A 57290-nucleotide genomic window follows, 5' to 3' on the forward strand; every position below is an offset into this window, starting at 1 on the left:
GCCACCCCGTCGGCGTCCCCGAGCAGCGAGCCGGAGACTTCCGAGCCGTCAACCGAGCCAACCCCGACGAAGACCACGGACGACCCCGAGCCCCCGGTGGAGCCGACCGACGACCCGACGGAGCCGACGGACCCGCCCACCACGGAGGACACAACGCCGCCGACCACAAAGCCGGCCGAGCCGGTCGACAACAAGACGGTCGCCTGAGCTCCCTGCGCCCTCGGCTTCGACCATGACAATGAACCGGTGCCCGTGGACGACCCCCAGCTGTCGCAGCTGCTGCACGACCTCGACGACCGCGACAGTCTCGAGTTCCCGGCGGATTACGATCACCGACGGACACGAGCCCGATTCGAGCAGTTGGCGCAGCGCCTGAACGCTGACTTCGGCTGCCAATGTCGAGTCGACCGGGACGTGCAGGACGCAAGCCTGCGCGGCCGCATCGACATCCCCGCTACCGCGGCCACCACTGGTCGGCCGCTGGTGGTGAGCGTCAGCAATTTCGGAGACCTGGCCGTCCTGTCGGTGGACAACCCCGGCGTCTGGACCGACGCCGAGGCCGCCGCCCTGCTCCATCCCGACGATGCCCTGCGGGTCGAGACTGTTCTGACCGGTCTCGGATATGCCTTCGTTCCTGAAGAGCCGCTCTGGGCGCCCTACGACGGGGTCTGGGATCCGGCGGTCTTCGGTCCGTCCAAGCCGACCTGGTGGATCCGCTACTTCGATTACCTCTGAACGAGGCCGAACACTAGATCATCCGACTCGGATCTGAAACCGGTCAACAGAAGCCCGACAGATCGGCCGACGGTTCGGTGGAACTGCCCAGAAAACGGTGTAACTCGATGTTGAGCGGCATTTGAGAGCGGCTTGAGCGCTTTCGCGATCGCGCCCCAGTGCTGCCGACCGGCGTATTTGAACCGGGCCTTCACCACCGTCATCGGTCCAGGGGCCGAGGATGTCGCGGGTTCCCTCGGAGGTGACTGCCAGAGCGACGTAGAAGTGGCCGGTTGGCGGCCTTGATAAGTGCGGCCGGCCACCGATCCGCGACGTCGTCGCGGCAACACCGATGGGCAGTGCTGCCGGCGACGACGTCGGGATGTGGTGTCAGGTGGTGGGTGGGGCTGTGGTGTAAACGGTGGGGTCGCCCTGTTTCAGCCAGATCTGTGGGTTGTCGATGGGGGTGAAGGCGCGGTCGCCGCCGGGCTCTCGGGTGGTGGGGACTGTGTCGCCTTTGGGGAGGTGCATGATGAAGTTGATCGGCTTGGTGTCGTCGGTCAATGGGATCTCGTAGGAAGCCCAGCCGTTCTCGATGCGGGTTGCTGGCCATGGCTTGTCCCAGGCGATCTGGGCCAAGGTGGCCGGGTCCACCGCGTCGCCCCACAAGTGCAAGCCCCAACCCGTGTAGTCGGCGGCCGGGCGGTAGTAGTGCACGGTGGCCGTGGTCAGGGGTGGGCCGGCGTAGCGGACTGTGCGGATGTCGCTCACCGCCGCAGGCTCCTTCAGCACCGCCCGGTAGCGGATCTGGGTGCCTGCGGCCAGGTTGAGCGGGGTCAGGTTGTCGAAGACCGTGTAGGCGGGTGAGGAGTCGTCGCGGCCGATGGTGGTCCACGGGCCGCCGGCCACGCTGCGTTCGAAGCGGACCACGTGCGTCGAGCGTTCCGGGTCGGCTACCGCTCGGACCTCCACGGTGCCCCTGACGTTGGCGGACTCGGCCGGGGCCTCGATGGTCAAGGACGGGGCCGGGACCCGGGCCGTACGAGTGGAACTGGCTCTGCTGTGGCCGTTGTTGTCCAGGACCACGGCTCGATAGTGCACCGGGGTGCCCGCGGGCAGGCCCGACACGTCGTGGAAGACCTGGTACGGGGCGTTGTCGTCGGTGCCGATGGGCTGCCACGCGCCGTGGCCGGACCGGGCGTAGAAGGTCACCTCGGCGAAGGACGAGCCGGCGACGGTGGCCGGCACGTGGATGCGGCTGGGCGTTGCCGATGGAGTGGGCTGGCCGAGGGACACCGCCGGGGCGGCCTTCGACGGTGGGATGCGGCCGGACGAGGCGTAGACGACTGTGGACAGCGGCGGCACGGTGACGGTGATGGTGCGGTCGGTGGCCGATCGCACGGTGGCGGGGCCGGCCCCGTACACCAAATCGAATTTGCCCTTGGAGATGTAGGTGGGGATGGTGGCGGTGCGGGGCTGCTCGCTGTTGTTCAGGGCGACAACGAATTCACGGTCGCCCGTGCGGGAGAACGCGTAGACGCCGGCGCCCTCGTCGGCGTAGCGGTGCTGATGGGCGCCGTCGCGCAGGGCGGGGTAGCGCCGGGTCAGGTCGGCCAGGTCGGCGATGCCGCGGTAGAGGGGGTGTGTGGTGACGAAGTTGTCCTGGGCGTGTGTGGCCGTGGTGCCCAGCAGGTCGTCGTCCAGGTATTCGGGGACGCGGCTGGCGAACAGGGTCTGCCGGGCGTCCTGGTCGCCGCCGGGGCCGGTGAAGCCCTGCTCGTCGCCGTAGTAGACGACCGGGTTGCCGCGGGAGAGGTACATCAGCTCGTGGGCCAGGCGGTCGCGCGACACCCACTCGGCGTCGCCGGCGCCGGGGTTGTCGGCCTGCACGAAGGAGCCGATGCGGCCCATGTCGTGGTTACCGAGGAAGGTGGGCAGCTGGTAGACGTTCGAGTCGGCGTCGGTGTACCAGTCGTCGGCGGCGAAGAACGAGCCCAGCGCGGAGGCGGACTGGCCGCGTGAGGCGTAGTTGCGGGCCGCGTCCTGGAACGGGAAGTCGAGCACCGCCTGCATGCGGTCGCGGGTGGTGAACTGCGAGGTGAAGCTGCGCGACGTGTCGAAGACCTCGCCGAACATGAAGAACTCGGGCTTTCCGTGTGCACGGGCGAACGACAGCACCTCGGGGCCGAACTTCTGCCAGAACTCGTCGTTGACGTGCTTCATCGTGTCGATGCGGAAGCCGTCGATGCCGAAGTCGGCGATCCACTTCTCGTACACCTCGGTCATGCCCTTGACCACGCGCGGGTGCTCGGTGAACAGGTCGTCGAGGCCGAAGAAGTCGCCGTAGAGCGAGTTCTCGCCGGTGAACGTGGTGTCGCCGCGGTTGTGGTAGAGCGTGACGTCGTTGAGCCAGGCCGGCACCTTCAGGTTCCGCTCGGCCGGGTCGAGGACGGGAACGTACGGGAACGACTTCTTCGGGTCCATCGCCGGGAACGTCGCCTTCCCGGCGTAGTCACGGTCGTCGAACGGGCGCCCGGCGGCGTCGCGATAGGGCGAGACATCTTTCGAGACGTACGCCTGCCGCGCGCCCGACTCGTAGCCGATGACGTCCGCGGTGTGGTTGGTGATGATGTCGAAGTAGACCTTCATGCCGCGGGTGTGCGCGGCGTCGACCAGCGACCGCAGCTCGGCGTTGGTGCCCAGGTGCGGGTCGATCTGGGTGAAGTCGGTGATCCAGTAGCCGTGGTAGCCGGCCGACGGGCCGTCCTCGAGCTGCACGGCTTTGTTTTTGAAGCTGGGTGTCAGCCAGATCGACGTGGTGCCGAGGCGCTGGATGTAGTCGAGGCGCCGCTGCAGCCCGGCCAGGTCGCCGCCGTTGTAGAAGCCCTTGCGGGTCGGGTCGAAGCCGGAGACCAGCGGGTCGGCGCCGAGGCCGCCCTGGTCGTTGGCGGTGCGGCCGTTGTCGAAGCGGTCGGCCATCACGAAGTAGAAGTTCTCGTCGGTGACCGGTGCCCGCAGGGAATGCCGGCCGGACAGCGCGCCCGCGCCGGCCGCGGCGGGCGTGCTGAGCGCGGTGGCGGCCAGAACGGCGGACGTGAGTACGGCCAGGCCTCGTTTGATGCGCATGGGATCGACCGTAATGGATGATCAACTGCGTGAGCAGCAGAATGTCGGATGCATTCGCTATCCCCCAAGCGCGTGATTAGGCATCGCGATGGTTGACCCCGGACAAGCAACGTTTCAAGACTGTCTGCTTGAACCGGCCGATCCGGGAAGGTCATCGTGACGCTGACGCTCACCCACGCCGTGGACAACGCGACCGTCGAGCTGGCCGTGCGCGGCCGGTGGACCCGCCGTACCGCCGTCGACGTGTACCAGGCGCTGTGCAAGGGCCTGGCCGAGCACCCGTCCGCGATCATCATCGACGTGCGCGAGATGAGCGACCTCGACGGCGCGAGCGCCCCCACCTGGATCGCCGCCAGCCACGCCGCGCAGACGCTGCACCCGCCGGCCCAGGTGGCGCTCTGTGCCCCGCCGACCCGCCGGCTGGTGCGGCGGCTCCGCCAGCTCGGGTGCGCCCGGTTCATGTCGCTGTTCGTCACCGTGGACCAGGCCCGCTCGGCCGTGGCCGGCGCCCTGCCGGTGACCGACCGTCTCCAACTGCGCTGGCTGCCGCCGCACCTGGACGCGCTGATCAACGTCCACGACCTGATCGCGCTGGCCGACCGCGCGTGGGACGTCCCCACGATGGCCGGCACGGCCCAGGACGTGGCGCGTGATCTGGTCGAGGACTCGCTCGCGTTCGCCGCCACGCCCATGCTGTTCACCATCTGTCGCCGCAGCGGCAGCCTCTACCTGTCGCTGCGCGACCGCGATCCCACCCTGCCCCCGCTGCGCCGCCCGACGGACCGGCTGCCGGTCGTCACCGCCCGCAGCTTCGTCTGGGGTGCCGCCGCGATCCACGACGGCAAGGTGGTCTGGGCGGTCGTGCGCCCCGATCAGTGAGCCTGGGAAGGCCGGATGTTCTGGTTGAGCCGGAACAGGTTGGTCGGGTCGTAGCGGTCCTTCACCGCCACCAGCCGCTCGTAGGTGTCCTTCGGGTAGGCGGCGCGCACCCGGTCCTCGCCGCCCTCGCCGGTGAAGTTCACGTAGGTCGCCGAGTCCGGGCCGAGGGCACCGGTCGCCGTCCGGGCCCACTCCACCGCGGCCGGGTAGCCGCCGGCATCGGCCGAGCGGGCCACCACGTTCAGGATGAAGTCGCGGTCGCGGGAGGCGAAGGCCGTCGCCTCGGCCGGCACCCGGCCCATGGCGCCGCCCAGGTGGTGCACGTGCACCTCGGAGATCGGATTCGGGACTCGGGCGTACGCGTCGGTGAGCGCGCTGATCGCCGACGCGTCGAGGTCGCCGAAGAACGCCGAGCGGAAGTAGTTCCACATGCCCCGCGGATACAGCGGGTCGAGAAGGCCCTGCATGGCGGTGTACGGCATCGGGCCGAACAGGTCGGTCACCACCGGCGCCAGCTCGCGGAACGGGCGGGTCGCGGCGTCGCCGTCCTCGGGGCGGCCCGACCACATGCCGCCCACGGCGGTGATCGGCTTGCCGTGGATCTCGGCCGGCAGGAACGGCGCCGGCGGGGCGGTGGTCAGGTTGACCAGTGTGGTCAGCTCGTCCGGGGCGCCCCTGGTGGCCTCCCGGTAACCCCGCAGGACCCGCTCGGCGTCCTCGCCGCGATAGAAGACCAGGCCGCCGAAGATGGCCGGGCCCACGTCGTACAGCCGGAACTCGAACGAGGTGACCACGCCGAAGTTGCCGCCGCCGCCGCGCAGCGCCCACAGCAGCTCGGGGTGCTCGTCCTCGCTGACGTGCAGATAGCGGCCGTCCGCGGTCACGACGTCCGCCGCGACCAGGTTGTCGCAGGTCAGACCGCACCGGCGGACCAGCCAGCCGATGCCGCCGCCGAGCGTGAACCCGCCGATGCCGGTGCTGGAGACCAGGCCGCCGGTCAGGGCCAGGCCGAACGCCTGGGTCTCGGCGTCGACGTCGCTCCACAGGCTTCCGCCCTGCGCGACCACGGTCCGTCGGCCGGGGTCGACGCGGATGCCCTTCATCGCGGACAGGTCGATCACCAGGCCGTCGTCGACGGTCGAGAAGCCGGGGATGCTGTGCGCGCCGCCGCGTACGGCCAGGGGAAGTCCCTCGCTGCGGGCGAACTCGACCGCCTTGAGAACGTCCGCCACCCCGTGGCAGCGGATGATGAGGGCGGGCCGGCGGTCGTGGGCGCCGTTCCAGACGGCCCGGGCCTCGTCGTACTCGGGGTCGCCCGGGCGGACCAGCTCGCCCCGCAGGGCCTGGGCCAGCTCGCCGAGGGTGGCCTCGCCGAAGGATTGTGCTGCGGTCATGACGACTCCTTGTCGCGTCAATGCTTGTCGGCTCCGACGCTAGAAAGCCGGCCTTCGCAACCGCTTAGCACTGCTTAAAGTGGCAGCTCACCAGCCCGGACAAGGCCGATGCGGCAGCCCAGGCGGCGGAACAGCCGCTCGGCCGCGCGCCCGTGCCGGCCGAGGGCCTGCTTGTCGCCATCGTCGCGGGCGAGCTCGGCCGCGAGCAGCCGGGTCCAGGCGACCAGGCGCAGGTAGCCCTGCGGCTCGAACGACTCCGCGGCCTGCTCGGCGAGGATCCGCGCGCTGTCCCGGGCGCCGGCGAACATCTCGACCACGGCCAGGTTGAGAAGGGCGCCACCGGCGCCGGGCCCGTCGTCGACGGCCTCACTGCGATCGAGGGCGGTCCAGGTGAGCCGGCGCCCCTCGCCGGGGTCGCCGGCGGCCGCCGAGAGCAGGCCGAGGTTGGCCAGGGTCAGGTTCTCGCCGCGCCGGTCGCCGAGGCGCTCACGAAGCCGCAGGGCCTCGCGCAGATGCCGGGCCGCCTCGTCGAACCGGCGGGCGTCCCGCTCGGCGCAGCCGAGGTGGTTGAGCGCGTGGGCCAGGCCGGCGGCGTCGTCGATCCGGGCGAACTCGCCGGCCGCGCGGCCGACGGTCTCGAGCGCGCCGGGCAGATCGCCGGCGAGCCGGCGGACATAGCCGAGGGCGGACAGGGCGTACGCGTGACCCTGCACCGCCCCGACGCGCCGGCCCAGCAGCCAGGACTCCTCGAAGACCGGCACCACCGAGTCACCGGCCGGCACCAGCGGCAGGCAGTAGGTGACGACCGGCAGGAAAGGTGCCGCCGCCGGGTCGGCGAGACGCAGCTGCCGCAGGCAGGCCCCGAACCGCCGCCCGGCCGCGGGGACGTCCTCGCGGAAGAGGGCGGCCAGGGCGGCCAGCCAGTGCGCGGTGGCGGTGACCGGCGGATCGCCGCCGCTGGTGAGCGCGTCCTGGGCGACCCGCTCCACCTCGTCGAGCTCGCCGACACCGGCCAGCAGGACGCCACGCATCAGCCGGGCCCGGGCGACAGCATCGGGCGGTCCGGACCGCTCGGCGGCGGCCAGCGCGGCGTCGCCCAGGTGGGGCAGCCGGTCGCTGCATCCCCGGCGGGCCTCGAGGATGGCGAGGGCGAACAGGGCGGGTGCCCGTTCCGGCGACGTCTCCGGTGCCACGGCGAGGACGCGCTCGAGCCAGTCGGCGCCCTCGACGAAATGGCCGCGGGCCAGCCAGAAACGCCACAGGCTGACGCCGAGAAGCAGGGCCTGGCCGGGGTCGTGGCGCAGGGCCCAGCCGAGCGCCGCCCGCAGGTTGTCGTGCTCGACGTCGAGGGCCTGGGGCCGCTCGGCGACGATCCCGGAGGCACGGTCCGGATCGGAGTCGAGCGCGAGCTGAAGGAAGTGGCGGCAGTGGGCGGCGTCGAAGAGATCAGCCTCACCGGCCTCGGCCAGGCGTTCCCGGGCCAGCTGCCGGATCGTCTCCAGCAGGCGGTAGCGCGAGCGGTCGCCCGAGCGCTCGATCTGCACGAGCGACTTGTCGGCGAGCCGGCCGAGGCAGTCGAGGATCTCGTCGCGCGGGAGCGGGCCGCCGGCGCAGACCCGCTCGGCTGACGGCAGCGAGAAGCCACCGGCGAAGACGGCCAGGCGGCGCAGCAGGATCTGCTCGTCGGCGTCGAGCAGGGCATGGCTCCACTCGAGCGTGGCCCGCAGTGTGGCGTGCCGGGTGAGCGGGCCACGGCGGCCGAGCAGAGTCAGCGCCTCATGGAGCCGCTCAGCGATCTCGACCGCCTCCAGATGCGACATCCGCGCGGCGGCCAGCTCGATGGCCAGGGGCATGCCGTCGAGCCGCCGGCAGATCTCCGCCACGGCGGCGGCATTGCCTTCATCAAGAGCGAATTCCGGTCGTACGTCGTGGGCACGGTCGAGGAAGAGCCGCATCGAGGGCGGCATCTCCGCTCCGAGATCGCCGGGGCCGGGCACCTCCAGCGACGGCACCCGGAAGGTGACCTCGCCCGGCGCGTGCAGCGGCTCCCGGCTGGTGGCCAGCAGGGTCACGCCGGGGCAGGCCCGGCGGATCGCCGCGGCCAGCTCGGCGCAGGCGGCGAGCAGATGCTCGCAGTTGTCGAGGATCAGCAGGAGCCGCGCCCGCGCCAGCCGTCCGGTCAGCGTCCGCAGCGGATCAGGCCCGGCCGCCGGATCGAGACCCAGCGCGGCCGCCACCGCACCCGCGACCAGGCGAGGGTCGCCGACCCGGGCCAGGTCCGCGAACCACACTCCGTCCGGCTGGTCGCCGAGCAGCCGGCGGGCCGCTTCCTCGGCCAGACGGGTCTTGCCGGCTCCGCCGACACCGGTCAGCGTGAGCAGCCCGCCCTGGGTGAGCAGCCGATGCACGTCGGCGATCTCCCGCTCCCGCCCGACGAAGCTGGTCAGGGCGGGCACAAGATTGTGCCGGGGCACCGTCCGCTGGTCGCCGTCGCTCCTGCCGGTGAGCAGGTTGCGGTAGAGGCGGCGGGTTTCCGGGTCGGGGTCGCTGCCGTAGTCGGTGCGCAGGTCGTCGCGGAGTCGTTCGTAGCGGGCCAAGGCCTCGGGGCCGCGGCCGGCGGCGGCGAGGTGTCGCATGAGGCCGCGGACCGCGCCCTCGTGCCGGGGGTTCATGGCCAGGGCGCGCTGCAGCGCCGCGAGGGCCTCGCCGGGGCGGTCGGTGCGGGCGGCCAGGTCGACGAGAACCTCGCCGAGCAGTTCGCGCAATTCGTCCCGGCGCTGGACGGCCCACTCCTCGAACCGGTCCTCGGGCAGCAGATCGCCCGCATATGCGGCCACCGCCGCGCGCAGGTCGGCCGGGTCGCCGCCGGACCGGGCGGCCTCGGCCAGTCGTTCGAAATGGGTCACGTCCACGTCGACCGGTTCGCCCGCGCGCAGCGCCACCACGTCGTCGTGCAGCTCCAGCAGACCGGCGTGGGGCCCGTCGCCGGCCAGCGCCCGCCGGGCCATGTGCAGCGCCTGGTGCAGGTTGTTGGTGGCCGGTGCGGGGGCCCGCCCCGGCCACAGCGTCTCCAGCAGCACGTCGCGGTGCATCCGCTGATCCGGCGCCAGCGCGAGCAGCTTGACCAGCGTCCGGGCCTTGCGCAGGCGCCACTCGCGGGCTTGGACGGGCGACCCGTCCCGGTCCACGATGAACCCGCCGAGCATCCGGATCCGCAAGCGCGACCTCCGGCCCCAGCTTAGAGGCCCCGGCCGAGGGCTTTCTCCACTGCTTCGGCCACGGCCAGCAGGGCCGGGTCTTCGAAGACCGGCCCCTCCAGGGTCAGGCCGACCGGCAGGCCGTCCTCGGTGCGGCCGGCCGGCAGGGACAGCATCGGGACGCCGGAGACCGTTCCGGGGGCGGCGTTGCGGATCGACGTCGCGAAGGTGGGCACGTGGTGGCCGTTGTGCTCGAACGTGACGTCCTCGCCGACGCGTGGCGGCAGCACGTGGGTGGTCGGTGCGATCAGCGCGTCGGCGCCGGAGCTTTCGAACAGGCCGGCGTACGCCTGGCGCAGTCGCCAGCGCTGGGCCCGGTGCCGTTCGTAGTCGGCGGGCGAGACGGGCTCGTCGACCATGATCTGCATGATGCCCTTGACGTCGGGAGAGGCAACGGCGTCAAAGGATTTGGTGGTACGGGCCCTGAGCAGCCGCAACGTCTCGAAGAGCACGATCGGCAGGCCGGCCTCGCCGGCGAGGGCCAGGTCGTCCGTCAGGTCCAGGTCGACCAGCTCGGCCCCGGCCTCGGCGAGGGTGTCGAGCGCGGCCGACAGCACCGCGCCGGCCCGGGGGTCGATGTCGTGGAAGCGCCCGCGCAGCACTCCCAGCCGCACACCGGCCAGGCCGGGCCGGTCGGCGGCCGGGCGCGAGCTGGTGATGACGCGGTCGACGCGGCGCACGTCGGCGACCGTGCGCGCGTGCAGGCCGACGGTGTCACGGGTCGTCGAGATCATCACGACGCCGTCGCCCGGGTAGCGGCCGGTCGACGGGCGGAAGCCGACCACGCCGCAGAACGACGCGGGCAGGGTGACCGAGGCGCCGGTGTCGGTGCCGAGGCTGAAGGGAACCGTGCCCAGCGCGACCGTGGCCGCGCTGCCGCCGCTGGAGCCGCCGGCCACGCGCTCCGGGTCGTGCGGGTTGCGCACCGGGCCGTACGCGGTGTTGTTGCTGGTGATGCCGAGGGCCAGCTCGTGCATGTTGGTCTTGCCGGCCACCACCGCGCCGGCCGCGCGCAGGGCGCTGACCACACCGGCGTCGACCTCGGCGACGGCGCCGGCCAGCAGGGGGCTGCCGGCCGTGGTCGGCGTGCCGGCCACGTCGATGTTGTCCTTGACGGCGAACGGGATGCCGGCCAGCTCGCCGCCGCCCGCCGGCTCCTGGTGCAGCGTCGTCACGTACGCACCATGGGACTGCTTTGTCTTTTCGGCGTGAGCGATCGCCTCGGCGCGCCGGGCGTCACGATCGGCGGGACCGAGCGCGAGCCACGCGCCGAGGCCGACCGGCGGGGACCCGGGCGCGGCGTGATCTGATCGGTGCATGACCTTGGACGTTACCCGTATCCGGTCCGCCTACCCAGCCCTGGCCGAAGGCTTCGCCCAGCTCGACGGGGCCGGCGGCACCCAGCCGGCCGCCGTGGTGATCGACGCGATCGCCGGGGCGATGCGGACGGCGGTGTCGAACCGCGGCACCGCCCACGAGCCCGCCCGCCGCTCCGGTGAGATCGTGGCCGCGGCCCGGTCGGCGGTGGCCGATCTGGTCGGCGGCGACCCGGCCGGTGTGGTGTTCGGGCCGAGCGCGACCGCGCTGACCTATCTGGTGGCCCGCACGCTGGCCCGGGGCTGGGGGCCGGAGGACGAGGTGGTGCTGTCGCGGCTCGACCACGACGCGAACGTCCGGCCCTGGGTGCAGACCGGCGCGACCGTCCGCTGGGCCGAGATCGACCCGGCCACCGGCGAGCTCGACGCGGCGCAGTACCGCGAGCTGATCGGCCCGCGCACGCGTCTGGTCGCGGTGACCGCGGCCAGCAACGCGGTCGGGACCGTCCCGGCCGTACGCCAGATCGCCGACCTCGCCCACGCGGCCGGCGCCCTGGTCTTCGTCGACGGCGTGCACGCCACCGCGCACCGGCCGACCGACGTGGCCGCGCTCGGCGCCGACTTCTACGTGACCAGCGCCTACAAGTGGTCGGGCCCGCACTACGCCGCGGTCGTGGCCGACCCGGCGGTGTGGGAGCCGCTGCACCCGCAGAAGCTGATCCCCTCCCCCGCCGGAGCTCCCGACCGCTTCGAGTTCGGCACGCTGAGCTTCGAGCTCCTCGCGGGCGTCACCGCGGCCGTCGACCACCTGGCCGGCCTGTCCGGCTCTGGAGAGGGTGACCGCCGCACCCGGTTGCTGGCGAGCATGGCCGCGGCCGCCGAGCACGAGGCCCGGCTGCTCGACCGCCTGCTGGCCGGGCTGGCCGCGATCGACGGGATCACCGTCCTGACGGCGCCGGCCGACCGCTGCCCCACCGTCTCGTTCCGCGTCGCGGGCCAGGCGCCGGCCGAGACCGCGAAGGCCCTCGGCGAGCTGGGCGTCTGTGTCTCGCACGGCGACTACTACGCGGTCGAGTACTTCGAGGCGCTGGGGCTGCGCGCCACCGGCGGGGCGGTCCGGGTGAGCCTCTATCACTACAACACGGACGAAGAGGTTGAGCGCCTCCTGCAAGGGTTTTCCCTGATTCGGGGATAGATATCCGTAGATAGCGTCGCTCCTGTAACCGAGAGGAGCACACAAATGCTACGAAAGCCCCTGGTCTTCGCGCTGGCCGCCGGCACCGCGGCGGCCTCCGCGATGGTCGCGGTGTCCGGACCGGCCGCCGCGCAGGCCCCCACGCCGTCCGCGGACGCGGTCGCACAGGCCGACGCCGTGGTCGCCGGCCGCCCGTCGGTTCTGCGGGCCAGCTCGCACGACACCTTCCACCGCAGTCAGGTCTACAAGTCGCAGGGCCTCACGTACGCGGCGTACGACCGCAATTACAAGGGTTTCCCGGTCAAGGGCGGCGACTTCGTCGTGGTCACGGATGACGCCGGGCAGACCCGCTACACCTCGGTCGCGCAGAGCAGCCCGATCGGCGAGCTGTCGACAGTGCCCACGGTCTCGGAGGCCGCGGCCGTCGCGACCGCGAAGAAGCAGCTCACGACCGTGAGCGGCGTCGAGACGACCCGCCTGGTGATCGTCGCCCCCGAGGGGCAGACGGCCAAGCTGGCGTACGAGACCACGGTCAACGGGACCAGCGCCGAGGGCGTCAGCCGCCTCACCGTCGACGTCGACGCGGCGACCGGCAAGGTGCTGTCCACCGAGGAGCACGTCACCGAGGCCACCGGCACGGGCACCGGCTGGATCAACGGGTCGGTGTCGCTCAACACCACCCAGTCCGGCTCGACGTACTCGCTCAAGGACCCGTCGGTCACCAACCTGAGCTGCCAGGACGCCTCGACCCGGACCACGTTCAGCGGATCCGACAACGTGTGGGGCAACGGCAACGGCACCAGCAAGGAGACCGGCTGCGTGGACGCGCTCTACGTGGCGCAGAAGCAGACGGCGATGCTGTCGTCCTGGCTGGGCCGTAACGCGCAGAACGGCTCCGGCGGCGCGTGGCCGATCCGGGTCGGCCTGAACCAGCAGAACGCCTACTACGACGGCACCCAGATCCAGATCGGCAAGAACACCGCCGGCAAGTGGATCTCGTCGCTCGACGTGGTCGGTCACGAGCTGGGCCACGGCATCGACGACAAGACCCCGGGCGGCATCTCGAAGGGCGGCACCCAGGAGTTCGTGGCCGACACCATCGGCGCGGCCACCGAGGCGTTCGCGGCCAACCCCAACGACCCGTTCGACTACCAGGTCGGCGAGGAGGTCAACCTGGTCGGCAGCGGCCCGATCCGCTACATGTACAACCCCTCGCTGGCCGGTGACAGCAACTGCTACTCCAGCAGCACGCCGGGCTCCGAGGTGCACGCCGCGGCCGGTCCGGGCAACCACTGGTTCTACCTGCTGGCCCAGGGCAGCGGCGGCAACGGCCAGCCGGCCAGCTCGACCTGCAACGGCACCACGGTGACCGGCGTCGGCATCCAGAGCGCGATGAAGATCATGTACAACGCGATGCTGCTGAAGACCTCCAGCTCCTCGTACGCCAAGTACCGCGTGTGGACGCTGCAGGCCTCGAAGAACCTCTACCCGGGCAGCTGCACCCAGTTCAACGCGGTCAAGGCCGCCTGGAACGCGGTGAGCCTGCCGGCCCAGTCGGGCGAGCCCACCTGCTGATCTCCCCCGATAACGAGGCCCGCTTCCACCCTGGGAGCGGGCCTCATCTATTTGACGGCCGGAAGTGGATCACAGTAGCTTGCCGCACATGAAAACCGTTTTCATTTCACTGACGGCGGCGGTGGGGCTGCTGGCGGGATGCTCCGAACCGCCATCTCCGGCGACCGCGTCGATCACCAACTGCGGCGTGCCGGTCACTGTCAAAGCGACGCCGCAGCGGGCCATCGCCATGGAACAGAACGCCACCGAGATCCTGCTCAGCCTCGGGCTGGCCGACCGGATGGCCGGCACCAGCTATCAGACCGACCCGGTGCTGCCGTCGCTGAAGGCCGGCTACGACAGCGTTCCGGTCCTGGCCAAGCTCTATCCGTCGCGCGAGAAGGTGCTGGAGGCGCGGCCCGACTTCGTTTATTCGACATTCACTTCGGCGTACGCCGGTGAGGCCGCCGGCCCGCGTCAGGAGCTCGCCAAACTCGACGTGCCCGCGTATCTGTCCCGGTTCGCGTGCGAGAAGGACGCCGCCGCCTTCGCCTTCGACGGCCTGTTCGGCGAGATCGAGGAAGTCGCCACGCTGTTCGGGGTGCCCGAGCGCGGTCGTTCACTGGTCGCCGAGGAGCGGGGCCGGCTCGATGCGGCTCTGAAGGGCAAGCACAGCGGGACGTCGCTGCTCTGGTACTACTCCGGCACCAGCACGCCGAACGTGGCCGGGCCCGGCGGCGTCCCGGCCGCCATCACCGAGCAGCTCGGCGCGACGAACGTCTACGGCGACGCGAAACAGACCTGGCCCGCCGGCAGCTGGGAGCAGATCGCGGCCCGCAACCCGGACGTGATCGTGCTGGCCGACCTCACCCGCGGCGGCGACGGCGACAGCGCCGAGTCGAAGATCGCATTCCTGAGGTCCAACCCGGTCACGGCCAAGCTGGACGCGGTCAAGGCCGGACGGTTCATCACCGTGCCCGGATCGTCGATGGACCCGTCGGTGCGCAGCGTCTCGGCCGTCGAGACGGTCGGCGCGGGCCTGTCGGAGCTGGGCCGGTGAAGCGGCTACTTCAGCTCTGGGACGAGCAGCAGTCGGCGTACGTGGCCCACCGCGAGAACCGCTTCCAGGTCATGCTCGACGTTCTCCGTGCGAGTGGGGAGCGGCCGCGGGTGCTGGACCTGGCCTGCGGGCCGGGGGCGATCTCGCGCCGCGTGCTCGAGGCGTTCCCCGGCGCTCAGGTCACGGCGGTCGACTACGACCCGATCCTGCTGGGCGTCGCCGCCGGGGCTCTGGAGGAATTCGGCGAGCGAGTACGGGTGCTGGACGTTGACCTGATCACCCCGGACTGGGCCGGGCAGTTCGACGGCTTCGACGCGGTGCTGACCTCGACCGCGCTGCACTGGCTGTCGCCGGACCAGCTGCTCGCGGTCTACCGATCGGTGGCCGGGCTGCTGCCGCCGGGCGGGATCCTGCTCAACGCGGACCACCTGCGCTTCGACGACCGCTCGCCGGCGCTGCGCGACCTGTCGGCCCGCCATGACGAGGACACCCAGCGGGCGGCCTTCGAGGCCGGGGCGCTCGACTACGCCGCCTGGTACGCCGAGGCGGCGCGTGAACCGGAATTGGCCGCGCTGGTGCCCGTACGGGAGGAAAGGTTTGCCGATCGCCCGCCGCAGCCGCTCGCCCCGCTCGAGTTCCATCTCGCCGCGCTGCGGGCGGCCGGCTTCACCGAGGCCGGAACCGTGTGGCAGTACCTCGACGACTACGTCGTCTACGCGCGACGGTGACCGCGTTTCGCGCCGCCTTTCGCACCGCGGCGGCTTCTCCTCGCACCGCGGCGCCGCGCCGGCTGCTGGTGCTGCCGGTGGCGGCCGGTGTGCTGCTGCTCAGCGTCGTCGTGTCGGTGACCATCGGGGTGGCCGATCTGAGCGCGGGCGAGGTCATGCGGACGCTGGCCGCGCACGCCGGGCTGCCGGTGCGGCGGCTGCCGCCGCTGGAGGACAGCATCGTGTGGGATCTGCGCCTGCCGCGGGTGCTGCTGGCCGGGATCGTCGGCGCCGGGCTGGCCGTGTGCGGGGCGGTGTTGCAGGCGCTGACCCGCAACGCGCTGGCCGACCCCTACCTGCTGGGAATCTCGGCCGGGGCGTCGACGGGAGCGGTCGGCGTGCTCGTGCTGGGGCTGGGCGCGGGCACCCTGGCCCTGTCGGCGGGCGCCTTCGCCGGTGGGCTGGCCGCGTTCGTGGTGGCGGTGCTGCTGGCCGGGCGCCGCTGGACCGAGCCGGCCCGGATCCTGCTGGCCGGGGTGGCCACGGCGCAGTTGTTCTCGGCGCTGACCAGCCTCGTGGTGGTGGGACAGGCGAACCCGGACAGCACCCGGAGCATCATGTTCTGGCTGCTGGGCTCGCTCACCGCGGCGTCGTGGCCGTCGGTCGCGATCACGGCGGCGATCGGCGGCGTGGCCGTGCTGGCCTGCTGGGCCGCGGCCCCGGCGCTGGACGCCTTCGCGTTCGGCGCCGACGTGGCGCAGACCCTGGGCTTCTCACCGGCCCGGGTGCGGGCGCTGCTGTTCGCGGTGACCGCACTGCTGGCCGCCGTGCTGGTCGCGGCCAGCGGCGCCATCGGCTTCGTCGGCCTGACCGTGCCGCACGCGGTCCGCCGCATCGCCGGCTCCCGCCACCGGCTGCTGCTGCCGGCGTCCGCCCTCTCCGGCGCCGTCCTGCTGATCTGGGCCGACACCGCGGCCCGAACGGTCTTCGCCCCACAGGAGCTACCGGTCGGCGTCGTCACCGCCCTGCTCGGCGTCCCGGCCTTCGCCCTGCTCTTACGCCGCCGCTCAGGAGACCCGTCGTGACTCTGCTTCACCGCCGCCGCTCAGAGGGATGTCGCTCCGAGGCGCGCCACTCGGTGGGCCACCGCTCAGAGAGGCACCGCGCAGAGGGATGTCGCTCCGAGGCGCGCCACTCGAAGGGCCACCGCTCAGAGAGCCGCCGCTCGGCGGGGTACCGCCCGGAGGTGCGCCGCTCGGCGGGGAACCGCCCGAAAGGCGGGCCCTCGGAAGGTGGGCGCTCGGAAGACGGCCGTTGGGAGACCGGCCGTTGGGAGGCCGGCCGTTGGGAGGCCGGCCGTTGGGAGGGAGGGCGCTCGGAAAGCGGCCGCTCAGAAGACGGGCGCTCAGAAAGCGGGCGCTCAGAAAGCGGGCGCTCAGAAAGCGGGCGCTCGGGAGGTGCGTTGTGAGGATCGAGGCGCTTGAGGTTGATCGGCGGGTTCGGGACGTTGGTCTGCTCAGTGGGGTTGCGCTCGACGCGCCGAAAGGGAGCATGGTCGGGCTGCTGGGGCCCAACGGGTCGGGCAAGTCGACGCTGTTGCGGGTGCTCGCCGGGCTTGACCGGCCGGATGGGGGCCGGGTTCTGCTCGACGGCGCGGACCGGGCCAGGCTGCCGCGCCGCGAGGTGGCCCGCCGCGTCGCGGTGGTCACCCAGCACACGCCCACCGACGCCGACATGACCGTGGCCGACGTGCTTCAGATGGGCCGCATTCCGCACCGGCCGCTGCTGGCACCGCCCGGCGCCGACGACGAGCGCCGCATCGCGACCGCCCTGGAGCACGCCGGCCTCAGCGGCTGGGAACGACGCCGCTGGACCTCGCTGTCCGGCGGCGAGCGCCAGCGGGTGGCCATCGCCCGCGCCCTGGTCGGAGAACCGGAGCTGCTGCTGCTCGACGAGCCGACCAACCACCTCGACATCAGGCACCGCTTCGCCCTGCTCGACGGCCTGGCCCGCGCCCCGATCACCGTGGTCGCCGCCCTGCACGACCTCGACCTGGCCGGGCAGTACTGCGACCGGATCGTCCTGCTCGCCGCCGGCCACGTCGTCGCGGCCGGCACCCCGGCCGAGGTGCTCACCGAGGAGACGATCGCCAGCGTCTTCGGCGTGGCCGCCGAGGTGGTTGTCGCCCCCACCGGCCGCGTCCGGATTCTGTTGAGGGCGCCCGATTAGGAGGTTCGGGTTTTGGTGGATTCATGCCGATCAGTGGGGTGGCGTGCACAGACTGGCGGGCATGTGAATTCGTTCCGTCATCGGCGTTCTGTGCGCCGACGTTCTGACCGCGGGGGGCCTGGCGGCGGCGCCGGGCATCACCGACTGGAAGCCCTGTGCCGAACGGCCCGATGTGCAGTGCGCGACGATGCGGGTGCCGCTGGACTGGGCCCGGCCGAACGGGCCCAAGATCACCCTGGCCGTCGCCCGGAATCCGGTCGACGACCCCTCGAAGCGGCGTGACGTTCTGGCAGACCGCCGTCGACCAGTTCTCGGCCAACGGCGTCCCGGCCGGCCACGGCCACGTCTACGGCTCCGGCGTCGTGGACGGCTGGGTGGCCCTGGCCCCACCCCCGGGCTGGACCACCGCCGACACGATCAACCTGCGCGCCCTGATGGACGGCTGACGGCCCGTCGATTGAGGTCCTTCGCCTCGTTCGCCGGCGGTGCCGCCGCCGGACGATGACGGGAGAACCCGCTGAGAGGACGGCCCGTCATGATGTTCCACGGATACGGCATGGGGCCCGGGTGGAGCCTGATCGTCTTCGCCTTCGTCCTGCCCATGGTGTTGCTCGCCGCCGGCCTCGTCGCCGCCTGGGCCCGGCGGGAGTCCCCGGGCCCCTCCGCCGAGCGCATCCTCGCCGACCGGCTCGCCGCCGGCGAGATCGGCACGGAGGAGTACGAGGAGCGGCTGCGGACCCTGCGCGCCGTCCGGCGCTGACCAACGGAGGTCACCATGAAAGCGCTAGTCGTCTACGAATCCCTGTTCGGCAACACCGAGGCCATCGCCCGCGCCATCGCGGACGGACTCGGGGACGCGTTCGAGGTACGGCTCGCCGAGGCCCGGGAGATCCCGTCCGCCGACGGCGCCGACCTGCTGATCGCCGGGGCGCCCACGCACGCGTTCGGGCTGAGCCGGCCCGGCACGCGCAAGGACGCGGCGCGGCAGGGCGAGGTCCGGCCGGGCACGGCCGACGTCGGGCTGCGCGAATACCTGGACGTGTCGCCGGCACTGCCCGGCCTGGCCGCCGCCACGTTCGACACCAGGATCAACAAGACGTTCGTGCCCGGCTCGGCCGCCCACAAGGCCCACCGGCGCCTGCGGCGGCTCGGATGCCGGATGGTCCGGGGCCCGGAGAGCTTCCGGGTGGAGGGCACCACGGGACCACTCGTCGCCGGCGAGCTGGAGCGGGCCCGCAACTGGGCCTCGGGGATCGCCGCCGACTGGTCGCCGGTGGTCACGGCCGAAGGACAGCGGCGCCGTTGACCCGGTCGGCGGCCAGGTCGGCGAGGGCGTCCGAGGCGCGGTCCATCGGGTACGGCGAGACGGCCACCGTCAGGTGGTGCTTCTCGGCGAAGGCCAGCAGCTCACGGCCGTCCTGCCGGGTGTTGGCGGTGACGCTGCGGACCGTCCGCTCCTGGAAGAGGTCGCGCTCGTAGTTCAGCGCCGGGATGTCGCTCAGATAGATGCCGGCCACCGCCAGCGTGCCGCCCCGGTCGAGAGCCCGCAGCGCCACCGGCACCAGGTCGCCCACGGGCGCGAACAGCACCGCCGCGTCCAGCGGCTCCGGCGGGGCGTCGTAGGCTCCGCCGGCCGAAGTGGCCCCGAGTCGCAACGCCAGCTCCTGTGCCCGCGGCGAGCGGGTCAGCACGTGCACCCGGGCCCCCTCGGCCAGCGCCACCTGCGCGGTGAGATGGGCCGAGGCGCCGAACCCGTAGACGCCCAACCGTCCGCCGGGCGGCAGATCAGCCCGCCGCAGCGCGCGATAGCCGATGATCCCCGCGCACAGCAGCGGGGCCAGCTCCGCGTCGGTATAGCCGTCCGGAAGCCGGTACGCATAGTCGGCCCGCACGGTGGTGAAGTCGGCGTACCCGCCGTCGGCGTCCCACCCGGTGTAGCGCGACTCCGGGCACAGGTTCTCGTCGCCGCGAACGCAGAAACGGCACCGCCCGCACGTCTCCCGCAGCCAGGCGACACCGACACGATCGCCGACCCGGAAACCCTGCGCGCCGTCACCGAGCTCGAGCACATGCCCGACCACCTCGTGCCCCGGCACCACATCGGGCCGATGCGGCGGCAACTCCCCCGCGGCCACATGCAGATCGGTGCGGCAGACACCACACGCGTCCACGGCGACCAGCAGCTCACCCGCGCCCGGGCGGGGCACGAGCATGGTCGCACGCCGAAGTGCCGTTCGAACGTCGGGGCCCGGGGCCACCGCCTGCCATCCGTACATCATGTCCACCCCCGTTCACCATGCTCGTCCTTTCCCGCGGGCACGTCGACAGCCCTTGCCGGATGACGGGCACAGGCGGAGTCTGAGGAGACCGGCGTGGAGGTGACCTGTCATGTTCGCTCGGATCGGCGACCGGATCGTTGTCGAAGGCAAGCATCTCGGCGACACCCGCCGCATAGGAGTGATCACGGCGGTGGCCCATGCCGACGGCAGGCCGCCGTACGAGGTCCGCTGGCTCGACGACGGCCGCACCAGCATGATCGTCCCCGGCCCCGAGGCACGCATCGAGAAGGCCGCCCCGTAGACAGCGCAGGCCGAGAACCGTGACCGTAGCCAGAGCCTCTACAGCTTCCTAGGAGGCTAGGTTTGCAGGGTAGGACGCGCGGGGCGGTGCGGGGCCGGGCGGGGTGGCGCGGTGCGGGGCCGGGCGGTGCGGGGCCGGGCGGCGCGGCGCGGTGCGGGGCCGGGCGGTGCGGGGCCGGGCGGCGCGGCGCGGGGCGGTGTGGACAGTCCGGCGCCGCGCGGAGGTGCGCGCGTCAGCCGACGCATCGCTTGAAGGGCGGCGTGGTGGAAGCGGCCCGCCCGAAGGGCCGGACGGCCCTGACGACAAGGGCCGGACGCGACTTACGGTGGTGTCGAGCACTCCAGGAGAGGAGCCGAGATGGACGTCCTCCGGCGAATTCTGTGTGCGATGGGGCGGCATTCGGGCGAGTGGTCACACCCGGGAAGCCGCTGCGAGATGGTCCGCGTCTGCGCGGTCTGCGGGAAGACCGAGGAGCGCGGCCGGCATGACTGGGGCGCGTTCGCCCCGGCCGGCGGCTGCGACCGGGTCCGCCACTGCCTGCGATGCGGCGCGACCGATTCCTGGCCCGAGCACGACTGGGGACCGTGGCTTTACGCCAACACCGAGTTCAACGCGCCGCAGGTCCGCACCTGCCGGCGGTGCCAGATCTCCGAGCGGACGACGCCCACCTATCGGTGAGGTGATCCGTCAGCCGGCGACCGTGCCGGGGCGGATGTCCAGCGAGTCGCGGCTGTCGAAGATGCGGGGCTGGTCGCCGCCCGCATCTTCGACCGTGCGCAGCAGGCCGGTGTCGGAGACCCACCCGCCCGTCCGCGTCCACCAACAGCCTGTGCTCTCGACCACGTCAGGACAGGAGGCGGAGCCGTGCACGGACCGCACCCTCATGGCCTCGGTGGGATGCGCCGCCGGACGTCCTGCTGCGTGGAGGGGCCGGACTCCCAGGCCGCCACCCACGGGTGGTCGTCGGGGCGCGGCGCGATGACGCCCTCCTCCAGCAGACCGTAGCGGCCCTGGAGCAGGCGGGTCGCCGCCCGTACGTCCACTCTGTCGTTGTTCTCCCACAGCGCGGCGAACAACGCTTCCGTACGGAGTCGCGCCTGCCGGCAGAACAGGTCGGCCAGCTCGACGCCCTCGGGCCGGCGGTCCTTCTCGGCCCGGGCGCGGACGCAGGCCGCGGACATCGCGAACAGCTCGGCGCCGATGTCGACGACACGGCCGAGGAAGCCCTGCTTGCGCTCCAGCCGCCCCTGCCAGCGGGACATGGCGTAGAAGGTGGACCGGGCGAGCTTGCGGGAGGCCCGCTCGGCGTAGCGCATATGGGCGGCCAGGGCGCCGAACTCGGCGTACGCCGAAGGGTCCTGACCACGGCCGACCGCGAGGGTCGGCAGCCAGCGTGCGTAGAACGCGCCCGCCTTGACCCCGGCCCGGGCCTTGCGGCCGAGCCCGGCCTCCGGGTCGATGATGTCGCCCGCGACCGCCAGGTGCGCGTCGACCGCCTCCCGGGCGATGAGCAGATGCATGATCTCGGTCGAGCCCTCGAAGATGCGGTTGATCCGCAGGTCGCGCAGGAGCTGCTCGGCCTCGGCGGCGCGTTCGCCCCGGGCGGCCAGCGAGTCGGCCGTCTCGTAGCCGCGGCCGCCCCGGATCTGGATCATGTCGTCGGCGATCCGCCACGCCATCTCGCTGGCGTACAGCTTGACCAGGGCCGCCTCGATCCGGATGTCGTTGCGGTCGTCGTCGGCGATCACGCAGCACAGGTCGAGCATCGACTCCATCGCGTAGGTGGTGGCGGCGATGAAGGCGAGCTTGCCGGCCACCGCCTCGTGCCGGCCGACCTGGTGTCCCCACTGGACCCGCTGGGCCGACCACTCGCGGGCGATCGCCAGCGCGCGCTTGCTGGCGCCCACGCACATCGCGGGCAGCGACAACCGGCCGGTGTTGAGCGTCGTCAGCGCGATCCGCAGGCCCCTGCCCGGCCCGCCGACGACGTTGCTCTCCGGCACGAAGACGTCGTGGAACCGGGTCAGGCTGTTCTCCAGCCCGCGCAGGCCCAGGAACGAGTTGCGCCGCTCGACGGTGATGCCCGGGGCGTCACCCTCGACGACGAAGGCGGTGATCCCCTTGCCGGGCACCCGGGCCATGACGACCAGCAGCGTGGCGACCGTGCCGTTGGTGGCCCAGAGCTTCACCCCGTTGAGCCGGTAGCCGCCGTCGACCGGCTCGGCCACGGTGGCCAGCCGGGCCGGGTCGGAGCCCACGTCCGGCTCGGTGAGCAGGAACGCCGACACCTCGCCGGCGGCCAGCCGGGGCAGGAACTCCGCCTTCTGCTCGGCCGTGCCGAAGATCTTCAGCGGCTGCGGCACGCCGATCGACTGGTGCGCGGAGAGCAGGGCGCCGGCGGCCGGGCTGACCGACCCGATCAAGGTCAGGGCCTTGCAATAATGCAAATTCGAGAGTCCGAGGCCGCCGTACGTCTTGTCGATCTTCATGCCGAAGGCGCCGAGCTCCGCCAGGCCGTGGAAGACCTCGTCCGGGATGCGGTCCTCCCGTTCGATCCGGGCCCCGTCCACCTCGGAGCTCAGATAGTCCCGGAGCCGTGTGAGGAACTCGGGGTCGGGCGCGGCCTCGGGCCACAAGTCGATCAGGTCGGGCCGCAATCGGCCCAGGAACAGCTCCTTGCCGAAGCTGGGCTTGCGCCACTCCTTCTCGCGAGCGGCCTCGGCCACCTGCCGGGCCTGCTTGTCCGAGACTTGGGTCTGTGCTGGCTGCGCTGCCGTCACGGCCACCCCCCCTGATCTGGGGTCACGCTACTCAAACGCTGTTACCAAGCGGTAGCCGTCTGGCACCCACCGCGATTTTGACCGTGGTGCCGCGGGCGCCCGACTCGATGACCATCTCGTCGCAGCCCTGCTGGGCCAGCCACAGCCCGCGGCCGTCGAGGGTGCGCGCGGCCGGGCGGCCGATCGGCGGCCTCGAGGTCAGGCCCGGACCGTGGTCGGTGACCCGGCAGTGCAGGCGGGTCGCCGTACGCCAGAGCTCGAGAAGGCCCTGGCCGCCGCCGTGCCGGACGGCGTTGGTGGTGATCTCGTTGACCGCGACGACGAACCGGTACAGGGCCACGTCGATCAGGCCGCTGTCCTGCGCGCTCCGCTCGACCTGATGACGCAGGTCGACCAGGCCGCCCAGGCCGAACTCGCGGCGCAGCAGGGGCGGGCCCGGGTCAGCCATGGCGGGCGACCAGGACGCACGTGTCGTCGTCGGGGTTGGCCCGGCGCAGCTGGGCCAGGAAGTCGTCCATGGGCTCCGGGCCGGCCGCGGCGAGGACGCGCTCGAGCAGCGCGGTCACCCGGGCCAGGCCCTCGCTCAGGCTGCTGGACCGGTGCTCGATGAGCCCGTCGGTGTACATGACCAGCAGATCGCCGGGCTCCAGGACGCGGGTGGCGGACGTGTAGGCGGCCGAGCGCGAGGCGCCGAGCAGCGGCCCGTTCGGCCGGGCCAGCTCGACGGCGGTTCCCCGGCGGGCCAGCAGCGGGGCCGGATGCCCGGCCTGGGCCCAGGTCAGCGTGTGGCCGGCCGGTTCGTAGCGGGCGACGACCGCGGTGGCCGTGGCGGTCCCCAGGATCAGCCGGTTGAGGTGGCTCAACAGCCGGGCCGGATCGGACGTGGTGGTCGCCGCGAGGGCGGCCAGGGCGTGCCGCAGCTCCGCCATGGTGGTCGCGGCGGGCAGGCCGTGGCCGGCGACGTCGCCGACGGCGAGGATGATGTTCCCCTCGTCCGTGGTGGCGGCGTGGTACCAGTCGCCGCCGACCCGTCCGGCCTGCTCGGCCGGGATGTAGCGGACGCCCACGCGCAGCCCCGGCAGCTCGATCGGCGCCTTCGGGATGGGGATCACGATCTGCTGGAGCTGCGTCGCCACCCGGTGTTCGGTGGCCAGGTCCTGCCGGTGCTCGCGCAGCTGCTTCTCGACCTCGGCCAGCTTGAGGCGGCTCGTCTCGCGCGCGGTGACGTCCTGGATGATGCCGTAGATCTTGACGGGCCGGCCGTCGGCGTCGCGGACCGCGTCGACCACGGCCCGCAGCCACTTGATCTTGCCGTTGACGCGGGACCGGGTGGTCACGTCCACGGTCTCCCCACGGCCGAACGCCTCGGTGGCCTGCCGGCGCTGCTCCTCGTCCTCGGGCAGCCCCAGGGCGTCGGACTCCTCCCGCGGCATCGGCCCGTCGGCCGGGTCGCGTTCGTAGATCCGGTACAGGCCCTCGGACCAGACGGTGGCGTCGGCGACCAGATCCCACTCGCCCCAGCCGAGCAGGCCCAGCCGTTCGGTCTGTGCGATCCGCTCGGTCAGGCGGCTCTGCTCGTCCTGCCGGGTCCAGGTGTTGAGCAGTCCGGCCCCCACCGGTTGGACGTCGACGGTGAGCAGATATTCGGAGTCGCGGTGCAGGTAGGGAACCGCACTGACGCTGCGGGCCTGACCGTCGCCGGCCACCTCGGACCACGCCCGCCAGACCGGACCGCCGACGATGCTGGGATAGATGGTGCTGACCCGTTCGCCGACCAGTTGCGCGCCGGTGCGCCCGGCCAGATCGACCACCGACGGGCTCACGGCGACGAACCGGTAGTCGACGATCTCCCCACTGCCGTCGCGCTCCGGGATGACCACGATGTGCCGCCCGGGAAGGGTGTCGAGCATTTGCTGTACGACGTCGGCCCAGCCCGCACCGCTTGCCTCCACCGGCGGCGTGGGCCGGGGCGACCGCTCGGGCGACGGCGGATGCGGGGCGGAGCGCGGTGGCCTCGGGGTGACGGTGTGCGGCCCGGCCGACGGCATCGGCAGCTGGGTCTCCAGGGCCGCGATGACCGCCGCGGCCACGGCGCCGAGCCCGGAGCCCTGCTGGGCGGCCAGCTGCCGCATGTGCGCGTGGGCGTCCTCGATGCGGCATCCGCTGCGCCCGGCGAGCAGACCGGCCGCACGCTCGCACACGATCTCCGGGCTCAGCCGGGCCTGCTCGATCCGCGCGTCCAGCTCGGCCAGACGCTGCGCATATCCCCGGTCGGCATCCACCGCGTGCCCGCTCCCTCAGCTCGCCGCCCCCGGCCCGGCCGCGGCGTCGACCAGCCCGAACAGTTCCAGCAGCCCGCTGATCCGCAGCTGGTCGAGCACCTTGTCCCGCGGGTTCTGCACGCGGAACCCGGCCGGAACGTCCTCGGCCGCCTGCAACGCCTGCACCAGCACACCGATACCCGACGAGTCCAGAAATCCGACCTCGGCCAGATCGACCCGCACGGCCGGCGGCCGGCGCTCGGCCACCGCCTCACGGATCACCGTCGCGACGTCTCTCGAGTTGGTGTAGTCCAGCTCTCCGCGCAGCACCACGACCAGCGTGCCATCACCATCCGCACCGACCGAAACGGCCCGCATCGGCCCTCCTCCGAGCAAAGCCCCCGGCTCACGCTACGCGCGCCCCACCGAAGCCGGTATCCCTCGGAAGTTGCCCCTTGCCGCGGAATCCCCGAGCCCGTTGCTCCGGCCGCCGGGCCACGAAGGTTCCCCGGCCCACTTGCGCGCCGTTCCCTGGGCCACACCGAACTCCTGCACCATCTGGTTCTCCGCCCGGATCGGGAGGAAGTTGCCAGCTCGACCCGGCGCCTGGTCAAGGGCGCCGGGTCAGTGGCGCCCTGCGGAGCGCCGCGGCCCTTTAGCGCGCAAAAGCGCATAAGGCGGTAGAAGCCGATACCGGCGACATAGGCAGATGTCGATGCCTTGCCCCGGGTCGGCGGTCGTGGGCAGGCTGAGGCGACTGCCTACGGGGGTGTTCGAACATGATTCGACGCGTCATTGTCGTGGCCGCGCTTGCCCTGTCGTCCTGCACTGCCATCGCCGCTGGGAAGCCGGGCCCGGAACCCAACATGGTGGTCACCTGGGCCGAGCACTCGCACACCGCCGCCTATGAGGTCGCTCGCCAACCGCCGTACATCAATGGCCGGGTCTTCGCGATGGTCCAAGGCGCCGTCTATGACGCGGCCAACGCGGCGGCCGGCAGCCCCTACGAGCCGTATCTGCTTCCCGTGCACCAGCGGCGCGGGCACTCGCTCGACGCGGCCGTGGCCACCGCCGCCTATCGGGTGCTGCTGTCGATCTTCCCCGAGCAGGCGGCGACGCTGGGCGCGCAGTACGGCGCGTCGCTCGCCACCGTCCGCGACGGGCGGGCCAAGCGGGGCGGCATCGCGCTCGGCGAGGAGGCGGCCGCCGCGATGATCGCCGCTCGCCGCGGCGACGGCTCGGACCGCGTCGCCACCTGGGACGTCGGCACCGAGCCCGGTCAGTGGCGGCCCACGCCGCCCGGCTTCGCGCAGGAGGGCGCGCACGTCGCCGATGTCCGGCCGTTCGTCATCCGCAGCGGCGCCGACTTCCGTACCGCCGGGCCGCCCGCCCTGGGCAGCGCCGCCTACGCCGAGGATCTGAACGAGGTGAAGGCGCTCGGCTCGGCCACCAGCACGGTCCGCACCCAGGACCAGACCGAGTCGGCGATCTGGTGGCACGACCGGCGCCAGACCGAATGGCAGATCAAGGCGCAGCTGGCCGAGACCCAGCATCTGAGTCCCTTGCGGACCGCGCGGATGTACGCCATGTCCGACGTGACCCGGGCCGACGTGACGATCGCCTGCTTCACCCAGAAACGCCGGTGGGGCTTCTGGCGCCCGGTCACCGCGGTCCAGCTGGCCGACACCGACGGCAACCCCGCCACCAGTGCCGATCCGGCATGGACGCCGCTGCTGATCACGCCGCCGTTCCCCGACTTCACCTCCGGGCACGCGTGCACGACCGGCGCCATCATGCTGGCGCTGCGCCGCTTCTTCGGGCGCGACGACATCCCGTTCAGCGCCTACAGCGCCGACTCGGGAACGACCCGCCACTTCAGCAGCTTCTCCCAGGCCACGGCTGAGGTCATCGAGGCCCGCGTCTGGGGCGGTGTGCACTTCCGCAGCGCCGACGTCCAGGGCGTCGACCTGGGCGAACAGGTGACCCGCTACGTCCTGGCCCGCGAGTTCCAGCCACGCTGACCCTCCGGCGGCCTATCTGTCGATCAGCCGGGTCATGACCTTGACCAGGGCCTCGCCGGACGGCAGGGGACGACCGTCCGGGCGGCCCGCCGCGTAATCGGTGAGGGCCTCGCCCAGGAGCGCGTGGGCGGCCGGCCGGTCGCCCTCGGCTCGGGCCAGGACGGCCAAGGTGACCGTGCAGTTCCCGGCACCCGGCAGGTCGTCGGCGGCCCGGTAGGTGGCTCGCAGCGCCCGCATGTCGGCTCGGACGTCCGATGGGGCCGGTGTGCCTCGCAGCAGGGCGCCCACAGCACGCAGCATGGCCCGGTGCTGACGGATCAGTGAGAGACGGTTGCCGTTGCGGACCAGCCGGGCGGCCCGGTCGCCCCATCGCGCGGCGACGCGGCAGCACAGGGCCAGCGCCGGCCACGCCGCCCGCGGGCCGACCGTGGCCATCTGTTCCAGCAGGCGCAGCGACGTCTGTTGCAGCAGCCGGTAGGCATCGCCGCCCTCCTCCAGGTGGCGGCGCCCGCCCCGGGTCGCGACCAGCACCTGGACGGCCCGGAGGTACGACTCGGCCAGGTGGCCCAGAACCCGTACACCCCGGGCCTGCCGGTTGGCCCGGCCCCGCGCGATGTCGCCCAGCCGCAGCAGGCAGTGCAGCCGGGTCGCGGCGTCCGGCGCCTCGGCTCCGACCTGGCGGAACATCTCGCGGGCGGCTTCACGGTCGTCGCCGCGGGCCCGGTTGTAGAGGATCTCGGCGTGCCGCAGGCGGGCGTCCAGCCGGGCGAACATCGCCACCGCGACGTCCACCTTCCCGAGGTCGGCCAGCAGCCAGGCCCAGGCCTCGGCGATCGTCCCGGCCGGGTGCGCGGCCCGCAGGTCTTTCTCCCAGCGGTGGAAACGGTCGTTGAAACCGTCGCCGGGGAACGGCACCGACGGCCAGGGCGGCGCCGCGCCGAGCAGTTCCCGCAAGGCCGTCGCCGCGAGACCCCGCGGCCGGCCCAGCACCAGATCGATGCCGTGGTCGTGGGCATCGCCGGGCACCACCGAGCCGGCCGGGAGCTCGAGGCAGGCCCAGGTGGCCGCGGTGCGGGCGGCCGCGGCCAGCAGTGGCCCGTAGACGTCGGGGTCGCCGCCCGAATAGCCGGTGATCATCAGGGCGGGGGCGGCGCCGAGGCCGTCGACGGCGGCGGCCCGTTCGGCGGTGAGCTGGCCGAGCTCCTCGATGTCGACCACGACCACGTCGGCCAGCGCGTCCTGGTCGCGGGTGAGCCCGCCGTGCACCTTGAGCAGCGCGGGCGGCCGCCCGTCAGCCTCCCAGGCGGCGAACTCGTCGTGACTCGAGACGGTGCGGAGCGCCGGTGCCGCCTGCCGCCACAAGGGCAGCGCGCCGAGATACTCCCGGGGCGTGCCGGGAGGGAGATCGGCGGCGCCGCTGATCAGGTCGTACGCCATCTCGATGCCCACGTCGAAGTTGACCGTCACATGGGTGCCGCCGCGGAGCAGGTGCAGCGCCGAGAGCATGTGCGCCTCGTTCGGCACGTCGACGCGCAGCGCGAGCACGCAGTCCAGCGCGTCCGGGCCGACCGTGCCCCACAGGCGGCCGAGAACGACCTCCAGCTTGTAGTCGGCGCCGCACAACTCCTCGAGCTGCTCGTCGGTGACCAGCGCGCCGAGGGCGTCCCGGGCGGCCTCGTGCATGGTCCGCAGGACGGCGTCGCGCAGGCCGAACCCGCGCGGCAGGGCGGTCGGCTCGTCCCCGCTGATGCCGGCGCCGGTGAAGACCGCCGTCATGTGCGCGCCGACCGCCAGATCGCCTCGAACTGGTCCAGCCAGTAGAGGTACCAGGCGCCGTCGTCGCGGGTCAGGTGGATGTGCATGCGGGAGCGGACGGCGTCGTTGCGGAAACCGTGGAACTCGACATCGGCGAAGCCGCCGGCCCCGTGCGGGTTTATCGCCACGAGACTGAAGCCCGGGTTGAAGCCGATTTCCCCGTACGCAAATGTGCCGTTGACCTGCCATTTCTCCATCGCGGCGAGGCGGGCTCTCGTCTCGCGCAGGGAATCGGCCGCCTTCTGCACCGGGTAGTCGAGGAGCGCGTCGAGCTGCTCGGAGATCGGGTCGCCGGGGTCGAACTGCTTGAGCACCACCACGCGGACGACGCCGCCCTCGTGGGCCAGCGGACCCCGGCGCAGCAGGTCGCAGCGCTCGTCGGTGAGGAAGTTCGAGCCGACCGGCGCGAAGATCCACACGTGCTTGGCCCGGCGCAGGGCGTCGTTGACGGGGTCGCGGTCGTAGGCGCCGCGATCCAGGAACCGCTCCTCGCGGTGGGTCGCGAACGCAGCCCGCAGCAGCAGGAAGCCGACCGCCGCGAAGAGCACCGACCACCGTACGCTCTCCGGCAGATCGGCCCCGACCAGCAGCAACGCGGCGAAGATCAGGGCGACGAGCGTGGTGGCGTACAGGTCGATATGTCGTCGATGTCGGATGTCGGCCCAGATCTGCTTGGCACGCCGCCGCATGACGCCATGATGCCGTCCACAGTGCCGCGTGCCGGTCAGCCGTTCAGGGGAACCAGTCCGGGGTAAGATCAGCACGGTGGCGCGCTTCGTTCTCTTTCCCGGCCGGCATCATCTGCTGACCCGCTTCCAGGCCGACTATCTGCGGCAGCTCGCCGAGGACGGCTCGACGATCGTCTGGGCGGTCACCTCGGCCAACCACGAGAACACCAAGCGCAACCCCGTCCCGTACCACCGCCGCGAGGCCGCCATCGAGCGCTTCAGCGTGCAGACCGGTCTGCGCTCGGTGGTCGTGCCGATCTTCGACGCCGCCCCGACCGACGCGTTCGCCGAGGTCACCCTCAAGACGATCACGGTCGCCACCGGGCTCGACCTCACCCCCTCGGACACCCTCGTCGCCTGCTCGACGCCCGAGGTGGCCAAGCTGTACGAGCTTCTCGGCTTCCCGATCGCCTGGGTCGAGGCCTCCCTGGACCCCCAGCCGGAACGGCCCTGGGACGTGCTCCTGCGGCTGAGCCGGGGCGACGGCACGTGGCGCGAGCTGGCCCATCCGGCGACCATCGACGTCTTCGAGCGCTACCGCCTGGTCGACACGGTCCGCACGGTCATCAACGACCCGATCATCGGCGACGAGGGCGGCCTCACCGCCACCCGCGACTACCGCACGTACGTCGAGGCGTTCGCCGTGGCCGCCGAGCGCAAATGGTCCGCGGTGCGGCAATACGTCGAGCCCGGCCGCATCGTCGACATCGGCTGCGGCGCCGGATCCGTGCTGGAGCTGGCCGACCGCGAGCCCGCCCTCTACGAGAGCGACCTGATCGGCGTCGAGATCGCCCGCCACCTCTACCAGGAGTGCCTGCACAAGAAGGACCAGGGCGTCTTCCGCAACGCGAACGTCTACTTCTATCAGCGCAACGTCCTCGGCGGCGCCATCTTCGACGAGCGCTCCGTCGACACGACGCTCACGTTCGCTTTGACCCACGAGATTTGGTCGTACGGGCAACGCCGCGCCTCGGTCCTGGAATTCGCCCGCCGCATCTTCGAGCACACGGCACCCGGCGGCGTCTGGATCAACAGCGACGTCTGCGGCCCCGACGACCCGCACCGCTCGGTGCTGCTGCGCCTGACCCGCGACGACGGCGACAACCCGGCCGCCGTCTCGGCCGAGCCGTCGAAGGCGTACATGGAGAAATTGTCGACACGCGCGCGGCTCGACCAGTTCGCGGCCGACTTCGCGTTCCCGTTCTCCTACGAGCCGGTCGACGCCGAGACCGTGCGGATCGAGCTGGCCTCGGCCATGGACTTCCTGACCCGCAAGGACTACACCGACAACTGGCTCTCCGAGACCAAGGAACAGTTCTGCGGCCTGAGCTTCGCCGACTGGACGGCCCTGCTCACCGAGGTCGGCTTCACCATCGACCCGGCCTCCACCTCGATCCGCAACGACTGGGTCGTCGACAACCGGATCGCCCCGGTCGCCTCCCTGACCGACCTCGACGGCACCCCACTGAACTGGCCGTCGACGCACCTGCTCGCGGTGGCCCGCCGCCCCCACAACGGCTGACACCGGGCCGGCCGTGCTGCTGGACGACTTCTCGCTCGAGATGACCGGCAAGGACGTCGGCGAACTGGCCGGCGCCCGGGTCGCCCTCCCGCCGGGCACCCGGATCAACGTCACGTTCCTCGGCCACGAAGACCTCGCCGCGCGGCTGGCGGCGGCGCACGCCGTTCGGGCGGCCGGCTTCATCCCCGTACCGCACGTCTCGGCCCGTCGCCTCGCCTCGCGGCAGATGCTGGAGGAGTTCCTGGCCGCGCTGCGAACGGCCGGGGTGAGCGACGAGGTCTTCGTCGTCAGCGGCGACCCCAGCGATCCGCACGGCCCCTACCCGGACTCGCTGTCGATCATCGAGTCGGGCCTGCTCGAGCGGTACGGGGTGCGGCGGGCCAGCATCGCCGGCTATCCCGAGGGTCACCCCGACATCCCGTACGACATCTTGTGGGAAGCCCTCACCGGCAAGAGCGCCGCCCTGCGGAAGCGCTCGCTGGACGGCGACATCATCACCCAGTTCGGCTTCGACACCGACCCGGTCCTCGACTGGATCGCCGCCGTCCGCGAACGCGGCATCGACTCCCCCGTGCGCATCGGCGTGCCCGGCCCGGCCGGCGTGCGGCGGCTGCTGCGCTACGCCGCCCGCTTCGGCGTCGCCACCAGCACGTCGATCGCCCGCAAATACGGCCTGTCGATCACCAACCTGGTCGGCACGGCCGGCCCCGGCGAGTTCCTGCGCACCCTGGCCACCGACTACCACCCAGAAACACACGGCCAGGTGAAGCTGCACTTCTACACCTTCGGCGGCCTGCAAGCCACCGCGGAGTGGATCCGTGACTTCGCGTTCTAGGTCGTGCTTCGTAGGGCGCGTAGCCATTGGTTGATGGCCGCGACGGCGAGGTTTGTCGTACCGAGTGGCCATGGCTCGGTGTTGTTTGAGCTGGTTGATGCCGCATTCCACGGCGTGGCGCAGACGGTAGAGCTCGGGATCGAAGGTGGGCGGACGTTCGCCTTTGGATCCTTTGGCTTTGCGGTGCGCGTCCTGGTCACTCTTGCTCGGAATACGGGCGGTGATACCGCGACCGCGTAGGTGGGCCCGGTTGGCGCGCGACGTGGAGGCCTTGTCGGCCAGCACGATGTCCGGGCGGACTCGTGGCCGGCCGGCGCCGGGCGGGCTCCGGCGGCGTGTTGGTGGGCGCGGCTGATGGTTATGTCGACGCTGATCGTCCAGTCGATCAACCCGCCCGTGTCCGCCCGGGTCTGCAACGAGGCCAGGGCGGATACACCTCGGGCACATCCCGCCAGGGTGAACCGGTCCGGACCCGCCACCGGAGACCTCTTCTGTTATCGATCACCGCCACGCCGTGACATCGACGCCTACGAAAACACGGCCCTAGTAGTGCCTTGTCATGATCTTCGGCGGTGCTCCGGTTTCTGTTGTGGGAAGGGGGTTTTGCAGGTGGGGCAGGTGCCGATGATGGTGACGAGCAGGTGTTGCAGGCGTCGGAGTACCGCGTAGAGGGTCATTCCGGCGCAGGGGTTTTTGGGTCGAGGCGTTGCAGGGTCAGGAAGGCGTGCGCCGCGCTGACGAGGGTGGTGTGGTGGTGCCAGCCTTGCCAGGTGCGGCCTTCGTAGTGGTCCAGGCCGAGGCCGGTTTTGATCTCGCGGTAGTCGTGTTCGATGCGCCAGCGCAGCTTCGCCAGCCGCACGAGCCGGCGTTTCGGGGTGGTGGCCGGCAGGTTCGACAGCCAGTAGCGGGTCGGCTCGGGCTCGCTGGGCGGCCACTCGGCGATCAGCCAGCGCACTGGCAGGTCACCGAAGTCGACGGCCCGGCGGTGCACCCAGCTGGCCGGGCGCAGCCGCAGGAACACGAAGTGCCCGCGCATCGGCCGGTTCTGGCCGTTACGCCGTCGTGAGCCGGTGCGCCAGCTGATCTGCCTGACGGCCTCGCGGCCGGCGGTCAGGACATGAGTCTTCAGGCTGGGTGCGGCTTGCCGGTAGATCAGCGGCGGTCGGCGGCCGGCGCCTTTGTAGGGCGGTGCGGTGCGCTGGGTGTCGGCGGTCAACGCGGTGTGCGCGTTGTTCACGCCGACGACGTAGGTCAGGTTGCGGTTGTCGAGTTCCTGGCGGAACTCGGCGGCGTCGCCGTAACCGGCGTCGGCGACGATCAGCGGCGGTTGACCGTTCCAGCCGGTCACCTCGTCGATCATCTCCAGGCCTAACCGCCACTTCTCGCGGTGTTCCGCGTCGTCGGGCATGCCGGCCTTGCGGCGGCGTTCACCGGCCTCGGGAACCGCCGGATCCCACGACTCGGGCACGAACAGCCGCCAGTCGACCGGGCAGGACGCGGTGTCGGTGACCAGGTTCAGGCTGACGCCGATCTGGCAGTTGGTGACCTTCCCGGCGGTGCCGGTGTATTGCCGGGCCACGCATACCGACGCGGTGCCGCACTTGAGCCAGCCGGTGTCGTCCAGAGACCACGCCGCCGGCTCGATCGCTTCGCTCATCCGCACGGCGAGGCGCCGGCGCACCGTCGCGGCGTCCCACGGGCTGTTGGTGACGAAGTGGTTCAACGCTTGCTCATGCGGCCCGGCAAGCCGGGCCGCCATCGGCTGGATCGACTTGCGACGCCCGTCGAGCATCAGCCCGCGCAGGTAGTGCCCGGCCCGGTCCTGCCATCCCGCACGGGTCAACGACGCGAACACATCGCCGACGAAGTCCTCCAAATCACCAGCAAGGCGCTGCGCAGCAACGGCATCCATCATTCGACGACACCAAGATCAGCTCGTACTTGTCACCATCAACCACCCGAAAGTGACAAAGCACTACTAGCGGACGCACCGCGAATCTCAGGACGGGATCGCCACGGCGAGGCCGCCGGTGGGTCAGGTGTGGAAGCCGGGCGCGAGGCCGTGGACGCCGGAGGTCGTGGAGCGCGAGTACGCGGGCCGGCGCCAGGAGCAGACGCATGCACGCCGCCCCCGGCACCGAGGTGACCGTAGTGTGGGGGCGCCCCGGAATGGCCCCGCGGCCGATCAGGGCGGTCGTCACCGCCCTGCCCTTCATGACGGACCGGCGGCGCGGCGATGTGGCGACTGTCTGATGGGAGGCTTTTTGCAGAATGAGCGTTTGACGATTCGCCGGTTCGCGCCGGGTGACCTGGCGGACTTCCTGGCGTACCAGGGCGACCCCGCGGTGCGCCGGCATCTGCCGGGTGAGCCGATGACCTCCGCTCAGGCGACCGGCTATCTGGCCGCCCAGGCGGCGCTGGACGACGGCGCCCGGGACGCGTGGCATGGGTTCGCCGTGGAGCTGGCCGACGAAAAGCGGGTGATCGGTGACCTCGGTGTCTGGCTGCCGGCGCGACCCGCGAAGACCGGCGATGTCGGCTTTCAGTTCCACCCCGGCTTCCACGGTCGCGGCTACGCCCGGGAGGCGATGCAGGCCTTCCTGCCGTACGCCTTCGAGACCTTCGCCCTGAAAACGGTGACCGCCACCTGCCACCCTGCCAACAGCGCCTCCTGGGGCTTGATGGAGCGCCTCGGCATGCACCGGGTCGAAGAGGCGGAAACCCATGTCAGGTACGCCCTGGCCCGCTCGGGTGCTCGTCCGGTGCCGTTGCGGAGCGCTGGGTTGCAGCCGTGACGTAGCCGGGCCGGCGGGCCGATGCGGAAGGGGTGAAAAAGCTTTCTGTCACCCTGGCCGCCGTCCTGTCGATCGTTTCTGTCGTCGTGGGGAACGGTGGCGCGGCGTCGGCGGAAGCGGGCGCGGGCAAGGCCTCGCTGGGGATCATCGGCAACTACTCGGACGCCGACATGCGGAGCATGCGGTCAGCCGGTGGCGCCGGGGACGCCCTGGTCGAGATGAACTGGTCGCAGGCCGAGCCGGCGCCGGGGCAGTTCGACACGCAGTATCTCGGCTCGGTCGCCGCGCGGGCCGCCAAGCTGCGGGCGATGGGCTACACCATTTCGCTGAACACCGGGATCCAGAGCGCCCCGGCCTGGCTGCTCCAGCGGCCGGGCGCGCGCTACGTCGACCAGAACGGGGTCACCTACACTGGCGGCGCCGAGCCCAACCTGATCTTCGGCACCGGCTTCCGGCCGCTCGCCGTCCGCTATCTGACCAAGGTCTTCCAGCAGCTGGGTACGAACTTCTCGCTCGTACGGGCCGGCGGCGGCCACTGGGGTGAGCTGACCTATCCGAGCAGCGAGAAGCAGCGCAACCTCTACTTCGCGTTCGACGTCAACGCCGCCCGCGGCAACCCCGTGCCCGGCTGGAAGCCCGGCCGGCCGAGCCCCAACGGTCAGGCCGCCAAGTTCCTGAACTGGTACCTCGACTCCCTGACCGCCTATCAGAACTGGCAGGTCACCGCGCTGCGCCAGGCGGGCTGGGCGGGCACGGTCGCGATGCTGTACCCGTCGTACGGCATGCGGGCCGGCGACTTCGGCAAGGCCGTCGCCACCAACCTGGCCGGCACCTCCAGCGCCGAGATCAACGGCGAGGTTCAGCGGGGGTACGACGCCACGCGGCAGATCGGCGCGCTGAAGGACAAGAAGGTCGCCGTGTACGGGACGTGGGCCGAGAACGCCAACACGGTGGCCTACCTGGCCGGCCTCGCCCGCGCCAAGGGCCTGCCCGTGATGGCCGAGACGACCCATGTCTGCCTGCCGTCGCAGCTCCCGGCCGTCATGGGTATCGCCCGGGCCAACAACCTGGCCGCGCTCTACATCGTGCGGCTGGGCGCCGCCGACATCGTGAGCAACGCGAGCTACCTCCGTACGGCCTGAACGCACGCCTCCAGCAGCCGTTCGGCGGCCGCCGCCCACGTGAACCGGGCCGCGTGGGCGGTTCCGCGTGCGGCGAGAGACTCGCGCCGTGCGGGGTCGGCCAGCAGCTCGGCGATCGCTTCGGACCACGCCGTGCTGTCCCGCGGCGGCACATAGATGGCGGCCTCCCCGCCGACCTCGCGCAGCACGGGCACGTCGCCGGCCACGACCGGCGTGCCGGCCGTCATGGCCTCCAGCACCGGCAGCCCGAAGCCCTCGACCAGTGACGGATAGGCGAGCAGGGCGGCGTCGGCGTACACCGCGCCCAGCAGTTCCTCGGCGACGAACGGCAGCCGCAGCACCCGGTCGGCGACGCCGAGCCGGTCGATCGCCGGGCCGACCTCGTCGGGGAAGCGCGGGTCGGGCGAGCCGATCAGCACGAGCCGGGCATCCGGCACCTTCGCGATGGCCTCGACCAGCACCGCGGCGTTCTTGTGCGGCCGTTGCGCGCCGACGTGCAGCACGTAGCCGGGCTCGATGCCGTATTCGGTGGCCAGCCCGCGCCCCGGCGGGGGCAGCAGGTCGACGCCGTTGGGGATGACGTGGGCCGTGCGCCGGTAGCGCTCGGCGATCTGGTCGGCCGAGGCGCGGCTGACCGTCAGGGCCGTGGTGGTCCGGGTGATCAGCGCGGTGAGCAGCCGGTAGGACAGCCGGACGGCCCGCGACGGCGCGAACCGCGGGTCGGCCTCGAAGATGCAGTCGTGCACCATGGCCAGGCTGGGCACGCCGGCGAACGGTGTCGCGCCCAGGTGGTACGGGAAGAACATCACGTCGACCGGCCGCCGGCGCAGCACGCCCCGCCACTGCCACAGTTGCCGCACGTCGACCGGCGGCAGGCTGACCGGGTGCAGGGTGACGTTGGGCCGGCCGGCCAGCCGGTCGATGTCGAAACGCTCGGATCGCGTACGGCCGGTGAACACCACCAGTTCCACGCCGTCCACGCGGGCGAGCTCGCCGCACAGCGCGTACATGACCCGGCCGATGCCGTGGTAGCGGTCGTCGAGCACGCGGCCGTCGACACCGATGCGCAGCCTCATCGCCACCTCCGCGGAGTGAACTCGGGAAACGCCATGGCCAGCGCGCCCGCGCCGGACACCGCCGCCACGCCCAGCCACGCGACCGGGTCGTCGACGACGGCCAGGGCCACCGTCACCAGAGCCAGCACGCCGGCGTCGCGCGCCGAGCGGCGGCCGGTGAGCAGCAACCGCACCGCGGGCCGCAGGGCCGGCAGAGCCAGCAGCGGCAGCAGCACGACGGTCAGGGCGGCCACGGTCGCGCTGACCGCCACGCCGGCCACCCCGTAAGCGGCACCGGACAGCCCGACCACGACCAGGTAGGCCACGGTCGTGCCGGTCAGGGTGCGCACCGCTTTCCCCCGGGCGTCGTCGGCCTGCAGCAGGGTGACCACCAGGTTGAGCAGGCCGACGGCCAGGCCGAGCACGGCCGCGTACGGCAGCCAGCGGTCGACGGCCGCGAAGGTGTCCGGCAGCAGCAGCCGCCGGATCGGGGCCGGAAGCGTGATCAGCACGGCCGCCATGACCGCGGCCACCAGCAGATAGGTCCGCAGGGCGTCGGCCTTGCGCCGGGCCGAGCCGTCCCGGCTCAGCGCGGCGAAGGTGGCGGTGGAGACCGCGTTCGACACGAACAGGGGCACGCGGCCGAGCGCGGACGCCGCCTGATACGGCGCCGCCGCGCTGCCCAGGCCGAGCACGGCCACGACGACCGTGTCGGCGGCCGAGGTGACGGCGACGTTGGCTTGCAGCCTGACCTGGCGTACGGCCGCGAGAAGAAGGTCTTTCTCCGCCGGGCCCCACGTGGGACGGCGCAGCAGGCGGCGGGAGGCCAGCACCGGGGCCAGCAGCACCAGGCTGCCGACCGCGAACCCGCCCAGGGCGCCCGCCGACTGCCAGTGCGCGCCGAAGACCAGACCGGCGCCGGCGACCGCCTTGACGACCGCTTCCAGGGTGAGCAGGCCGGCGATCGCGGTGATCCGGCCGGTGCCCTGGAGATGTCCCATGCCGGTCGAGCCGAGGGAGAGGACGAGCGAGGCGGCGGCCAGGATGACCGCGTCGCCGGCCGACCCGAACAGCATCACGCCGGCCACGAGCAGGACGGTGAGGCCGGCGCCGAGCACGATGTTCGACCAGAAGGCGAACGAGGTGACCACGGCCTGCCGTTCGAGGTCGCCGGCGGCGCGGCCGACCTCCCGGGCGAGCACCCAGGAGACGGCCGCGCTGGAGATGGTGGTGCGCACGAGCAGCAGGGCCTGACCGGCCGCGAACGCCGCGAACTCGGCCGGGGCCAGGCCGTGGGTCATGGCCAGCGCATAGCCGTAGTTGATGGCGCCGGCCGACGTGGTCGCGACGAGCAACCAGCCGGCGCCGCCGCGACCGCGGACGCTGGAGCCCCGCAGCGTGTCGGTCATCGCGGGCCCCGCCGCGCCCAGCGATGCCGGCCGACGACCCCGAAGGCGGCCACGGCCAGGGCGGCGAACAGCAGGGCGAGGAAGCCGGTGCTGGAGGCGTTCGCGGCGACCGCGCGCGGCGGGTTGGCGCATTCGGACAGCGCGGTCATCCCGGAGCCGACGACCCAGAGCTCGATCGACTCGTAGCGGCGGCTGCTGAACCCGTACAACCGCCGGCCGTTGCCCTTGACCCAATCGGCCAGCTCGGGCGAGCTGTTGCCGTAGCGCAGACGGCTGTCCTTGCCCGAGAGCAGGAAGGCCTGGACGCCGGAGCGGACGGCCGCGGGACCGTCGCGGAACGCGGTGACGTGGTTGCTCGGCAGCACCGGGATCCAGCGCTCCGCGTTGCCGGTGGCGTTGACCGCCACGCAGGGCAGCTGGGCGGTGATCCGCGCGCCCATCCGGGTGGTGGCGTCGTCCTCGGCCAAGGCCACGTTCGTCACCCAGCCGAGCGCGCTGACCGCGAGGGCGGCCGCGCACACCGCCAGGGCGGCCCGGCCGTTCCAGGCGAGAACGGTCAGCAGGACCGCGGGCACGACCGTGTAGATGGTGAGCTGCTCGTTGGCCTGGCCGACCAGCACGCAGTAGGCCAGGAAGCCGTAGCTGAGCCCGCCGAACGACATCAGCCAGGCGGTCGGCTCGTCCGGGCGCAGGCCACGGCGTACCACCAGCAAGAGCAACCCCGCAGCGCCGAGAGCGAAGACCAGATAGCCGGCGGCGTAGCCGAGAAAGCTGTCGGTGAAGACCGAGAAGGACGAGACGCCCGTACGGTTGAGGCCGCTGAGCTGCTTCAGGCCGAAGAACCGTTCGGCGCTGATGTTGTGCTCGGCCAGCCACCACGAGCCGGCGCCGTTGACGACGGCCCAGATCGGGAAGACGGCGTAGACGGCCGCCGCGACCAGCAGCGAGCCGGCCGAGCGCCGCAGGAAGACCCAGTCGCGTTGCAGGAGCGCCACCCCCAGCGGCACCAGCATCGCGAACAGCAGCGGCTCCTTGACCAGCAGGGCCAGACCCGACACGCACCCGACCACGACGATGAACGTCGGCGACGGCGCGCGCCGCATCCGGATCGCCAGGTAGACCACGATCACCTGGGCGAAGACGGCGGTGGGCTCGATCAGCGCGGTACGCCCGAACCGCAGCACGAAGGCGTCGACCGCGAACAAAAGCATCGCCGCCACCACCAGCAACGGGTTGGCGGTGAAGCGCCGGGCCAGCATCCCCACCGCGACGACCGTCAGCAGCGTGACCAGCGCGCCCATCGTCCGGGCGTGGAACATCGCCTCGATCAGGGACCCGCCGTTGTCGTAAAGGCCGAGAAGCAGAAAGTGCAGAGGCGGATGTACGGCGGTGAGCTGATCCCCCCAGGAGATCGAGCCGTGCTCGGCGATGTTCTGCCCGGCCAGCGCGTACATCACCTCGTCGAGGTCGAAGTCGCGGGCGCCGCGGACGTTGGTGAACAGGGCCACGGCCGCGGTCAGCAGGGCACCGGCGTAGAGCCACGGACGCCATCGGCGCCAGTACCCCGGCTCGGCCGGCCGCGGTACGTCGAGCAGTGTGGTTTCAAGCACCGGTGCCTGCTTTCTCGGTGATGTTCTCTGAGATCAACTCGGCGACGACGTCGTGGCCGTGGTCGTTGAGGTGGGCGTGGTCGCGCAGGAAGTCGTCCCAGTAGCGGACCGCGTCGCGGGTCTGCACGTAGACGAGGTCGTCTCGCTCCCCGGCGATGCGCCGCAGCAGGGCGTCGTGACGGCTCAGCACGGCGTTCGAGCGGGGGAACATGTGGTCGTCGACGCGCCACAGGCCGACCAGCACCTTGGTGGCCGGGCCGAGGTCGTCCAGCAGGTCGCGCAGCCGGAGGTCGAAGTCGCGGGAGTCGAGCCGGTGATAGCCGCCGGTGACCGCGATGATGGCCCGCTTGACAGTGATCTTCGAGCCGGAGACGAACCGCTGCCGCCACCGTTTGAGCGGGCGGCGGGAGTAGTAGGGCCGGGGCTCCATCCCGGCCGGCCCGCGCCAGCTCCGCGGGCCGAACCGGTCGAGCAGGGCCTGGAGCAGGCGGCTCGGGTGGACGTGCCCCTCGGCCGCGCCGAACGACAGGATGATGACGTCGGGCCGGAACCGGCGGATCTGTTCCGTGGTGCGGCGATCCACCTCGGCCACGGTCTGCGCCGACTTGGACAGTTGCAGGATCTCGGCGTCGGCGTCGAGCAGCCGTCCGGCGCGGACGGCGTACGAGCGGCCGCCCACCCCGAGGCCCAGCGAGCTGCTGCCGCCCAGGATCGCTACCTTCATGCTGCTCCTTCGAAAAGTTTGTGCAGGTCGTGCGCCCGGGGTCCGCCGGTGCGCTTCCAGCCGACGAGGTCGGCCGGCCGGGCGACGCGGGCCCCGATGCCCGTCACGTCCAGCCCGTATCGGCCCAGCAGGCCGAGGGCGTCCCGTTCGTCGAGGCCGGCCAGCAGCAGCCGGACCCGCCGGTCGCCGTCGCCCGGCTCGTCCCAGTCGATCTGGTCCACGCTGCGCAGCGCGCGGTAGTCGATGCGGGCGGCCTGCTCGAGTGGCAGGTCGGCCACCGTGGACAGGTCGCAGATCGCGCGCCGGTCGGCCCGGACCCGGCGGCAGTCCTCGTGGATCAGCAGGCTGGCGATCCGGTCGGTGGTGGCGTCCCAGTCGAAGCGGGCGGCCCACAGCCGGCACCGCTCGGCCCACTGTTTGGCCACCGCCGGGTCCTCGAGCTCGATCAGCGCCGACGCCAGTTGCCCCGGCAGCTGATCGGGATGCGGGACGACCCAGCCGGTGACCCGGTTGCGCACCGAGTCGCGCAGGCCGGGCGCGGCCAGCACCACCGCCGGCACGCCCAGGCTCATCGCCTCGGTGACCGACAGGCCCCAGCCCTCGAGCTCGGACGTGCACACGGTCACCCAGGCCGTCGCCAGCAGCGCGTCCCGCTCGGCCTGCGGCAGCCGGCCGTGCAGCCGTACCCGGTCGCCGGGCCCGGTCAGCTCCTCCAGCTCGGCCCGGCACGGCCCGTCGCCGACGATGTGCAGCTCGACGTCCGGCACCATCTCGGCCACCCGCGGCATCGCGCCGATCAGCAGATCCCATCGCTTGTGCGGGGCCAGGCGCCCGACCACGACGATGCGCGGGGTCCCGCTGCGCTCGGCGCCGGGCGCGGAGAGCGGCTCCTGGCCGTTGTTGGCGATGTAGATCGGCCCGACGAGCCCGAGCGCACCGCGCACCTCGGCCCGCGACGAGGGCGACACCACGGCAATGGTGCGCCGGCCGTAGACGAGCCGATTTCCCACCTTTTCCACCCAACGGCCGATCCAGGCCGCCGGAAAGGGCAGATTTTGAGCGAACATCGTCTGATGTACGTGGTGAATCAGCACCAGAACCGGCACTCGGGCACCGACGGCCCATGGCGAGAAGAATGGAATGCCGTTGCACGTGTCGACAATGGCGTCGATGCCATTGCGGTGCCGAAAGACCCAGAGCCAGGCGAAGAGATAAACGGTGTACGCGTTACCCATGCGCCGCACCGTCACCCCGTCCGCGGTCTCGGCCCGCGGCGCACCCGCGTGACGGGCGGCGAGCACGGTGACGCGCTGGCCCTCACCGGCCAGCCGCCGGGCCACCGAGTGCATGAAGACCTCGGCCCCGCCGGCCCGCGGATGCGACGAGTCCTTGAAGTTCAGCCACACCACGTGCTCGCCCTCGTGGGAGCGGTAACGCCGCCGGGTCACGCCGGCACCGGCAGGACGTCGGTGTTGTCGTCGCGCAGCCCGTACCGGTTGGAGACGACGCTGTAGGCCGACATGCGCAGTCCGGCGTAATCGGCCGTATCCCTTACCACGGGCAGGGATCCGGGCCCGCCGGGCATCGCGTCCCCGACGATCAGGGCGGCCACGTCCCGGTCCATCAGCGTGACGTGCCGGCCGTCGCCGCCGACGGTCACGACGTGCACGCCGCCGCCGAGCACGCGCAGGGCGTGTGCCAGCAGCACGCTCGCCCGGGCGCCGAGAACGTGCATGTCGCCGACGCCGACCCGGCGGGCCGGGCTCGTCGCGACGCCCCGCAGCACCCCGGCGGCCCAGCCCGGGCGGGAGCACCCGACGACCCGGACCGGTACCGGCGAGCAGAGCGCGAACTCGTCGACGACCTCGACGGTCCGGTCGCTGGAGCCGCCGTCGATGACGGCGATGCCACCGGCGACGGGCAGGCGGGAAATGACGTCGGAAGCGGCCGCCAATATGGTGCGGGCCCGCCTTTCCTCATTCACCAGCGGGAGCATGAACTCCGCCTCCGGAACGGGCAGAAAAGAATCGGCCGTCAAAGCCGCGGCAGTCGCGAAAGTTTGTCGCATCCCGTGAACCCCAAGTCGTGATTTCGCCCCAAGATCGGCGCAAAACGCACGTTACACACAGCGGCGTCCTTTTCGGGACGGCAGAAACGGGGTTTGGCGGTTCGGAATGGCGGGGCAAACTGAACGAACTAATCCTGTAGGGCAGCGCCTCATCCGCCCCGGGTGACGAGGAAAGGACACGTGAGCTGGCACGCTGGTCTCTTGGCGTAGCCCCTCCCAGATGGTCCACTGTTCGTTCGGTTGAAGATCAACGCCCGTGACGGGAGGTGGCGCGGTGATTCCGGCCCTTCCGCGTGCGCTGATCCGCCGCCCGCGGCTGGAGGCGGCCCTGGACGACGGGCTGAGCGGCGCCGTCACGGTGGTCCGCGCCGGCGCCGGCTGGGGCAAGACCGTGCTGGTGGCGACGTGGGCCCGCCGCCGGCCGGAGCCGGTGGCCTGGGTGACGCTGACCGAGCAGCACAACGACGTCGGCGCGTTCCGGTCCGCGCTGGAGGCGGCCCTGTCCACGGGCGCCCGTCCCGCCGTCCTGGTGCTCGACGATTACCAATGGGTCCGCGACCCCTGTTGCGTCACGCACCTCGAGACGTTGATCGGCTCGCTGCACGTGATCCTCGCCGGGCGCGGGGAGCCCGCCCTGCCCACCCACCGCCTGCGGGTCGCCGGCGAACTGACCGTGATCGGCGCCGGGGCGCTGGCGCTGACCGCGGCCGAGGCGGCCGAGCTGGCCCGGGCGGCGGGCCTGCCCCCACCGGCCGACGGCCGGCTCGCCCGCACCGAGGGCTGGCCGGCCGGGCTGCGACTGGAACCGGACGCCGTCGACGGCTACCTCGAAGGCGAGGTCCTGGCCGATCTGCCGCCGCCGGCGCGCCGGCTGCTGGCCTACGCCAGCGTGCTGTCGTCGGTGCCGCCCGAGCTCGCCGCCGATCTCGCCGGCGAGCCCCACGCGGCGCGGATCCTCACCGACCTGGTCCGGGCCGACGCTTTCGTCGCGGCCGACCCGGACGACCCGCAACGGTTCCGCTATCACCCGCAGCTCGGCGACACGCTGCTGCGCGGCCTGCGGCGCGACGAGCCGGAGACGGTACGGCGCCTGCACCGCACCGCGATGCGGTGGTACGCCAGCCGGCTGTTCGTCTACGACGCGCTGCACCACGCGGCCGAGGCCGAGGACTGGCCGGCCCTCGGGCGGCTGATCGTCGGAGCGGCCGCGCCCCTGATCGTGACCGTCAACCGCGCGAGGCTCAACGCGATCCTGAGCCGGGTGCCGTGGGCGGCCTTCGAGACCACCGCCGAGCTCGCCGTCTGCGGCGCCCTGCGGCTGTTCGCCGACGGCGACTACGCGGCGGTCCCGGCCCAGCTGGCCCGGGCCGAGCGGATGCTGGCCGGCCGCTCACCGCAGGACCGGCTGATGACCGAGACCGCGGTCCGGCTCCTCGAGGCGACGGTCGTCACCCGGGTCCGCGGGGAGATGCCGAACCTGGTGGCGCAGACCACCCGGATCCTGCGGAGCCTGGCCGCGGTGCGGCCCGAGCAGATGCCGTCGGCGCGCCACTACCGGGCGATCGCGATCGCCAGCAAGGGCGTCGGCCTGTTCTGGACCGACCGGGCCGACGTCGCCGAGCGCTACCTGTTCGCCGGGTTGAGCGCCGCCCGCACGGCCGGGGTGGAGCTGGTCGAGCTCAACATGCTCGGTCACCTGGCCGCGCTCACCTTCCACCTCGGCCGGATGGACGAGGCCGAGCGGTACGCGGCGCAGTCGCGGGAGACCGCGGAGCGGCGCCGCCTGTCCTCCACACAGCAGGCGGTCCTGGGCTACCTGGTCGAGGCCATGATCGCGATGCGGCGGGGCGACGCCGCCGAGGCCGAGAAGGCGCTCACGGACGCGCTGCACCTGGCCCCGTACCCGCACGAGGCGGCCCTGGTGACACTGTCCGGCCTGGTCCGGGCCCAGGTCCTGCTCGTGCGCGACGAGCCGGCCGCGGCCCGCGAGGCGATCCGGCACGTCCGCGCCGACTGGCCCACCACGCTCGACGCGCCGCTGCTGGCCCAGTGGCTCGACCGGACCGAGGCCGACATCGACCGAGCCGCCCACCAACCGTCGCCGGACGGCGAACTCAGCCCCCGCGAGCAGGAGGTCCTCGTCTTCCTGCCCACGATGCTGACCGTGGGCGAGATCGCCGGCGAGCTGACCGTCTCGGTCAACACGGTGAAGGCCCACATCCGGGCGATCTACCGAAAGCTGAACGCCACCCGCCGCCGCGAGGCCGTCACCGCCGCTCGCGACCGCGGCCTGCTCCCGTAAGTTTCGCTACACCACCTCACCGTCGGACCGACGCGATGACCGCATGCGTTCGGCTGGCCATTGAAACGATTTCAAAGATGCCGATTCACCTGGCAAAACTTTGCCTCGTCGGCGCCGGAGATCGACTGCGGTATTTCCGAGATGTTTCCGTAAGTTGTTGACAAGCGGTCGCCGACGGGCCACGCTTCCGCAAAGACGCACTTCGATGTCCGCGGGGCTGTTCCCCGGCAGCCCCCTCACGAGGAGGACGCACTCCCCATGACCGCAGATCGCCCCCGCCGCAGCCGGGTCCGGCTTCTCGCCGGCGCCGCCTGCGCCTTGGCCATGACCGTGGCCGGCGTGATGGTCGCCGGCACCGCGCACGCCGAGGCCGACCGGACCGTCAGCTCCAACACCACCGGCACGCACAACGGCTACTACTTCTCGTTCTGGAAGGACAGCGGCAACGCCAGCATGACGTTGCGCGCCGACGGCCGGTACAGCAGCAGCTGGGACCGCAGCACCAACAACTGGGTCGGCGGCAAGGGCTGGGCCACCGGCAGCCGCCGGACGGTCACGTACTCGGGCAGCTACAACCCGGGTAACAACAACACCTACCTGGCGCTGTACGGATGGACGCGCAACCCGCTCATCGAGTACTACGTCGTGGAGAACTACGGCAGCTACAACCCCAGCACCGGCGCCCAGCGGCTCGGCTCGGTCACCACCGACGGCGGCACGTACGACATCCTGCGCACCCAGCGGGTCAACCAGCCCTCGATCGACGGCACCGCCACGTTCTACCAGTACTGGAGCGTGCGCACGTCGAAGCGCAGCTCCGGCACTATCACCACGGCCAACCACTTCGACGCGTGGGCCCGCGCCGGCCTGAACCTCGGCAGCAACTTCGCGTACCAGATCATGGCGACCGAGGGTTACCAGAGCCAGGGCAGCTCCGACATCACCGTCCGCGAGGGCACCGGCGGTGGCACCAACCCCACCACCCCGCCTCCCGGCGGCGGCGGCAACTGCACCGCCACGCTGTCGGCCGGCCAGCAGTTCGGCGACCGCTTCAACCTCAACGTCGCGGTCAGCAACGCCACCAACTGGACCGTCCAGCTCAACCTCAACGGCGGCCAGAGCATCCAGAACAGCTGGAACGCCGCGGTCAGCGGCTCCTCCGGCACCGTGACGGCCACCCCGAACGGCAACGGCAACAACTTCGGCGTGACCATCATGGCCAACGGCAACTGGACCTGGCCCACGGTCACCTGCCGCACGAGCTGAGCCACTGTCATGCTGGGGGCGTGACCACGGAGCTCGATCGCTGGGAACGCCGGGAGATCACGGCCTTCACCGTCCTCCCGTACGCCCTCCTGGCGATCAGCCTCCTGCTCACGCTCCTGGCGAGGCCCGAGCACCTTCCAGCGGTGCTCGGGCTTGCGGCGTCCGCCGCGCTCTGGCTGCTCCGCCCCGGAAAAGGCCTGCACTACACGGTTCTGATGGCGCTCACCGCCGCTTTGGTGGCGCTCGCGCCCTTCTTCGGCCTGTTCGCCTTCATCGGCTACCCGCAAGCGTTCCTCTACCTGAGCGGCCGCGGGCGCTACGCCGGCGTCGCCGCCACGGCAACCATCTCGGCCGTCGCCTACCTGGGCGGCTGGGCCGGCATCGAGGCGGGCGCCTGGTGGGAGTGGCTCACCGTGAGCGTGCTCAGCGTCGTACTCGCAAGCGCCTTCTTCTTTTTCGCCGACCTGACCCACCAGCGCAACGACAGACTGAAGGAGGCGCTGCAGGAGAACGCCGATCTGCACGCCCAGCTACTGATTCACGCCCGCGCGGCCGGGGTCCTCGACGAGCGGCAGCGCATGGCCGGCGAGATCCACGACACGCTCGCGCAGGGCCTGGCCGGCATCATCACCCAGCTCCAGGCGGCCGAGCACACCATGGACCGCCGGCACATGACGACCGCGATCACCTTGGCCCGCGAAAGCCTCGCCGAGGCCCGCCGAACGGTCCACGCGGTCGAGCCGTCGCTGCTGGCCGAGGCTCAGCTCCCCGGCGCCGTCGAGGAGCTGGCCCACCGCTGGTCGCAGACCAACGAGATCGCGGCCACCGTGACGACGACCGGCGACGCCCGCCCGATGCACCCCGACGTCGAGGTCGCGCTCCTGCGCACCGCCCAGGAGGCCCTCACCAACGTCGCCAAACACGCGCGAGCCACCGAGGTCACCCTGACCCTGTCCTACATGGAAGACCTGGTGACATTGGATGTACGCGATGACGGCTCCGGCTTCGACCCCACGGCCAACCGCTCACCCGGCACCCGTCACGGCGGCTTCGGCCTGACCGCCATGCGCCACCGCCTCCAGCGCCTGACCGGCCACCTGACCATCGAGTCCGAGCCCGGCGCCGGCACAGCCCTCTCCGCCACCGTCCCGGCCATCCCACCACAGCCAACGGCATGAGACCGAGGCCAAGGCCGGAATCGAACCGGAGTGCCCGAAGGATCCGCTTTGCAGGCGGACGGCTCCACCAGGAACCACACCGAGGCCGTGAACGTGCGGGAGGCGGGATTCGAACCCGCTCAGCAATGCACCCGCTTTACAGGCGGGCCCGACTCTCCAGCGTCGGCGCTCCCACTAGGTGACCGGCGGGATTCGAACCCGCGTACTCCGGCTCCACAAACCGGCGCGCCTGCCTCTGCGCTACGGCCACAGTCGGGATGGGGAGACTCGAACTCCCGGCTTCCGGTTCCCAAGACCGGCGCCCTACCACCTGGGCCACATCCCGTTTCGTGTCCTCGGCGCGATTCGAACGCGCACTGGCGACGCCCTCGACGTCGTGCCTCTGCCTTTGGGCTACGAGGACAAGTTGGTTTTTGTTTCGTAGACCCGACCGGGATCGAACCGGCGTCTCCGCCTTGAGAGGGCGACGAGCGTTCCGCTGCTCCACGGGTCCATGCAAAAAGAAAAGCCGCCTTCCCCAGCAAGCGGGAGGCGGCCTTGGAAGCCGGGCGTTAGATGACGCCTCCCGATGATGCGAGCCGGCCGAACTGCTCCTCGAGGACCGATGCGCAGTCAGCCACCGCCGGCAGCTGATGCTGCGGCTCGGGGGCGAAATAACAGCGGATCATCGGGGGCGCTCCTCAGGAGGTCATTCGGTGTTGATGACTAAGGTAGGGACCCCGCCCGGGACCGGCAACGTATTTACCAGGGTTTCGCCCCGGCGGCTGGGGGAACGGAAACGGCTCGTGGAGAGCGGACAACTGATCACCGGCCGGTACCGGCTTCGCGAGCAGCTCGGGCGCGGCGGCATGGCCGTCGTGTGGCGGGCCGACGACGAGGTGCTGGGCCGCGAGGTGGCGGTGAAGGTGCTGGCGCCCGCGCTGGCCGGCGATCCCGACCTGCGGCAGCGGATCCGGGACGAGGCGCGGGCCGCGGCCCGGCTGCGTCATGTGAACGTGGTGGCCGTCTACGACTACGGCGAGTTCGCCGACGCCGGCCACACCCTGTCGTACGTGGTGATGGAGCTTGTGGACGGCCGGACCCTGGCCGACATGCTCACCGGCGGCGGGCTCCCCTGGAAGGTCGCCGTGCTGGTCGGCGCCCAGGTGGCGGCCGCTCTGGCGGCGGCGCACGCCGACGGCATCGTGCACCGCGACGTGAAGCCGGCGAACATCATGGTCACCAGCAGTGGCGTGAAGCTGGTCGACTTCGGCATCTCGGCCGCGGTGGGCGTGCTCGACGGGCAGGACGGGCAGGTGCTGGGCACCCCCGCCTATCTGGCGCCGGAGCGCATCGCGGGTGGCCCGGTCCGGCCCGCGACCGATGTCTACGCTCTCGGTCTGGTGCTTCACCTGGCCCTGGCCGGGCGGATGCCCTGGGACGCCTCGACCGTCACTCAGATGGTGCGGGCGCATGTGTACGCGACACCGGCCCCGCTGCCGCGGATCGCCGGCCTGCCGCCCGCGGTGTCCCGGCTGGTGGCGCGCTGTTTGACGAAGAACCCGGCCGACCGGCCCAGCTCGATCGAGGTCTCGGAGGTGCTGGGCGAGCTCGCCGGCCTGCCGCCGGCGGCCCTGCTGCGCAGCGCGGCCGGCCCCACGTTGTCGCTGCCGTCGGCGGCAGCCCGGAAGCCTCCGTCGGCGCCCGCCCGGAAGCTGCTGTCAGCGCCCGCTTGGTTGCTATCGCCGGCGCCCGCCCAGAAGACGGCGGCTCAAAAGACAGCGGCCCAAAACGCAGCCGCCCAAAACACAGCGGCCCAAAACACAGCCGCACATAAGACAGCCGCCCGCCGGCCCGCCCGGAAGCTGCTCGTCGCGGCCGGTGTGGCCGCCGGGATGCTGACCGCGGGCGGCGCCTGGTGGGTGGACAGCCGTCCGGCCCCGCCGGCCCAGGCCGCCGCGGCCCCGGCCGGGTCACCCGCGACCAGCGCGACCAAGCAGCCTGCCACCAGCGCGGCCAAGCGGCCTGCCACCACCGCCGCCAAGGCGCCCGCGACCACTCAGGCGGCCGCACCGTCGGCGGCCCGGGCCAACGTCCGTACGATCGCTCTCACCAAGCGTCCCGCCCCGCCGAAAGCCGAACCGAAGGGCAAGGCGAAGGCGCCGAAGGCGAAACCGAAAGCGCCGAAGAAGCCGGCCAAACCCAAGCCGGGCAAGAAATAGCCGTTTGAGGTCTGCCCCGCAAGGTACTTGCACGAGCATGGAATATCGCACGCTCGGGCGCAGCGGATGCGCCGTGTCCTCGCTCTGCCTGGGGACCATGACGTTCGGCAACGAATCCGACGAGAAGGTGTCGCACGCGCAGCTCGACCGGTTCGCCGAGGTGGGCGGCACGTTCGTGGACACCGCCGACGTCTATTCGGCCGGTGAGTCGGAACGGATCATCGGGCGTTGGCTGGCTTCGCGGCCGGCCGACGTCACCGAGGCCGTCGTGCTCGCCACCAAGGGCCGCTTCCCGATGGCGGACGACCCCAACGGCGCCGGCCTGTCCGCGCGCCATCTGACCCGCGCGCTCGACGCCTCGCTGACCCGGCTCGGTGTCGAGGCCGTCGACCTCTACCAGGCCCATTCGTGGGATCCGCTCACCCCGCTCGACGAGACGCTCCGGACCCTGGACGGTTTCGTGCGGGCCGGGAAGATCCGCTACTACGGCTTCTCCAACTTCACCGGCTGGCAGCTCACCAAGGCCGTGGCGCTGGCCCGCGAGCTCGGGCTGATCGGCCCCGTGAGCTTGCAGCCCCAGTACAACCTGCTGGTTCGCGAGATCGAGTACGAGGTCGTCCCGGCTTCCCTGGACGCCGGCCTCGGGCTGCTGCCGTGGAGCCCGCTCGGCGGCGGCTGGCTGACCGGTAAGTACCAGCGTGACCAGCGGCCCACCGGCGCCACCCGGCTCGGTGACAACCCGGAGCGGGGCATGGAGGCGTACGACCGCCGCAATGTCGCCCGCACCTGGGACGTGGTCGAGGCCGTGCAGCGTGTGGCCGAGTCTCGCGGCGTGTCGATGGCCGAGGTGGCGCTGGCCTGGGTGACCGACCGGCCGGCCGTGACGTCGACCATCCTGGGCGCGCGCACCCTCGAGCAGCTCGAGGACAACCTGCGCGCGGCCGGCCTGCACCTGACCGAACAGGAGACGCGGGCGCTGGACGAGGCGAGCGATCCGCGGCCGAACGACTACCCATACGGCCCGCTCGGCATCAACCAGCGGAGCAGGACTTTCTAGCTAATTATTGAGAAGCTTCGATCGCCGGGTTACCGTTCGGGAGCGCTCCCAAACTCCCCGGAAGGAAGCCTCGTGCGTATCCCCCGATCGACCCTCGCCGCCACGGCGGTCGCGTGCGCCACCGCCGCGGCCGCCGTCGCTTTCGGCCCCGGCACCGCCGCCGCGGGCACGCTGTCCGGCACCCTCTACCGCGATCCGGCCACCGCCGTCGCCCGCTGGGTCGCCGCCAACCCCAACGATTCGCGTACGGCGCTGATCAGCTCCCGCATCGCCAGCCAGCCCGCTTCGCGCTGGCTGTCCAACTTCAACGTGGGCACCGTCCAGTCCGAGGTCTCGGGCTATGTCGGCGCGGCGGCGGCCGCCGGTCAGGTCCCGGCTCTGACCTTGTACGGGATTCCGAACCGCGACTGCGGCGGCGCCAGCGCCGGCGGCGCCCCCGACCTGAACCAGTACCAGGCCTGGGTCAACAACATCGCGGCCGGCCTGGCCGGCCGGACCACGTTGATCCTGCTCGAGCCCGACTCGATCGCGCTGCAGACCTGCCTCAGCGCCAACGAGATCAACGCCCGTAACCAGGCGCTGGCCACGGCGACCCGCACCCTCAAGGCGGCCGGCGCCAAGGTCTACCTGGACGGCGGCCACTCGGCCTGGAACCCGGCCGGAGAGGCGGCCAACCGCCTGGCCAACGCGGGTGTGTCGAGCGCCGACGGTTTCTACACCAACGTCTCGAACTTCCAGTCCACCGCGAACGAGACCGCGTTCGGCCGATCGGTCATCAGCGCCCTGTCCAGCCGCGGCATCTCCGGAAAACGCCAGGTCATCGACACCAGCCGCAACGGCGGCGCCGCCGGTGACTGGTGCGGCGACGACAACACCGACCGCCGGATCGGCCGCTACCCCACCCTCGACACCGGCGACGCGAACATCGACGCCTTCCTGTGGGTGAAGCCCCCGGGCGAGGCCGACGGCTGCCGCTACGCCGCGGGATCGTTCCAGCCCGATCTGGCCGCCAGCCTGGCCACCGGCGCGCCGCTCCCGCCGACCACCACCCCACCGACCACCCCGCCCACGACTCCCCCGACCACGCCACCCACCACGCCACCGACCACCCCGCCGAACACGCCTCAGCCGGGCGGCGCCTGCGGCGCGGCCTACGTGACGACGAGCACCTGGCAGGGCGGATTCCAGGGCAAGGTCACCGTGCAGGCCGGCAGCACCGCGATCACCAGCTGGTCGGTCTCGTGGACCTTGGCCTCCGGCCAGTCGATCACCCAGGTCTGGAGCGGAAACCTTTCGGTGTCCGGTTCGACAGCCACCGTCCGCAACGCCGCGTACAACGGCTCCCTGGCCCCGGGCGCCACCACCGAGTTCGGCTTCATAGCCTCCGGCTCCGCCACCACACCGTCGCTCACCTGCACGGCCTAGAGACACCGCACACCCCGGCTGACAAGGCCGGGGTGTGCGCTCCTCACGAAGGCCAGAAGCTCAGGAGCGGGCGGTCGCCGTGACCACCACGTTGTCGCGGTAGTGGCGGGTCTTCGGGTCGAACGGGCCGCCGCAGGTGATCAGGGTGAGCCGCGGCGCGCCGTCGCGGGCGAAATACTTCGTCAGCGGGATGGCGGTCTTGCGGTAGCGCTCGCGGGCCACGACCTCGAACGTACGATCCTTGCCATCGGCGCCGGTCAGCGTGACCAGATCGCCCGCGTCGAGGTCGCCGAGCCGGAAGAAGGCCCCCTTTCCTTCGGCCGCGCTGTCCACGTGCCCGGCGACCACGATGGAGCCCGCCTTCGCGGAGAAGCCGGGCCCGTAGCGGTACCAGCCCACCCGGTCCACGCTGGGCGGGACGGCGAAGTCACCGGTCGCCACGTCGATCCCGACGGCGTCCACGGCCGCGTCCAGATCAAGAGCATCGATCCGCAGCCGGTTCGGCGCATCGGCGGCGGCAGCGGCGGGCAGAGCACCGTCCGCGATGGGCACCCGGGGCGCCGCCGGCGTGGTGATGGCGGGGGTGGAAGCCGGTGCAGCCGCCACGGTCGGGGAGCCGAAGTCGGCCGCCGGCTGCGAGCGGCACGCGGCCACGCCCGCGGTGACCGCCAGCGTCACGCCGGCCGCGGTCAACAGGAGGGCACGCCGGGGCATGCCCTCCTGGTGCGAGACGCTCATCGGCGGGCGGTGACCAGCCGGGTCAGGCCGGCGACGGCCAGCAGGATGCCCACGGCGCCGATCCCGTACCAGGGCAGCGACCCGTTCCCGTCGGCCTGTCCGCCGTCACCGCTGGGCACGCCGCCCGGCGCCGAGTGCAGGCCGGTGATCGACTGCGACACGATGTCGAGCGTCTTGTCCTCGGCCGACCCCACGGCGTACACAATCGTCGCCGTTCCTTCCTTCAGGTCCAGATCGGCCGGTCCGAGTACGCGGGTCTGCGTGCCCGCCAGCACCACATCCGCCGAAACCGTGCCGGCGTCGACGTCCGCCTTGCCCTCCTTGCCGTTCGTCACGTCCTCGAAGACCGGCTGCCCGCCGGCCCGGACGTCAACCGCCGGCGCCGCCGCGGTGTGCCGCACGATCAGGCGGGCCTTGCCCGCCGCCAGCTTGCTGGTGTCGTTGACGAACGGCGTCAGCGTCGGCTTGCCGTCCGCCGTCAGGTGCGCGACCAGGCTGATGTTCGCTCCGCCGGGCACCTCCGCGTCGTCCACCTTCAGCAGGGCACTGCCGATGGCCTCGCCCGGCTTGGTCAGCGCGATGTCGTACTGGCCCTCGGGCAGGCTCAACGGCCCCGCGACCTTGCCCGGCTGGAAGTCCGGGATGGTCTTCTCCCCGTTGACGTAGACGTCCACCGCCTGTCCCGGGATGCCGTGCACCACCGACACCTGCGAGTTCGCCTTCGCATAGGCCGGCGACGCCCCCAGCACGCCGAGGCCGAGCAGGGTGACCGCGCCGATCGTGACCGCGCGGCGAAGAGGCAGCATGCGCATCGGGATCTCCTCCAGGTGATCGTCATTGATGTCGTACGCCCTGTCCTTCGCCCCCGGCCCCACGGGTGGATGCACTCCGTACGATGACCGCAAGATTTTTTCGGCCTTGATGCAACCTCGGGCGCCGGCCGTCTCCTCTAGGTCTCGACGAGAGGAGACCGGCCGGTGGATGCCGAGTCAGAAGAGCAATTCCGAGATTTCGTACGGGCCCGGTTCCAGCCCCTGCGGACGCTCGCCTACGTCACCTGTGGTGACTGGCAGGCGGCCGAGGACGCGGTGTCCGGCGCGCTGTCGCGGCTCTATCTGAAGTGGGACAAGGTCGCCTCCCCGGACGCGTACGCCCGCAAGGCCGTCATTCGCGCGGCCATCGGTGAGAAGCGACGGCCCTGGCGCCGCGAGCACACCGTGGGCGAGGCGTTTCCCGATGTGGCGACCCGTGACTCGTCCGGCGACGTCGACGAGCGGCTGCGCATGCGCGACGCGCTGCGCCAGGTGCCGCCCCGGCAGCGGGCCGCCCTGGTGCTGCGGTTCCTCGAGGGCCTGAGCCTGGAGGAGACGGCCGAGGTGCTCGGTTGCGCGCCGGGCACCGTCAAGAGCCAGACGAGCCGGGGGCTGGACACGCTGCGCGCCGTTCTGCAGGCCGAGATCACCGAGAAAGGAGCGGACGATGTCGTATCGCATCGAGGACGTGCTTGAGTCGGTCCAGGAGGGCGCGCCGCCGCCGCGGACCAGCGCCGCCGACATCATCGCGGGCGCGCGGCGGATCCGCTCCCGCCGCCGGTGGGCGGCCGTGGCCGGTGCCGGTGGTGCCGCCGCCGTGACGGTCGCGCTGGTCGCCGGCCTCACGGGCGCCGCGCCCCAGGCCGCGCCGCCCGACGCCCCGGCGGCCGCCACCACGCCGTCGCGCGCCGTGGCCGTCAAGACCTTCACCCAGCCCACCGGGCTGGCCTTCACCATCGGCGAGACGCGCGTAGGCAAGTGGACGATCGGGCCGGCCGGCGCCGCGACCTACGGCTACCAGCAGATCCCGGTCCACCGCGACGGCAAGACGATCGAGACGGACGGCGTCGCCTACCCGTACCCGGACGCGATGCTCACCTTCTACCGGCCGGGCGTGTACGACATCAAGGATTTCGGCGTCGCCGCCTGGTCGAACGAGAAATACGGCCCGGCCCGGAACGTCACCATCGCCGGCCGCCCCGGAATCGAACGGATGTACACCTATTCGCTGCCGGACCTCGCCGACTTGCGCGCCAAGATGAAAGCGAACCCGGGCCTGCGCCTCAACGACCCGAGCATCAAGACACAGACATTCGTCCGTACGGCTTTCGCCTGGAAGTTCGACGGAAGCTCGTGGGCCACTTTCCTTCCGGGCGCGGGCCGGGAACCGCTGAGCCGCGCCGAATCCCTGGCGATCGTGGAAGCGGTTCGGCCCCATTCCGCCGTGCCGGCCACAATCCCGTACACCTTCGGCTGGCTTCCGGCCGGCTGGAAGGTGATCGGCGCCGAGCAGAGCCCGACCGACATGCCGTCCCAGGTGCTGCTCGACCAGCGGATCCCGCCCGGAGAGCAACTGGCCGAGAAATGGGATGCCCTTTCCACCGGTGGCCGGCTGACGATCTGGCGCGGCAAGCCGAAGACCGCCAATGCCCCGCGCGGCGGCGAGAGCATGAAATGCGTCGACATCAACGGCTATTGCACACTGGTCATCGACGGGACCCATTTCGCCGAGTTCGAGAGGCTCGGCAAACGTCTCTCCATGGACGACGTCCGCCGCATCCTGCGCGGTCTGACCTTCACCAGCGTCGCCGATCAGAGCCGCTGGAAGCCAGTCTCCTAAAAAATCATGTGGCCTATTTCACGGCTGTCAATAAACGGAGAGTAGTCGTACGAATACAACTTGTTTCTGAAACTCCGATGGAACCGTGGAAATGGGACATCGGCGGATGTGCCAACTACTCGCGGTGATTCAGCGGCCGTTCGCAGCGGGTGTAGCAAGGTGGTGCCGACCGCACCGGCCGGCTCCCGACGATCCGGTTCACGCCGAGCCCTGCCCGGGCCGATCGCCGAGACCACGAGCACACCGAGACACCGCGAAGGCATTCGGGGCAGGGACGGGGGAACCACCATCGGCCCGCGGCACCTCGGCGGGCCTTGGGGTGAAGCCGCCCCGGCGGCCGGGCAATCCTTCCCGCCCGAACCCGACAGCTAACCTCGCAGGCGTGCCGGAAGGATGTCCTTACCGTGCACGAAAACAGCTCGGGCCGGCGCCTCGTAACCGCCGGCGCCGGCACTATCGCCCTGTCCTTGAGCCTGTTCGCCGGGCAACTGGTCGCCACCTCGGGTGCCGCCGCGAGCACCTCGATCCCCGCGGCCTCGGTCGCGGCGGCGGCCAAGAAGCAGGTCTCGATCCGCACCACGTACACCCCCCGCACGCTGAAGATCGGCGGGTCGGTGAAGATCACGGTGACGTACCGGAACCCCGCCAACGGCGCCGCGGTCACCTCCGGCACGGTGCGGCTCCAGGCCCTCCGCAACGGCAAGTGGTCCACCTGGGCCGCGCGGAACCTGAACAAGAAGGGGACAGCCACCTTCACCGCCAAGCCGAGGGTGACGGGCTATTTCCGCACCGTCTACACCGGCAACGCCGTCTTCGCCGGTCGTGTCGGCGGGGCCACCAGGATCACCGTGGTCGCGCCGTCGTCCAGCCGGGCCGCGAAGGTCCTGGCCGAGGCGAGAAAGCACGTCGGCAAGCTTTACCTGTACGGCGCGGCCGGCCCCAACCGGTTCGACTGCTCCGGCTACACGATGTACGTCTACCGCAAGTCGATCGGCGTGAAGCTGCCCCACAAGGCCGATTCGCAGCAGCGCTACGGCCGGGCGGTCAGCAAGGGCGCCAAGAAGCCCGGCGACCTGCTGATCACCCGCAGCGGAGGCTACGGCTACCACGCCGCCATCTACGCCGGAAACGGCTACATGTACGACTCACCCCACAGCGGCGCCCGCATCAGCAAGCGCAAGATCTTCAGCCAGAACTACGTCGTACGCCGCCTCGCCTGACAGCTGAAGGGGATGGGCGCCGAGACGAACTCGGCGCCCTTCCCCGAAGGACCCTCCGTGGCAGTCACCCAGCTGACGGGCGGCGCGCTGATCGTCGAGCAGTACAGCCAACTCGGCACCGACGAGGAGATCCTCGAGACGCTGTCGCAGGGCACCGACGTCGCCACCGTGTACCACTCCGAGAACAACGACGAGCTGTTCATCTGGTCGAAGGACGGTGAAATCCGCGCTTCCTTCGACTTCAGGCACGCGTCCTGGCGCGAAGGCAGCGATCCGGATTACGTTCTCGACGAGGAGGCTTCCGGCCGGGCCTTCGATCTCGCGGAGCACGTCACCGGCATCCGCCTGACCGAAGCGGTGCTCACCACATCCAACTTCTCGATCGTACGGGTTCCAGCGTTGGCGTGATCTTGCTCGTCTCGACGAGGCATGGGATGCGGTCACCGCCTGACGATCACCCGGCGCGGGTGAGGTC

General features: G+C 71.7%; 51 protein-coding genes, 4 tRNA genes, 1 pseudogene and 1 riboswitch (2 of these 57 only partly in view). Of the genes and pseudogenes, 30 read left to right on the forward strand and 26 right to left on the reverse strand.

The annotated features are described in order from the left end of the window. Both CRP55_RS39085 and CRP55_RS39090 read left to right on the forward strand, forming a co-directional pair. Positions 1–207, forward strand: the end of a protein-coding gene (locus CRP55_RS39085; protein ID WP_097327038.1) for a serine/threonine-protein kinase. Its footprint begins 1197 nt before the window's first position; only the last 207 of its 1404 coding nucleotides appear in the window; its start codon lies beyond the left edge, outside the window; it ends in the stop codon at positions 205–207. A gap of 39 nt (positions 208–246) precedes the next feature. Next, complete coding sequence (locus CRP55_RS39090) at positions 247–735, forward strand: hypothetical protein (RefSeq protein WP_097327039.1); 489 nt, start codon at positions 247–249, stop codon at positions 733–735. Between the two features lie 369 nt (positions 736–1104). Here CRP55_RS39090 and CRP55_RS39095 read toward each other — a convergent pair whose 3' ends face one another. Beyond that, positions 1105–3840 (reverse strand): alpha-amylase family glycosyl hydrolase, encoded by a 2736-nt coding sequence (locus CRP55_RS39095; RefSeq protein WP_097327040.1) that lies wholly within the window; start codon positions 3838–3840, stop codon positions 1105–1107. Positions 3841–3996: 156 nt separating this feature from the next. On the opposite strand from CRP55_RS39095, the gene CRP55_RS39100 reads away from it, so the two are divergent. Continuing rightward, entirely contained in the window at positions 3997–4719 is a 723-nt protein-coding gene (locus CRP55_RS39100) for a hypothetical protein (protein ID WP_097327041.1), read from the forward strand. On the opposite strand, the gene CRP55_RS39105 is transcribed toward CRP55_RS39100, so the two are convergent. The 3 genes from CRP55_RS39105 to CRP55_RS39115 form a co-directional block, all read right to left on the reverse strand. Continuing rightward, positions 4713–6113 carry an FAD-binding oxidoreductase gene (locus CRP55_RS39105; protein WP_097327042.1) on the reverse strand — a complete coding sequence of 467 codons (1401 nt, stop codon included), beginning with the start codon at positions 6111–6113 and terminating at the stop codon, positions 4713–4715. The genes CRP55_RS39100 and CRP55_RS39105 overlap by 7 nt on opposite strands. A gap of 74 nt (positions 6114–6187) precedes the next feature. Continuing rightward, a complete protein-coding gene (locus CRP55_RS39110) occupies positions 6188–9331 on the reverse strand; it encodes an ATP-binding protein (protein ID WP_143235227.1) in 3144 nt (1047 codons plus the stop codon). A gap of 20 nt (positions 9332–9351) precedes the next feature. After that, on the reverse strand, positions 9352–10689 hold the full coding sequence (locus CRP55_RS39115) for an amidase family protein (protein WP_097327044.1): 1338 nt from the start codon (positions 10687–10689) through the stop codon (positions 9352–9354). On the opposite strand from CRP55_RS39115, the gene CRP55_RS39120 reads away from it, so the two are divergent. The 9 genes from CRP55_RS39120 to CRP55_RS39160 all read left to right on the forward strand — a co-directional run bounded on the left by CRP55_RS39120 (position 10688) and on the right by CRP55_RS39160 (position 18737). Next, on the forward strand, positions 10688–11881 hold the full coding sequence (locus CRP55_RS39120; RefSeq protein WP_097327045.1) for a cysteine desulfurase-like protein: 1194 nt from the start codon (positions 10688–10690) through the stop codon (positions 11879–11881). The genes CRP55_RS39115 and CRP55_RS39120 overlap by 2 nt on opposite strands. A 45-nt stretch (positions 11882–11926) precedes the next feature. Continuing rightward, positions 11927–13456: a M4 family metallopeptidase gene (locus CRP55_RS39125; RefSeq protein WP_097327046.1), complete on the forward strand. Its 1530-nt coding sequence runs from the start codon at positions 11927–11929 to the stop codon at positions 13454–13456. Between the two features lie 88 nt (positions 13457–13544). Then, positions 13545–14495 carry an ABC transporter substrate-binding protein gene (locus CRP55_RS39130; protein WP_097327047.1) on the forward strand — a complete coding sequence of 317 codons (951 nt, stop codon included), beginning with the start codon at positions 13545–13547 and terminating at the stop codon, positions 14493–14495. Continuing rightward, on the forward strand, positions 14492–15223 hold the full coding sequence (locus CRP55_RS39135; RefSeq protein ID WP_218854819.1) for a class I SAM-dependent methyltransferase: 732 nt from the start codon (positions 14492–14494) through the stop codon (positions 15221–15223). The genes CRP55_RS39130 and CRP55_RS39135 overlap by 4 nt, the downstream gene beginning before the upstream one ends. Next, entirely contained in the window at positions 15220–16287 is a 1068-nt protein-coding gene (locus CRP55_RS39140; protein ID WP_245923653.1) for a FecCD family ABC transporter permease, read from the forward strand. Before CRP55_RS39135 ends, CRP55_RS39140 begins: the two co-directional genes overlap by 4 nt. A gap of 379 nt (positions 16288–16666) precedes the next feature. Beyond that, a complete protein-coding gene (locus CRP55_RS52460) occupies positions 16667–17431 on the forward strand; it encodes an ABC transporter ATP-binding protein (RefSeq protein ID WP_438865845.1) in 765 nt (254 codons plus the stop codon). A 278-nt stretch (positions 17432–17709) separates the two neighbouring features. After that, complete coding sequence (locus CRP55_RS55250) at positions 17710–17877, forward strand: alpha/beta-hydrolase family protein (RefSeq protein WP_245923654.1); 168 nt, start codon at positions 17710–17712, stop codon at positions 17875–17877. A gap of 89 nt (positions 17878–17966) precedes the next feature. Then, positions 17967–18191, forward strand: coding sequence for an SHOCT domain-containing protein (locus tag CRP55_RS39155; protein WP_097327049.1), 225 nt, complete (start codon positions 17967–17969; stop codon positions 18189–18191). 15 nt (positions 18192–18206) lie between these two features. Beyond that, positions 18207–18737: a flavodoxin family protein gene (locus CRP55_RS39160; RefSeq protein WP_097327050.1), complete on the forward strand. Its 531-nt coding sequence runs from the start codon at positions 18207–18209 to the stop codon at positions 18735–18737. Here the strand turns inward: CRP55_RS39160 and CRP55_RS39165 are convergent. Next, positions 18709–19644 carry a zinc-binding alcohol dehydrogenase family protein gene (locus tag CRP55_RS39165; protein ID WP_245923655.1) on the reverse strand — a complete coding sequence of 312 codons (936 nt, stop codon included), beginning with the start codon at positions 19642–19644 and terminating at the stop codon, positions 18709–18711. The genes CRP55_RS39160 and CRP55_RS39165 overlap by 29 nt on opposite strands. Positions 19645–19819: 175 nt before the next feature. On the opposite strand from CRP55_RS39165, the gene CRP55_RS39170 reads away from it, so the two are divergent. Both CRP55_RS39170 and CRP55_RS39180 read left to right on the forward strand, forming a co-directional pair. Beyond that, positions 19820–20011, forward strand: coding sequence for a DUF1918 domain-containing protein (locus tag CRP55_RS39170; RefSeq protein ID WP_097327051.1), 192 nt, complete (start codon positions 19820–19822; stop codon positions 20009–20011). A 387-nt stretch (positions 20012–20398) separates the two neighbouring features. Next, positions 20399–20689 carry a hypothetical protein gene (locus CRP55_RS39180; RefSeq protein ID WP_143235231.1) on the forward strand — a complete coding sequence of 97 codons (291 nt, stop codon included), beginning with the start codon at positions 20399–20401 and terminating at the stop codon, positions 20687–20689. A 9-nt stretch (positions 20690–20698) separates the two neighbouring features. Here the strand turns inward: CRP55_RS39180 and CRP55_RS39185 are convergent, their stop codons facing one another. The 5 genes from CRP55_RS39185 to CRP55_RS39205 are packed head-to-tail and all read right to left on the reverse strand — an operon-like array spanning position 20699 to position 25430. Further along, complete coding sequence (locus tag CRP55_RS39185; protein WP_143235233.1) at positions 20699–20881, reverse strand: hypothetical protein; 183 nt, start codon at positions 20879–20881, stop codon at positions 20699–20701. Between the two features lie 11 nt (positions 20882–20892). Further along, positions 20893–22791 (reverse strand): acyl-CoA dehydrogenase family protein, encoded by a 1899-nt coding sequence (locus CRP55_RS39190; protein ID WP_245923656.1) that lies wholly within the window; start codon positions 22789–22791, stop codon positions 20893–20895. A 31-nt stretch (positions 22792–22822) separates the two neighbouring features. Then, positions 22823–23239, reverse strand: coding sequence for an ATP-binding protein (locus tag CRP55_RS39195; protein WP_097327056.1), 417 nt, complete (start codon positions 23237–23239; stop codon positions 22823–22825). After that, positions 23232–25073: a PP2C family protein-serine/threonine phosphatase gene (locus CRP55_RS39200; protein ID WP_097327057.1), complete on the reverse strand. Its 1842-nt coding sequence runs from the start codon at positions 25071–25073 to the stop codon at positions 23232–23234. The genes CRP55_RS39195 and CRP55_RS39200 overlap by 8 nt, the downstream gene beginning before the upstream one ends. A 15-nt stretch (positions 25074–25088) precedes the next feature. Beyond that, on the reverse strand, positions 25089–25430 hold the full coding sequence (locus tag CRP55_RS39205; RefSeq protein WP_097327058.1) for an STAS domain-containing protein: 342 nt from the start codon (positions 25428–25430) through the stop codon (positions 25089–25091). 401 nt (positions 25431–25831) lie between these two features. Between CRP55_RS39205 and CRP55_RS39210 the strand changes: the two genes are divergently transcribed. Further along, positions 25832–27073: a vanadium-dependent haloperoxidase gene (locus tag CRP55_RS39210; protein WP_097327059.1), complete on the forward strand. Its 1242-nt coding sequence runs from the start codon at positions 25832–25834 to the stop codon at positions 27071–27073. Between the two features lie 12 nt (positions 27074–27085). On the opposite strand, the gene CRP55_RS39215 is transcribed toward CRP55_RS39210, so the two are convergent. Continuing rightward, entirely contained in the window at positions 27086–28849 is a 1764-nt protein-coding gene (locus CRP55_RS39215) for a hypothetical protein (RefSeq protein WP_097327060.1), read from the reverse strand. Further along, complete coding sequence (locus CRP55_RS39220; RefSeq protein WP_097327061.1) at positions 28846–29577, reverse strand: hypothetical protein; 732 nt, start codon at positions 29575–29577, stop codon at positions 28846–28848. Before CRP55_RS39220 ends, CRP55_RS39215 begins: the two co-directional genes overlap by 4 nt. A gap of 76 nt (positions 29578–29653) precedes the next feature. Here CRP55_RS39220 and CRP55_RS39225 point away from each other — a divergent pair, with 76 nt between their 5' ends. Together CRP55_RS39225 and CRP55_RS39230 are read left to right on the forward strand one after the other, a co-directional pair. Continuing rightward, positions 29654–31138 (forward strand): class I SAM-dependent methyltransferase, encoded by a 1485-nt coding sequence (locus CRP55_RS39225; RefSeq protein WP_245923657.1) that lies wholly within the window; start codon positions 29654–29656, stop codon positions 31136–31138. Between the two features lie 13 nt (positions 31139–31151). Further along, on the forward strand, positions 31152–31973 hold the full coding sequence (locus CRP55_RS39230; RefSeq protein ID WP_097327062.1) for a methylenetetrahydrofolate reductase: 822 nt from the start codon (positions 31152–31154) through the stop codon (positions 31971–31973). On the opposite strand, the pseudogene CRP55_RS56565 reads toward CRP55_RS39230, so the two are convergent. Continuing rightward, a pseudogene (locus tag CRP55_RS56565) lies at positions 31970–32460 on the reverse strand (transposase); the annotation flags it as partial. The gene CRP55_RS39230 and the pseudogene CRP55_RS56565 sit on opposite strands and share 4 nt — an antisense overlap. A 186-nt stretch (positions 32461–32646) precedes the next feature. Continuing rightward, complete coding sequence (locus tag CRP55_RS39240; protein WP_097327131.1) at positions 32647–33885, reverse strand: IS701 family transposase; 1239 nt, start codon at positions 33883–33885, stop codon at positions 32647–32649. A gap of 367 nt (positions 33886–34252) precedes the next feature. Here CRP55_RS39240 and CRP55_RS39250 point away from each other — a divergent pair, with 367 nt between their 5' ends. Together CRP55_RS39250 and CRP55_RS39255 are read left to right on the forward strand one after the other, a co-directional pair. Next, positions 34253–34768, forward strand: coding sequence for a GNAT family N-acetyltransferase (locus CRP55_RS39250; protein ID WP_179855521.1), 516 nt, complete (start codon positions 34253–34255; stop codon positions 34766–34768). A 32-nt stretch (positions 34769–34800) separates the two neighbouring features. Continuing rightward, positions 34801–35910, forward strand: a complete 1110-nt coding sequence (locus tag CRP55_RS39255; RefSeq protein ID WP_097327064.1) for a beta-galactosidase — start codon at positions 34801–34803, stop codon at positions 35908–35910. Here CRP55_RS39255 and CRP55_RS52465 read toward each other — a convergent pair. Genes CRP55_RS52465 through CRP55_RS39285 form a run of 6 tightly spaced genes read right to left on the reverse strand, consistent with a single transcriptional unit; the run spans position 35892 to position 42692 of the window. After that, positions 35892–36986: a glycosyltransferase family 4 protein gene (locus tag CRP55_RS52465; protein WP_097327065.1), complete on the reverse strand. Its 1095-nt coding sequence runs from the start codon at positions 36984–36986 to the stop codon at positions 35892–35894. The two genes, CRP55_RS39255 and CRP55_RS52465, sit on opposite strands and share 19 nt — an antisense overlap. Then, positions 36983–38374 (reverse strand): hypothetical protein, encoded by a 1392-nt coding sequence (locus CRP55_RS39265; protein ID WP_097327066.1) that lies wholly within the window; start codon positions 38372–38374, stop codon positions 36983–36985. The genes CRP55_RS52465 and CRP55_RS39265 overlap by 4 nt, the downstream gene beginning before the upstream one ends. Next, positions 38371–39984, reverse strand: a complete 1614-nt coding sequence (locus CRP55_RS39270) for an ArnT family glycosyltransferase (RefSeq protein ID WP_097327067.1) — start codon at positions 39982–39984, stop codon at positions 38371–38373. The genes CRP55_RS39265 and CRP55_RS39270 overlap by 4 nt, the downstream gene beginning before the upstream one ends. Then, complete coding sequence (locus CRP55_RS39275; protein ID WP_097327068.1) at positions 39977–40708, reverse strand: SGNH/GDSL hydrolase family protein; 732 nt, start codon at positions 40706–40708, stop codon at positions 39977–39979. Before CRP55_RS39275 ends, CRP55_RS39270 begins: the two co-directional genes overlap by 8 nt. Continuing rightward, positions 40705–42156 carry a glycosyltransferase family 4 protein gene (locus CRP55_RS39280; protein ID WP_097327069.1) on the reverse strand — a complete coding sequence of 484 codons (1452 nt, stop codon included), beginning with the start codon at positions 42154–42156 and terminating at the stop codon, positions 40705–40707. Before CRP55_RS39280 ends, CRP55_RS39275 begins: the two co-directional genes overlap by 4 nt. Then, positions 42153–42692, reverse strand: a complete 540-nt coding sequence (locus tag CRP55_RS39285) for a glycosyltransferase family A protein (RefSeq protein WP_143235235.1) — start codon at positions 42690–42692, stop codon at positions 42153–42155. Before CRP55_RS39285 ends, CRP55_RS39280 begins: the two co-directional genes overlap by 4 nt. A gap of 358 nt (positions 42693–43050) precedes the next feature. Here CRP55_RS39285 and CRP55_RS54105 point away from each other — a divergent pair, with 358 nt between their 5' ends. The 3 genes from CRP55_RS54105 (at position 43051) to CRP55_RS39300 (ending at position 47522) form a co-directional block, all read left to right on the forward strand. Continuing rightward, on the forward strand, positions 43051–45078 hold the full coding sequence (locus CRP55_RS54105) for a winged helix-turn-helix domain-containing protein (RefSeq protein WP_097327071.1): 2028 nt from the start codon (positions 43051–43053) through the stop codon (positions 45076–45078). A gap of 258 nt (positions 45079–45336) precedes the next feature. Then, a complete protein-coding gene (locus CRP55_RS39295) occupies positions 45337–46344 on the forward strand; it encodes a glycoside hydrolase family 11 protein (RefSeq protein ID WP_097327072.1) in 1008 nt (335 codons plus the stop codon). A 20-nt stretch (positions 46345–46364) separates the two neighbouring features. Further along, the gene (locus CRP55_RS39300) at positions 46365–47522 is read left to right on the forward strand and encodes a sensor histidine kinase (protein WP_097327073.1); all 1158 of its coding nucleotides are present in this window, start codon (positions 46365–46367) and stop codon (positions 47520–47522) included. 94 nt (positions 47523–47616) lie between these two features. Here the strand turns inward: CRP55_RS39300 and CRP55_RS39305 are convergent. The 4 genes from CRP55_RS39305 to CRP55_RS39320 form a co-directional block, all read right to left on the reverse strand. Further along, positions 47617–47697 (reverse strand) — tRNA-Tyr (locus CRP55_RS39305). A gap of 2 nt (positions 47698–47699) precedes the next feature. Beyond that, positions 47700–47772, reverse strand: a tRNA-His gene (locus tag CRP55_RS39310). A gap of 2 nt (positions 47773–47774) precedes the next feature. Next, positions 47775–47847, reverse strand: a tRNA-Pro gene (locus CRP55_RS39315). A gap of 96 nt (positions 47848–47943) precedes the next feature. Beyond that, positions 47944–48015, reverse strand: a tRNA-Glu gene (locus CRP55_RS39320). A 292-nt stretch (positions 48016–48307) separates the two neighbouring features. Between CRP55_RS39320 and CRP55_RS39325 the strand changes: the two genes are divergently transcribed. The 3 genes from CRP55_RS39325 (at position 48308) to CRP55_RS39335 (ending at position 52205) form a co-directional block, all read left to right on the forward strand. Continuing rightward, complete coding sequence (locus CRP55_RS39325) at positions 48308–49723, forward strand: serine/threonine-protein kinase (RefSeq protein ID WP_179855522.1); 1416 nt, start codon at positions 48308–48310, stop codon at positions 49721–49723. Positions 49724–49760: 37 nt separating this feature from the next. After that, positions 49761–50780, forward strand: coding sequence for an aldo/keto reductase (locus CRP55_RS39330; protein ID WP_097327075.1), 1020 nt, complete (start codon positions 49761–49763; stop codon positions 50778–50780). A gap of 78 nt (positions 50781–50858) precedes the next feature. Continuing rightward, positions 50859–52205: a glycoside hydrolase family 6 protein gene (locus CRP55_RS39335; protein WP_179855529.1), complete on the forward strand. Its 1347-nt coding sequence runs from the start codon at positions 50859–50861 to the stop codon at positions 52203–52205. Between the two features lie 60 nt (positions 52206–52265). Here the strand turns inward: CRP55_RS39335 and CRP55_RS39340 are convergent, their stop codons facing one another. Both CRP55_RS39340 and CRP55_RS39345 read right to left on the reverse strand, forming a co-directional pair. After that, complete coding sequence (locus tag CRP55_RS39340; RefSeq protein WP_097327077.1) at positions 52266–52943, reverse strand: class F sortase; 678 nt, start codon at positions 52941–52943, stop codon at positions 52266–52268. Beyond that, entirely contained in the window at positions 52940–53755 is an 816-nt protein-coding gene (locus CRP55_RS39345) for a DUF4397 domain-containing protein (RefSeq protein ID WP_097327132.1), read from the reverse strand. The genes CRP55_RS39340 and CRP55_RS39345 overlap by 4 nt, the downstream gene beginning before the upstream one ends. Positions 53756–53920: 165 nt before the next feature. Between CRP55_RS39345 and CRP55_RS39350 the strand changes: the two genes are divergently transcribed. The 5 genes from CRP55_RS39350 to CRP55_RS39370 all read left to right on the forward strand — a co-directional run. Next, positions 53921–54451 carry a SigE family RNA polymerase sigma factor gene (locus CRP55_RS39350; RefSeq protein WP_097327078.1) on the forward strand — a complete coding sequence of 177 codons (531 nt, stop codon included), beginning with the start codon at positions 53921–53923 and terminating at the stop codon, positions 54449–54451. Next, the gene (locus CRP55_RS39355; RefSeq protein WP_097327079.1) at positions 54423–55595 is read left to right on the forward strand and encodes a hypothetical protein; all 1173 of its coding nucleotides are present in this window, start codon (positions 54423–54425) and stop codon (positions 55593–55595) included. The genes CRP55_RS39350 and CRP55_RS39355 overlap by 29 nt, the downstream gene beginning before the upstream one ends. Positions 55596–55837: 242 nt before the next feature. Beyond that, positions 55838–55992, forward strand: a riboswitch (cyclic di-AMP (ydaO/yuaA leader). Positions 55993–55999: 7 nt separating this feature from the next. Beyond that, a complete protein-coding gene (locus CRP55_RS39360; RefSeq protein ID WP_097327080.1) occupies positions 56000–56815 on the forward strand; it encodes a C40 family peptidase in 816 nt (271 codons plus the stop codon). A 57-nt stretch (positions 56816–56872) separates the two neighbouring features. After that, the gene (locus CRP55_RS39365; RefSeq protein WP_143235237.1) at positions 56873–57223 is read left to right on the forward strand and encodes a DUF6461 domain-containing protein; all 351 of its coding nucleotides are present in this window, start codon (positions 56873–56875) and stop codon (positions 57221–57223) included. A gap of 59 nt (positions 57224–57282) precedes the next feature. Then, positions 57283–57290, forward strand: partial view of a DUF1214 domain-containing protein gene (locus CRP55_RS39370; protein ID WP_218854821.1) — the 5' portion only. The gene runs 541 nt beyond the window's last position; 8 of the gene's 549 nt are visible here — the first part of the coding sequence; it begins with the start codon at positions 57283–57285; the stop codon falls past the right edge of the window.

Source organism: Paractinoplanes atraurantiacus (assembly GCF_900215205.1).
Taxonomy (GTDB): Bacteria; Actinomycetota; Actinomycetes; order Mycobacteriales; family Micromonosporaceae; genus Actinoplanes; species Actinoplanes atraurantiacus.

Bases quoted from the DNA above. Each gene is read 5' to 3' on its own strand.
- CRP55_RS39095 (WP_097327040.1), bottom strand. From the start codon at position 3,840: ATGCGCATCAAACGAGGCCTGGCCGTACTCACGTCCGCCGTTCTGGCC.
- CRP55_RS39105 (WP_097327042.1), bottom strand. From the start codon at position 6,113: ATGACCGCAGCACAATCCTTCGGCGAGGCCACCCTCGGCGAGCTGGCC.
- CRP55_RS39120 (WP_097327045.1), top strand. From the start codon at position 10,688: ATGACCTTGGACGTTACCCGTATCCGGTCCGCCTACCCAGCCCTGGCC.
- CRP55_RS39115 (WP_097327044.1), bottom strand. From the start codon at position 10,689: ATGCACCGATCAGATCACGCCGCGCCCGGGTCCCCGCCGGTCGGCCTC.
- CRP55_RS39125 (WP_097327046.1), top strand. From the start codon at position 11,927: ATGCTACGAAAGCCCCTGGTCTTCGCGCTGGCCGCCGGCACCGCGGCG.
- CRP55_RS39130 (WP_097327047.1), top strand. From the start codon at position 13,545: ATGAAAACCGTTTTCATTTCACTGACGGCGGCGGTGGGGCTGCTGGCG.
- CRP55_RS39155 (WP_097327049.1), top strand. From the start codon at position 17,967: ATGATGTTCCACGGATACGGCATGGGGCCCGGGTGGAGCCTGATCGTC.
- CRP55_RS39160 (WP_097327050.1), top strand. From the start codon at position 18,207: ATGAAAGCGCTAGTCGTCTACGAATCCCTGTTCGGCAACACCGAGGCC.
- CRP55_RS39165 (WP_245923655.1), bottom strand. From the start codon at position 19,644: ATGCTCGTGCCCCGCCCGGGCGCGGGTGAGCTGCTGGTCGCCGTGGAC.
- CRP55_RS39170 (WP_097327051.1), top strand. From the start codon at position 19,820: ATGTTCGCTCGGATCGGCGACCGGATCGTTGTCGAAGGCAAGCATCTC.
- CRP55_RS39180 (WP_143235231.1), top strand. From the start codon at position 20,399: ATGGGGCGGCATTCGGGCGAGTGGTCACACCCGGGAAGCCGCTGCGAG.
- CRP55_RS39195 (WP_097327056.1), bottom strand. From the start codon at position 23,239: ATGGCTGACCCGGGCCCGCCCCTGCTGCGCCGCGAGTTCGGCCTGGGC.
- CRP55_RS39205 (WP_097327058.1), bottom strand. From the start codon at position 25,430: ATGCGGGCCGTTTCGGTCGGTGCGGATGGTGATGGCACGCTGGTCGTG.
- CRP55_RS39210 (WP_097327059.1), top strand. From the start codon at position 25,832: ATGATTCGACGCGTCATTGTCGTGGCCGCGCTTGCCCTGTCGTCCTGC.
- CRP55_RS39215 (WP_097327060.1), bottom strand. From the start codon at position 28,849: ATGACGGCGGTCTTCACCGGCGCCGGCATCAGCGGGGACGAGCCGACC.
- CRP55_RS39220 (WP_097327061.1), bottom strand. From the start codon at position 29,577: ATGCGGCGGCGTGCCAAGCAGATCTGGGCCGACATCCGACATCGACGA.
- CRP55_RS39240 (WP_097327131.1), bottom strand. From the start codon at position 33,885: ATGGATGCCGTTGCTGCGCAGCGCCTTGCTGGTGATTTGGAGGACTTC.
- CRP55_RS52465 (WP_097327065.1), bottom strand. From the start codon at position 36,986: ATGAGGCTGCGCATCGGTGTCGACGGCCGCGTGCTCGACGACCGCTAC.
- CRP55_RS39265 (WP_097327066.1), bottom strand. From the start codon at position 38,374: ATGACCGACACGCTGCGGGGCTCCAGCGTCCGCGGTCGCGGCGGCGCC.
- CRP55_RS39275 (WP_097327068.1), bottom strand. From the start codon at position 40,708: ATGAAGGTAGCGATCCTGGGCGGCAGCAGCTCGCTGGGCCTCGGGGTG.
- CRP55_RS39295 (WP_097327072.1), top strand. From the start codon at position 45,337: ATGACCGCAGATCGCCCCCGCCGCAGCCGGGTCCGGCTTCTCGCCGGC.
- CRP55_RS39330 (WP_097327075.1), top strand. From the start codon at position 49,761: ATGGAATATCGCACGCTCGGGCGCAGCGGATGCGCCGTGTCCTCGCTC.
- CRP55_RS39340 (WP_097327077.1), bottom strand. From the start codon at position 52,943: ATGAGCGTCTCGCACCAGGAGGGCATGCCCCGGCGTGCCCTCCTGTTG.
- CRP55_RS39345 (WP_097327132.1), bottom strand. From the start codon at position 53,755: ATGCGCATGCTGCCTCTTCGCCGCGCGGTCACGATCGGCGCGGTCACC.
- CRP55_RS39355 (WP_097327079.1), top strand. From the start codon at position 54,423: ATGTCGTATCGCATCGAGGACGTGCTTGAGTCGGTCCAGGAGGGCGCG.